This window comes from Ornithinibacillus caprae, assembly GCF_009728145.1.
Lineage (GTDB): Bacteria > Bacillota > Bacilli > Bacillales > Amphibacillaceae > Ornithinibacillus > Ornithinibacillus caprae.
Genome location: NZ_WOCA01000020.1, coordinates 1 through 57,671 on the forward strand (window position 1 = coordinate 1; position 57,671 = coordinate 57,671).

54 protein-coding genes and 1 riboswitch (1 of these 55 running past the window's edge) are annotated in these 57,671 nt (G+C 36.3%); of the genes, 10 read left to right on the forward strand and 44 right to left on the reverse strand.

Annotated elements, in window-relative coordinates:
• From GMD78_RS18275 to GMD78_RS18290, 4 genes are all read right to left on the reverse strand, one after another.
• A partial coding sequence (locus tag GMD78_RS18275; protein ID WP_196493863.1) for a transposase occupies nucleotides 1-226 on the reverse strand: 226 nt, incomplete at its 3' end.
• Nucleotides 227-474: 248 nt separating this feature from the next.
• Nucleotides 475-972 (reverse strand): DinB family protein, encoded by a 498-nt coding sequence (locus GMD78_RS18280; protein ID WP_155670974.1) that lies wholly within the window; start codon nucleotides 970-972, stop codon nucleotides 475-477.
• A gap of 49 nt (nucleotides 973-1,021) precedes the next feature.
• Complete coding sequence (locus GMD78_RS18285; protein ID WP_155670976.1) at nucleotides 1,022-1,996, reverse strand: NAD(P)-dependent alcohol dehydrogenase; 975 nt, start codon at nucleotides 1,994-1,996, stop codon at nucleotides 1,022-1,024.
• A gap of 366 nt (nucleotides 1,997-2,362) precedes the next feature.
• The gene (locus tag GMD78_RS18290; protein ID WP_155670978.1) at nucleotides 2,363-2,668 is read right to left on the reverse strand and encodes a hypothetical protein; all 306 of its coding nucleotides are present in this window, start codon (nucleotides 2,666-2,668) and stop codon (nucleotides 2,363-2,365) included.
• 103 nt (nucleotides 2,669-2,771) lie between these two features.
• On the opposite strand from GMD78_RS18290, the gene GMD78_RS18295 reads away from it, so the two are divergent.
• Entirely contained in the window at nucleotides 2,772-3,074 is a 303-nt protein-coding gene (locus tag GMD78_RS18295; protein WP_155670980.1) for a hypothetical protein, read from the forward strand.
• 146 nt (nucleotides 3,075-3,220) lie between these two features.
• Here the strand turns inward: GMD78_RS18295 and GMD78_RS18300 are convergent, their stop codons facing one another.
• Nucleotides 3,221-3,796: a DUF5673 domain-containing protein gene (locus GMD78_RS18300; protein WP_155670982.1), complete on the reverse strand. Its 576-nt coding sequence runs from the start codon at nucleotides 3,794-3,796 to the stop codon at nucleotides 3,221-3,223.
• Nucleotides 3,797-4,009: 213 nt separating this feature from the next.
• Here GMD78_RS18300 and GMD78_RS18305 point away from each other — a divergent pair, with 213 nt between their 5' ends.
• The gene (locus tag GMD78_RS18305; protein ID WP_155670984.1) at nucleotides 4,010-4,351 is read left to right on the forward strand and encodes a hypothetical protein; all 342 of its coding nucleotides are present in this window, start codon (nucleotides 4,010-4,012) and stop codon (nucleotides 4,349-4,351) included.
• Nucleotides 4,352-4,505: 154 nt separating this feature from the next.
• On the opposite strand, the gene GMD78_RS18310 is transcribed toward GMD78_RS18305, so the two are convergent.
• Together GMD78_RS18310 and GMD78_RS18315 are read right to left on the reverse strand one after the other, a co-directional pair.
• Entirely contained in the window at nucleotides 4,506-6,326 is a 1,821-nt protein-coding gene (locus tag GMD78_RS18310; RefSeq protein ID WP_155670986.1) for a YhgE/Pip domain-containing protein, read from the reverse strand.
• Between the two features lie 2 nt (nucleotides 6,327-6,328).
• Nucleotides 6,329-8,272 (reverse strand): efflux RND transporter permease subunit, encoded by a 1,944-nt coding sequence (locus GMD78_RS18315; RefSeq protein ID WP_155670988.1) that lies wholly within the window; start codon nucleotides 8,270-8,272, stop codon nucleotides 6,329-6,331.
• A 332-nt stretch (nucleotides 8,273-8,604) separates the two neighbouring features.
• On the opposite strand from GMD78_RS18315, the gene GMD78_RS18320 reads away from it, so the two are divergent.
• Complete coding sequence (locus GMD78_RS18320; protein ID WP_246187699.1) at nucleotides 8,605-9,111, forward strand: TetR/AcrR family transcriptional regulator; 507 nt, start codon at nucleotides 8,605-8,607, stop codon at nucleotides 9,109-9,111.
• A gap of 81 nt (nucleotides 9,112-9,192) precedes the next feature.
• Here the strand turns inward: GMD78_RS18320 and GMD78_RS18325 are convergent, their stop codons facing one another.
• From GMD78_RS18325 to licT, 22 genes are all read right to left on the reverse strand, one after another.
• Nucleotides 9,193-10,086: an alpha/beta hydrolase gene (locus GMD78_RS18325; RefSeq protein ID WP_196493864.1), complete on the reverse strand. Its 894-nt coding sequence runs from the start codon at nucleotides 10,084-10,086 to the stop codon at nucleotides 9,193-9,195.
• A 135-nt stretch (nucleotides 10,087-10,221) separates the two neighbouring features.
• Entirely contained in the window at nucleotides 10,222-11,286 is a 1,065-nt protein-coding gene (locus GMD78_RS18330; RefSeq protein WP_155670995.1) for a sensor histidine kinase, read from the reverse strand.
• Between the two features lie 123 nt (nucleotides 11,287-11,409).
• Complete coding sequence (locus GMD78_RS18335) at nucleotides 11,410-12,012, reverse strand: TetR/AcrR family transcriptional regulator (RefSeq protein ID WP_155670997.1); 603 nt, start codon at nucleotides 12,010-12,012, stop codon at nucleotides 11,410-11,412.
• A 15-nt stretch (nucleotides 12,013-12,027) separates the two neighbouring features.
• Nucleotides 12,028-12,816 carry a DNA alkylation repair protein gene (locus GMD78_RS18340; RefSeq protein ID WP_155670999.1) on the reverse strand — a complete coding sequence of 263 codons (789 nt, stop codon included), beginning with the start codon at nucleotides 12,814-12,816 and terminating at the stop codon, nucleotides 12,028-12,030.
• 6 nt (nucleotides 12,817-12,822) lie between these two features.
• Nucleotides 12,823-13,248: a VOC family protein gene (locus GMD78_RS18345; RefSeq protein ID WP_196493865.1), complete on the reverse strand. Its 426-nt coding sequence runs from the start codon at nucleotides 13,246-13,248 to the stop codon at nucleotides 12,823-12,825.
• Between the two features lie 151 nt (nucleotides 13,249-13,399).
• On the reverse strand, nucleotides 13,400-14,263 hold the full coding sequence (locus tag GMD78_RS18350; protein WP_155671003.1) for an ABC transporter permease subunit: 864 nt from the start codon (nucleotides 14,261-14,263) through the stop codon (nucleotides 13,400-13,402).
• Complete coding sequence (phnE, locus tag GMD78_RS18355) at nucleotides 14,263-15,048, reverse strand: phosphonate ABC transporter, permease protein PhnE (protein WP_155671005.1); 786 nt, start codon at nucleotides 15,046-15,048, stop codon at nucleotides 14,263-14,265. Before phnE ends, GMD78_RS18350 begins: the two co-directional genes overlap by 1 nt.
• Nucleotides 15,049-15,060: 12 nt before the next feature.
• Nucleotides 15,061-15,825 (reverse strand): phosphonate ABC transporter ATP-binding protein, encoded by a 765-nt coding sequence (gene phnC / locus GMD78_RS18360; RefSeq protein WP_155671007.1) that lies wholly within the window; start codon nucleotides 15,823-15,825, stop codon nucleotides 15,061-15,063.
• Nucleotides 15,826-15,907: 82 nt separating this feature from the next.
• On the reverse strand, nucleotides 15,908-16,924 hold the full coding sequence (locus GMD78_RS18365; RefSeq protein ID WP_155671009.1) for a PhnD/SsuA/transferrin family substrate-binding protein: 1,017 nt from the start codon (nucleotides 16,922-16,924) through the stop codon (nucleotides 15,908-15,910).
• Between the two features lie 143 nt (nucleotides 16,925-17,067).
• Nucleotides 17,068-17,868 carry a PHP domain-containing protein gene (locus GMD78_RS18370; protein ID WP_155671095.1) on the reverse strand — a complete coding sequence of 267 codons (801 nt, stop codon included), beginning with the start codon at nucleotides 17,866-17,868 and terminating at the stop codon, nucleotides 17,068-17,070.
• Entirely contained in the window at nucleotides 17,858-18,577 is a 720-nt protein-coding gene (locus tag GMD78_RS18375) for a phosphonate C-P lyase system protein PhnL (protein ID WP_155671011.1), read from the reverse strand. Before GMD78_RS18375 ends, GMD78_RS18370 begins: the two co-directional genes overlap by 11 nt.
• A gap of 2 nt (nucleotides 18,578-18,579) precedes the next feature.
• Nucleotides 18,580-19,773: a phosphonate metabolism protein PhnM gene (gene phnM, locus GMD78_RS18380; RefSeq protein ID WP_155671013.1), complete on the reverse strand. Its 1,194-nt coding sequence runs from the start codon at nucleotides 19,771-19,773 to the stop codon at nucleotides 18,580-18,582.
• Nucleotides 19,774-19,786: 13 nt separating this feature from the next.
• Nucleotides 19,787-20,626: an ATP-binding cassette domain-containing protein gene (locus GMD78_RS18385; protein ID WP_155671015.1), complete on the reverse strand. Its 840-nt coding sequence runs from the start codon at nucleotides 20,624-20,626 to the stop codon at nucleotides 19,787-19,789.
• On the reverse strand, nucleotides 20,619-21,485 hold the full coding sequence (locus GMD78_RS18390) for an alpha-D-ribose 1-methylphosphonate 5-phosphate C-P-lyase PhnJ (protein WP_155671017.1): 867 nt from the start codon (nucleotides 21,483-21,485) through the stop codon (nucleotides 20,619-20,621). The genes GMD78_RS18385 and GMD78_RS18390 overlap by 8 nt, the downstream gene beginning before the upstream one ends.
• Nucleotides 21,475-22,590: a carbon-phosphorus lyase complex subunit PhnI gene (locus tag GMD78_RS18395; protein WP_155671019.1), complete on the reverse strand. Its 1,116-nt coding sequence runs from the start codon at nucleotides 22,588-22,590 to the stop codon at nucleotides 21,475-21,477. The genes GMD78_RS18390 and GMD78_RS18395 overlap by 11 nt, the downstream gene beginning before the upstream one ends.
• A complete protein-coding gene (gene phnH, locus GMD78_RS18400) occupies nucleotides 22,590-23,186 on the reverse strand; it encodes a phosphonate C-P lyase system protein PhnH (RefSeq protein WP_343042429.1) in 597 nt (198 codons plus the stop codon). Before phnH ends, GMD78_RS18395 begins: the two co-directional genes overlap by 1 nt.
• A gap of 36 nt (nucleotides 23,187-23,222) precedes the next feature.
• On the reverse strand, nucleotides 23,223-23,648 hold the full coding sequence (gene phnG, locus GMD78_RS18405; RefSeq protein ID WP_343042430.1) for a phosphonate C-P lyase system protein PhnG: 426 nt from the start codon (nucleotides 23,646-23,648) through the stop codon (nucleotides 23,223-23,225).
• A gap of 230 nt (nucleotides 23,649-23,878) precedes the next feature.
• Nucleotides 23,879-24,595 carry a GntR family transcriptional regulator gene (locus GMD78_RS18410; protein WP_246187700.1) on the reverse strand — a complete coding sequence of 239 codons (717 nt, stop codon included), beginning with the start codon at nucleotides 24,593-24,595 and terminating at the stop codon, nucleotides 23,879-23,881.
• A gap of 692 nt (nucleotides 24,596-25,287) precedes the next feature.
• Entirely contained in the window at nucleotides 25,288-26,727 is a 1,440-nt protein-coding gene (locus tag GMD78_RS18415) for a 6-phospho-beta-glucosidase (protein WP_155671023.1), read from the reverse strand.
• A 63-nt stretch (nucleotides 26,728-26,790) separates the two neighbouring features.
• A complete protein-coding gene (locus GMD78_RS18420; RefSeq protein WP_281349729.1) occupies nucleotides 26,791-28,227 on the reverse strand; it encodes a glycoside hydrolase family 1 protein in 1,437 nt (478 codons plus the stop codon).
• Nucleotides 28,228-28,299: 72 nt separating this feature from the next.
• Nucleotides 28,300-30,216 carry a beta-glucoside-specific PTS transporter subunit IIABC gene (locus GMD78_RS18425; RefSeq protein ID WP_155671026.1) on the reverse strand — a complete coding sequence of 639 codons (1,917 nt, stop codon included), beginning with the start codon at nucleotides 30,214-30,216 and terminating at the stop codon, nucleotides 28,300-28,302.
• Nucleotides 30,217-30,451: 235 nt separating this feature from the next.
• Nucleotides 30,452-31,312, reverse strand: a complete 861-nt coding sequence (gene licT, locus GMD78_RS18430) for a BglG family transcription antiterminator LicT (RefSeq protein WP_155671028.1) — start codon at nucleotides 31,310-31,312, stop codon at nucleotides 30,452-30,454.
• A gap of 353 nt (nucleotides 31,313-31,665) precedes the next feature.
• Here licT and GMD78_RS18435 point away from each other — a divergent pair, with 353 nt between their 5' ends.
• On the forward strand, nucleotides 31,666-31,905 hold the full coding sequence (locus tag GMD78_RS18435; protein ID WP_155671030.1) for a Parvovirus coat protein VP1-like protein: 240 nt from the start codon (nucleotides 31,666-31,668) through the stop codon (nucleotides 31,903-31,905).
• Nucleotides 31,906-32,029: 124 nt separating this feature from the next.
• Here the strand turns inward: GMD78_RS18435 and GMD78_RS18440 are convergent, their stop codons facing one another.
• From GMD78_RS18440 to GMD78_RS18475, 8 genes are all read right to left on the reverse strand, one after another.
• Nucleotides 32,030-32,752, reverse strand: a complete 723-nt coding sequence (locus tag GMD78_RS18440; protein ID WP_343042431.1) for an ABC transporter permease — start codon at nucleotides 32,750-32,752, stop codon at nucleotides 32,030-32,032.
• A 17-nt stretch (nucleotides 32,753-32,769) separates the two neighbouring features.
• On the reverse strand, nucleotides 32,770-33,468 hold the full coding sequence (locus GMD78_RS18445) for a fluoroquinolone export ABC transporter permease subunit (protein WP_155671032.1): 699 nt from the start codon (nucleotides 33,466-33,468) through the stop codon (nucleotides 32,770-32,772).
• On the reverse strand, nucleotides 33,465-34,319 hold the full coding sequence (locus GMD78_RS18450; RefSeq protein WP_155671035.1) for an ABC transporter ATP-binding protein: 855 nt from the start codon (nucleotides 34,317-34,319) through the stop codon (nucleotides 33,465-33,467). Before GMD78_RS18450 ends, GMD78_RS18445 begins: the two co-directional genes overlap by 4 nt.
• A gap of 141 nt (nucleotides 34,320-34,460) precedes the next feature.
• Nucleotides 34,461-35,729 (reverse strand): hypothetical protein, encoded by a 1,269-nt coding sequence (locus GMD78_RS18455; RefSeq protein ID WP_155671037.1) that lies wholly within the window; start codon nucleotides 35,727-35,729, stop codon nucleotides 34,461-34,463.
• A gap of 38 nt (nucleotides 35,730-35,767) precedes the next feature.
• The gene (locus GMD78_RS18460; RefSeq protein ID WP_155671039.1) at nucleotides 35,768-36,106 is read right to left on the reverse strand and encodes a hypothetical protein; all 339 of its coding nucleotides are present in this window, start codon (nucleotides 36,104-36,106) and stop codon (nucleotides 35,768-35,770) included.
• 184 nt (nucleotides 36,107-36,290) lie between these two features.
• Complete coding sequence (locus GMD78_RS18465; RefSeq protein ID WP_155671041.1) at nucleotides 36,291-36,941, reverse strand: SDR family oxidoreductase; 651 nt, start codon at nucleotides 36,939-36,941, stop codon at nucleotides 36,291-36,293.
• Between the two features lie 179 nt (nucleotides 36,942-37,120).
• Nucleotides 37,121-37,558 carry a hypothetical protein gene (locus GMD78_RS18470; protein WP_246187702.1) on the reverse strand — a complete coding sequence of 146 codons (438 nt, stop codon included), beginning with the start codon at nucleotides 37,556-37,558 and terminating at the stop codon, nucleotides 37,121-37,123.
• 164 nt (nucleotides 37,559-37,722) lie between these two features.
• Nucleotides 37,723-38,382, reverse strand: coding sequence for a type 1 glutamine amidotransferase domain-containing protein (locus GMD78_RS18475; RefSeq protein WP_155671043.1), 660 nt, complete (start codon nucleotides 38,380-38,382; stop codon nucleotides 37,723-37,725).
• A 338-nt stretch (nucleotides 38,383-38,720) separates the two neighbouring features.
• Between GMD78_RS18475 and GMD78_RS18480 the strand changes: the two genes are divergently transcribed.
• Nucleotides 38,721-39,128: a VOC family protein gene (locus tag GMD78_RS18480; RefSeq protein WP_155671045.1), complete on the forward strand. Its 408-nt coding sequence runs from the start codon at nucleotides 38,721-38,723 to the stop codon at nucleotides 39,126-39,128.
• 87 nt (nucleotides 39,129-39,215) lie between these two features.
• On the opposite strand, the gene GMD78_RS18485 is transcribed toward GMD78_RS18480, so the two are convergent.
• Both GMD78_RS18485 and GMD78_RS18490 read right to left on the reverse strand, forming a co-directional pair.
• Nucleotides 39,216-45,065, reverse strand: a complete 5,850-nt coding sequence (locus tag GMD78_RS18485; RefSeq protein WP_246187703.1) for a lamin tail domain-containing protein — start codon at nucleotides 45,063-45,065, stop codon at nucleotides 39,216-39,218.
• Nucleotides 45,066-45,211: 146 nt separating this feature from the next.
• Nucleotides 45,212-46,546 carry a CoA-disulfide reductase gene (locus GMD78_RS18490; protein WP_155671047.1) on the reverse strand — a complete coding sequence of 445 codons (1,335 nt, stop codon included), beginning with the start codon at nucleotides 46,544-46,546 and terminating at the stop codon, nucleotides 45,212-45,214.
• 236 nt (nucleotides 46,547-46,782) lie between these two features.
• Nucleotides 46,783-46,956: riboswitch (Lysine riboswitch) on the forward strand.
• Nucleotides 46,957-47,199: 243 nt separating this feature from the next.
• Here GMD78_RS18490 and nhaC point away from each other — a divergent pair.
• Complete coding sequence (gene nhaC, locus GMD78_RS18495) at nucleotides 47,200-48,561, forward strand: Na+/H+ antiporter NhaC (RefSeq protein ID WP_155671049.1); 1,362 nt, start codon at nucleotides 47,200-47,202, stop codon at nucleotides 48,559-48,561.
• Nucleotides 48,548-49,531 carry a GerAB/ArcD/ProY family transporter gene (locus GMD78_RS18500; protein ID WP_155671051.1) on the forward strand — a complete coding sequence of 328 codons (984 nt, stop codon included), beginning with the start codon at nucleotides 48,548-48,550 and terminating at the stop codon, nucleotides 49,529-49,531. The genes nhaC and GMD78_RS18500 overlap by 14 nt, the downstream gene beginning before the upstream one ends.
• Nucleotides 49,532-49,575: 44 nt before the next feature.
• Here GMD78_RS18500 and GMD78_RS18505 read toward each other — a convergent pair whose 3' ends face one another.
• Both GMD78_RS18505 and GMD78_RS18510 read right to left on the reverse strand, forming a co-directional pair.
• Nucleotides 49,576-50,769: a DUF4317 domain-containing protein gene (locus GMD78_RS18505; protein WP_155671053.1), complete on the reverse strand. Its 1,194-nt coding sequence runs from the start codon at nucleotides 50,767-50,769 to the stop codon at nucleotides 49,576-49,578.
• 286 nt (nucleotides 50,770-51,055) lie between these two features.
• On the reverse strand, nucleotides 51,056-51,949 hold the full coding sequence (locus GMD78_RS18510; RefSeq protein ID WP_155671055.1) for an SDR family oxidoreductase: 894 nt from the start codon (nucleotides 51,947-51,949) through the stop codon (nucleotides 51,056-51,058).
• Nucleotides 51,950-52,088: 139 nt separating this feature from the next.
• On the opposite strand from GMD78_RS18510, the gene GMD78_RS18515 reads away from it, so the two are divergent.
• Entirely contained in the window at nucleotides 52,089-52,628 is a 540-nt protein-coding gene (locus GMD78_RS18515; protein ID WP_155671057.1) for a TetR family transcriptional regulator, read from the forward strand.
• Nucleotides 52,629-52,722: 94 nt separating this feature from the next.
• Here GMD78_RS18515 and GMD78_RS18520 read toward each other — a convergent pair whose 3' ends face one another.
• Both GMD78_RS18520 and GMD78_RS18525 read right to left on the reverse strand, forming a co-directional pair.
• Nucleotides 52,723-54,387 (reverse strand): ribonuclease J, encoded by a 1,665-nt coding sequence (locus GMD78_RS18520; RefSeq protein WP_246187704.1) that lies wholly within the window; start codon nucleotides 54,385-54,387, stop codon nucleotides 52,723-52,725.
• Between the two features lie 150 nt (nucleotides 54,388-54,537).
• A complete protein-coding gene (locus GMD78_RS18525) occupies nucleotides 54,538-55,524 on the reverse strand; it encodes an acrylyl-CoA reductase family protein (protein ID WP_155671061.1) in 987 nt (328 codons plus the stop codon).
• A gap of 199 nt (nucleotides 55,525-55,723) precedes the next feature.
• Between GMD78_RS18525 and GMD78_RS18530 the strand changes: the two genes are divergently transcribed.
• Together GMD78_RS18530 and GMD78_RS18535 are read left to right on the forward strand one after the other, a co-directional pair.
• Complete coding sequence (locus tag GMD78_RS18530; protein ID WP_343042432.1) at nucleotides 55,724-56,047, forward strand: antibiotic biosynthesis monooxygenase; 324 nt, start codon at nucleotides 55,724-55,726, stop codon at nucleotides 56,045-56,047.
• A gap of 59 nt (nucleotides 56,048-56,106) precedes the next feature.
• Nucleotides 56,107-56,565 carry a flavodoxin domain-containing protein gene (locus GMD78_RS18535; protein WP_155671063.1) on the forward strand — a complete coding sequence of 153 codons (459 nt, stop codon included), beginning with the start codon at nucleotides 56,107-56,109 and terminating at the stop codon, nucleotides 56,563-56,565.
• Nucleotides 56,566-56,812: 247 nt separating this feature from the next.
• Here GMD78_RS18535 and GMD78_RS18540 read toward each other — a convergent pair whose 3' ends face one another.
• Nucleotides 56,813-57,671 carry the 3' portion of a patatin-like phospholipase family protein gene (locus GMD78_RS18540; RefSeq protein ID WP_155671065.1) on the reverse strand. 2 nt of this gene lie beyond the right edge of the window, so 859 of the gene's 861 nt are visible here — the last part of the coding sequence; its start codon straddles the right edge of the window (only 1 of its three bases is visible, at nucleotide 57,671); its stop codon occupies nucleotides 56,813-56,815.

Sequence of the window (57,671 nt, forward strand, 5' to 3'; positions counted from 1 at the left end):
TCTTTTTTCCATACCCGTTCCGTCTATTGTTTGTTTCCTTTTCTCCTTTATCATTGGATTCATAGCCCAAATGATGATTCATTTCACCTTTTAACATTGATTCAAACTTCGGTCCGAATATGTCTTTTAATGCATCTTGCATATCCTCTACAGACTTTGGTTGATACTGTTCAATAATCTTGTTAGCTAATTCTACGGAGTTAGGATCTCTTTTGGGTTTGCCCATTTAAAACACTCCTTTAGCTTTATAGTTATTATTCTACCAAATAAAAAACTGTGTGAGTAAGAAACCGTACGCATTTCTTACTTACACAGTTTATATTACACTCCCTATGATTACCTTTCATCCTAATCTTGTATGATAATCTTTCAAAAATAAAAAGTGCTGACAAAGTTGTTTTTACAACATTCGTAAGCACTTTTTTCATTTATCTAGCTTCCAAAACCACAATACCATGAATTAACACTCCACAGTTATATTGATTTTCCCTCTTTTATTTGTTCAATATGCCGCTGTTCATGTAAGTATACTACCTCTACCCATTGATGTAGTGGTAGTTCCCCAAAGGAAGGATGTTTCACGGAAATCTCCATTAATATAGATTGATCTTCTATACTTGCTAATAAATCCATCAATTTTTCCCTTGAGTCATGAAACATATCTATTATTTGTTGCACTTCAAAAGGGCCTTCATCTGGTTCAACAATTTTCGGTGCTATTCTTTTGATTGTTCGATCCAACAAAAGGTGGATATTTTTACGATCTTTATTCATGCGATTATTCTCTTTTAATCCCCATTTAACCGCTATAATAGTTGCCTGTTCAACTAAAACTAAATGATGGCAAACTTGAGCAATACTCCACTTTTCTTTATTAGGCTTGTTATTAAACACATCACTTTTCAAAGAACTAATCTCTTTTAGTAGGTTATTTCTCGTTTGAACCAAATTATCATTAAAGTAATTAACCAAGAAATCTCTCCTTTCACTAATTTATCATTTATATTTATCGTATATATTTCTATGCAACTACAGTAATAACAATTTTCCCTTTCGCATGACCTTCTTGTAAGTACTTGAAAGCATCCTGGACTTCATTCAATAGGTAAGTTCGGTCAATTACAGGTTTTACTTGCCCAGCTTCAATAAGTTCTTTTATAAATTCTAGATCCTTTTTATTGTTTTTTTGTAAAAAAGTACGTATCTTCCTATTACCAGTCATTGAAATCCATGGTCCTTGGATCATAGCTTGAAACATTTGTTTTTGGGAACCTCCTACATGAACAAAGATCCCATTTGAACGTAGCGCACGCTTATAGACTGAAATTGGTTGTTGACCGTTAATACCTAAAATTAGGTCATACTGCTCTGTTCTTTTTACAAAATCCTCTTTCTTATAGTCAATTACATGATCTGCACCGATAATTCGCATATTTTCTACATTTCTCGTACTACAAACTGCCGTTACTTCTGCTCCAAAACTTTTAGCAATTTGCACAGCAAAAGTTCCAACACCACCTGAAGCACCATAAATCAAAACCTTATTCCCCGATTGAATCTTTCCTTCATCCCTTAGTGCCTGTAAAGCTGTAACTGCTGCTGTAGGAACGGCTGCTGCTTCTTCAAATGATAGACTGTTAGGTTTAGCAGACAATGCTGGTTCAGGAACCGCAACATATTCCGCAAAACCTCCCCAGCCAAAACTAGATAAATCACCATACACCTCATCACCTGGTTGAAACTGAGTTACATGTTTACCAACTTCTTCAACCGTACCAGCTATGTCACCGCCAGGTATTGAGTATTTAGGTTTAAAAAGACCATAGGCAAAACGTGCTAAAAATGGTTCACCTTTTAGCAGTACTAAATTTCCATAATTCACCGATGCAGCATGAATTTTTACTAATACTTGATTATTTTCTGGTATTGGTTTTTCGACCTTTTTTAATTCAAGCGTATCAGGTGAACCGTATTGTTTAGATACAATTGCTTTCATCAAATTCCTCCAAACATAATTTATTTGAACTCACTTTTTATACTTTGATCCTGCTTATACGAAATGGAAAATTAAATGGTCTATTACAATGAATTTAATGATAGAGGCACACGAAAGGAGTAATGATTAAGAGAGTTCATGCAAATCTAGAACAGCCACTTTTCACGTTTAAATTAGTGAATCTTATCAAAGTTAATCAACTTTAATTTGATACTATTCAAGAAAAGTAATAATGTCAATAAAATTAACAGAAAATTAACACGACAGGTGCCTGTCACTTGTCGAATTATATAGGAAAAGAAAAAAGACCTAACCTTATAAAAGGTTAGATCCTTGTCTTAAATTAAGAAAAAAGACAGGTAATATCTACTGTTGAGTAGACATCCTCCGCCAGCCGTTCTCTTCTAGCTTCTCCACGTACGTATTCATACAAATTTCTTCAAGTTCTATTACTAGTGGTTGTAGAGAAACAAAGCATTCCTTCGTTACATAATTTATGGTTACCTTTACTACTTCATAACCATTATGGTATCTAGGATCGAATCCCGGATCATCTATTATATCTCCCTTCACAGGTCGAAAATCAGATTCTATTGTTTTTATCATGCAAGCAGGTGTTGCTAATTCGGGTTCTTTTATAGATGAAATAAAAATTACTAAATTAATTTTCATGCTATCTCCTTCTATATATTAAATTATATAATTCTATATTACACATATATGGTGCATAACTGAACTCGTAACAGGCAAATTAACTTTGAAAGGAGAGTAAAAAATGACAAACGAAGCTCTAAAAGTACTTAATCAAATAAAACAAATTATCAATCAAATGGAGCAGCAAAGAGAGCAAAACCTTCAACCAAATCAAAAACAAAGCATACAGGAACAGAATCAAGAAGTTAACTTAGAACAAAGAGCCGAACAGCAGCTACAAGAAATCCAGGAATTAATTCAACAGTACCAACTACGAAATCCAACTAACCAAAGCACTCAAGCATCAGCAGGATTAGACTTAGGACAATTTAGTAGTGGTCAAACTAATTTTCAACCTGGTAGGAATGACTTTGACCGTATTTAGCCAGCCTCATTAACTACTGACCCTGATTTTCTATTGATTCAGGGTCCTATCAACGCGAGATTCCTGTTGTTCAACTAAATTGCACTATGTAACTCTTTAACACATATTTATAGAGGATTAGCAATTCTTAACTAACATATATTCATCTAATCACGCTGCTTACTAGTACCGATATACTCCTCTAATAACCTATCCAGCTTTTCTTTCATATCGTCGGAAGTCACCACACAGCTTAACCTACGAACTTTTGACCTGATTATTAACTCATAACGGTCATTTACTTCTCTAGAATGTCCATAATATCGATGATTAATATCTATTGGATAAAAATCATAAGACTTGATTTTTTTCCAAGGAATAAAGCTATTTCCACTTAGTATACCGTCCTTTGTAATCGCAAATAAGTTTAATACATCAGTTGAATAGGTTAGTGGGAGAACAACCATCGGATAAAGATACCAATTATCCATTTGGAAAAACATACCGACAATAATTATAATAGCAGGAAATAAAAGTAGGAAAGCGTATAAAATAATTCCAACCCTTTGTTTCGAATAAACTGGATAATCTACTTCTTTCTGTGGGTATTTTCTAATATCTGAAATATCCTCCTCGGTTATAGGTAAAATAATTTCATTCTTCATTTCAATAATAACTTCTATAAATTTGTAGATATAATAACCTACAATCAAGAGAAACAGTAACCCCATAATTAAACTCATTCCTTCACCACCGTTCATTAACTTTTAAGTTACTAAGTAATACGAAATAGCTCTTTGGAATGTTTCAGTTTTGCTGTTTTTCAACCCCATGCACAAGCAAACTAACTTAGGAGCGACGACTAGTAACTCTCCAAACGAGGAAAATCACTTATCTTTTTTCCTAAATAAGTTATAATAAGATCGAACTACCAATGATATACATGGAGGAAAACAATGGAAGAGACTATTTCATTAAATGCTTTGAATGCTTTAGTAGAAAAGAAGATAAAGAAAAAAATTCTCATTAAACTAATTTGGAATGAAAATGAGAAAATCACCTTGTTCATTACCCCAAATATGAAAATTAACTCCTTCATTTATGACGATAAAGAGGGTTATTTATTTTATGATATGGAGGGAAATCTAGTTAAAAATAGCATTCCGTGCATTTTGACAGAAGACAAATTAGAAGATGGTAAAATTAATATAGAAAAAATAAAAAACAATAGCTTATTAGTGAATAATCAGCCCCTATCAAACGAGGACATCGTATTTCTAAAAGAATATCATACATAGTCCTTCCTTCGCGCCTAACCTCTACATTTTCCAAGCCTTTATGGTGAATGACATAGTTGCACTTATGCGTGGGTAGGAAAGTTTAAATTCCTATAAGTAAAAAAGCATGTGAAATTCTCTACGAAATTCACATGCTTCAAAAAACTAATACCTCTTATGAAAATAGATCCTTCAAACGAGCCCAGAAGCCTTTTGCTTCTTCTACTGGTTCTTCGGTCGTTTCCGGTTCTTCGTACATAATACTTTTTGTTTTGAACACAAACTGAACCGAATTAATTTTTTCGTTTTCGGTCGAAACAAAGGATACAGCTTCAAAATCAGATTTATCATAATCTGCCATCATCTCATCTATTTCCTCTGTCATTTGATCTGGTAAATCACTAGTAGATTCATGTAACTCACTTGTACCGTCGTAAAGTTCACCTACACCAGTGTCTAATTCATTTGTTCCCACAGATAATTCTTCGATCCCACTGTGTAACTCTTGATAGGAGTTAGAAAGTTGGTTAACTCCCCCAGTATAGTCAACCAATCCAGCGTGAAATTCTTTATAATTGGAAGAAAGGGTGGCTAATCCTTCCTGTAATTGGGCGAAATCACCTGCTGCATCCATACCTTCTAAAGAAGAAGATAGCCCATTTGCCATGGAGTCTAGATTAGTAGCCATTTCGTTTAGTGCACCAATAACTTCTTCTAAAGTTACATCAACTGCATCAAAGCCTCCCTTTACTTGGGCGTACGTTCCTTTTGCAGTCTGGGCTTTAACATACGTATCCACTAATTGATCCACTACCCTCTGATCCGCTCCGCTTGAATACAACTTCTGTATTTCTTCTTCGGAAATGTTATATGCCGGAATATCCTCCATTGCACCATCTAACGCACGATAGGCGTTCGCATAATTATCTTTAAGTAATGTTAATCCTTCTGACGTTTCCTTTAAACCATTTGATAGTTGCGTAAGACCATCTGCAAGCTGACCCAACTCACTTAGATCCATTCCTTCCGAATTGCCAAGTGAATCGCTAATTGTTTCAAGAGCTTGCTCAATGTCTTTCGATCCGTTCACAAGATCAGTGGAAGCATCATCTAGATCAGATATTCCATTTTGATATTGCTTGGAACCCTCTTCTAAGTCCGCTACACCATTATTTAGTTCCGAAACTCCATCATTTAACTCAGCCACACCATTGTTTAGGTCAGAAATGGCATCAGTTAGAGATTTCATATCACCAGTCATTTCTCCTATATCCGGTGATTCAATCGACATCGATGATGGAACACCTGAGATTTCAATACCTTCTAACTCAAAACCTTCCACATCAGCTTCTACTACAAGTTCTTCTTCATTTTCGGGCATTACAGTAAATGTCACTTGCTTGTTTTTACCAGCATTAGCAACCATTCCGTCTTCTGTCTTAATATTGTTATAGATAGTCGAATCTAGCGTAAGGGCAATTTGCAATAAATAGTTTTCAAAAAATACTCGATTCACGTCTTCATTCGCCGATGTTTCAATTCGAATTTGTACGTGGCCATCTTTACCAGCTAAATCTTCAGGGGAAATCTCCTCTCCGTCTAAGAAATACGTAATCGAAATGTCCCATGGTAATGGTTCATCATTCATATTCCCTTGGTAATAAAATTTTCCCTTTGGTGCAGTGAACTGTACTTTATCTTCAACTTGTTCTATTTCGGATAAATCGGTTAAGTTCTTAAGGCTAGTATAGGACCCGTAATCAACAATCTTTCCTTCTTTTTCAACATCTAATGTGTTCACCACATAGATTTCTTGTCCCTCACCAGTTGCACTTAGTGTTGCATATACCACTTCATCCTTTGAGGAAACCTCCCCATCCTTTTTAGGGTCAACTTCCTCTGAGTTGCTGTCATTTGTTGAAGCAGTTGCAAGAAATGACGGCAATACAAGGATTACAGCTGCTAAAACAATTAGTATTTTTTTCATTCTCCTCATCATCATTTCTCCTTATAATAATTTGCTTTCCATGTAGTTTTATCTATTAACTTATCAAATACCAGTAACATGGCAGGTAGGAAAAATACTACCATAATAAAAGCAAGTAATGCCCCTCGCCCTAGTAATAATCCGATAGAGCCAACGATCGGATTGGATGAAGTAATCCATAAAATAAATCCGACACTGGATAAAATCGAAGCTGAAATAGCAATCGCAAAAAGTTTCTCATCGATTGTTTTCTTAATCGCTTTTAAGGCTGGCATTTCTTTTCTGTTCTCCTTATACGCTTCGGTAAGAAGAATTGCATAATCGACCGTCGCAGCAAGCTGTACCGTACTAATGATTAGATACCCCACATACACCAGAGAAGAATCTGTAAAGTATGGAACGGATAAGTTAATCCAAACAGCTGACTGAATCGTAAGCAGAAGAATAATTGGAAATGTGATGGATTTAAACGTGATCAACAGTACAATTGCAATCGTAATAACCGTTAGTAAATTAACGACTGTATTATCCTTTTGAACGACATTTTTCATGTCATATAATGTCACGCTCTCCCCAAGAGAATAGACGTCATCACCATAATAACTTTCGGCCGTCTGTTGAACTTCCTCAATTAACCCGAATACCACCTCTCCCTCAGTAGCAGTGCTTGTGTTAAGAATGATCCGACTGTAATTTTCTGAATAAAACTGTTCGGTTACAGACTCCTCTAAATATTCAGGTGGAATTGCTGCACTGACCGTGTTGACGTACGAAAGAATACTTGTTACATGGTCCAAATTATTTAAATCTTGCACTAATTCTTCTTCTTTAGCGATGTCCCCTTTTGGAACTAGTAAAACCATTTGTGTACTCTTTCCGAATTCCTCTTCAATTTTGATGACATCACTTCCAGCACGAGTAGAATCAGGCTGCTCCCCAATACCATATGTGAAAGTAGTTTGGCCCTGTGCCAAATATGCCGGGACGATGAGAAGCAATACGAGCAACAAACTAGGTACTTTGAGTTTCACAACCTTACTCCCAATATTTTTAAAGCTCGGAATAATTGGTTTGTGCTTTGTTTTATCAATCCATTTATAAAACATGAGTGTTAGAGCTGGTAAAAAGACCATAACACTAATAAAGCTTAATACAATTCCTTTTACTAGATTAAGTCCTAAATCCGAGCCAATTTCAAAGTTCATAAATGTTAGTGCCGTAAAACCAAAGAACGTAGTTGACGCACTAGCAATAATAGCCGGGAATGATCTCTTCATTGCAAGCTGCATGGCTTCAGTTGGATCTGCTACTTTCTTTCGATAATCTGAAAAACTATGAAGTAGGAAAATAGCATAGTCTAGCGAAACTGCTAGCTGTAATATCGGTGCAACGGATTGCGTAACGAAGGATATTTCGCCAAGGAATATGTTCGTTCCTAAGTTAATCAATACGGAAACACCGATTGCGGTTAGGAAGAATATCGGTTCTACCCAGGAATTCGTGGATAAAATTAAAATGATTACGATGATCGGTATCAATAATGCTGCCGCATACATGGTTTCAGTAAAAGCCATCTTTTGTTGCGTGGCAGTATCTAGTGCCTCACCTGACATGGCATTATCTTCACCAATTAAGTCATAGATAGCATCCGTAATCTCCACTTCATCTCCTTCACGAATACTGAAGGTAAATAATGCATTATTATTCTTATAATATGATTCAACGGTATCCTCATCAGCTATTTCTATTGGTGTTTTTATATCAATGGCATCATCTAACCAAGTAACATCAGTCACTCCATCGATAGAAGAAAGCTGATCCTTAAAAATAAGCGCTTCTTGAACCGTAACGTCGTGAATCATGATTCTCGTATTTGGAACAGATCCATCAAATTCTTGTTCCATGATATCCATTGCCTTCGTGGATTGCGCTTCTTCTGGTAAGTAATCTACCATATTGTAATTAACACCAACAAAAAACTGAGCAATGGTACTAATAACTGCAATGATAAGAAAAGAAATTACAATGGGCTTTTTTTGTTTTATGATTCGTGCTGCTATTCCTATAGCTATTCACCCTTTCTTACGTAAACAAAATTTCACTTTTTCATTATATAAACACAGTGTTGGATTTACAACAAACAGTATTGTAAAATAAGTACATTCCCCAACATATTACTTCATTGTGTTGGATAACTTAAAAATTTATAAGGAGAGGATTCCCCATTACTTCCGAAAAATTAGATCGTAGAAAAAAATACACACGGATGGTGTTAAAGGATAGTCTTATGAAGTTATTAGGAGAAAAGCCAATAACTGCAATTACGGTCAAAGAACTTTGTAAGCTGGCTGATATCAACCGTTCCACGTTCTATACCCATTATTCCGACCAGTTTGACCTTCTGGAACAAATTGAAGATGAATTAATAGAGGATATGAATACGTACCTGAGTACATATAATTTTGAGCAGACAGAAGAAGCTTTGCAAATGACTGAAAAGTTGATCGAATACTTTGCTTCCAAGCAAACCGAATGTCGAACCCTCCTCAATAAAAATGGGGATTCCTCCTTTCAAAAGAAAGTAACGGTTGTAGCTCAACGTTTTATTATGGAGAAATGGATGAAGGTTAGCAACCTTGAGAAAGAGATTTCCGAGTATTTGAGCACATTTATCGTGAACGGAAGCATTCAAGTGATGAAAATGTGGCTATACAACGGAATGGATAAATCACCAAAAGAAATGGCCGAACTAATTAACAACTTCATTAACAAAGGACTACTCGGAATGAAGTAAATTGTATTATCGGATGCTGTCGGTGCCTGTCACTCCCCGAAATTTGTCGAATCGAACCATGGGGTCGGATCCCTTGTCCCATTATTTTGATAGAAAGTCTACAATATCTCTATAAACGATTTCGTTTGTTTCTTCGTTAAGAACTTCATGCTTCAATCCAGGATAGACGATACTAGATATGTGTTGGTATCCTATTTTTCTCAATGAATCTAATGATTCTTTTAAACCTTTTTCACCTCCTGTTATGGGATCGTCAGCTCCAGTTACACTTAGAATTTGTAAGTCAGGATTCCTGCATTTGAATTTATGATAGTTATGCAAGTTGCTATCCGCACTAAACACCGTTAACATAGCACTATTTTGATAATCATATTGGCATAAAGGATCGTTTCGATATCTTTCCAAATTTGACAGACTAGCACTCAGCCAGGAATCATCTTTGTTATTCCCACTTAAATTACGAATAAATCTGCTATAACCATGTTTTCCGGAGAATAACATGACAACTCTTCCAAGGAAAATGCCAAGGTTCACACCTGGTACATAATTTGCTGTTCCGCTCATTACAAATTTTTTAATTTCAGCATCATGCTCCTGTAAATAGCATCTGGCAAATAAAGAACCTAACGAATGTCCAAATAAGTATAAATCCTTGCCTGGAAAACGATTTTTTATAAAGTTTGTTAGAAGGATTTGGTCATCAATTATTTCCCCCACACCATCCATATAGCCTAGTGGATAGTGTTCATTAATCGATGCCCCATGTCCTCTAGTATCCGAAATGATGACAGTGAAGCCATTTTCCGTTAAAAATTCAATGAATTCATAATATCTTTCTTTATGTTCCTGAGCACCATGAATCATTTGAACCAATGCTTTCGTTTCTTTTGCTTCAGAAAGTGCAACGGACAATTCTAAACCATCATTCGCTTTTAGTTTGATAGCTTCCATTTTCAATTCACCTATTCCTGCCATCTTCGGGTTGTTCTCCAACAACTTTCGTCTCTACAATTGATATCCTTCTCATATTTTACTCTGTTATGTTGTACCGATAAACAACTGAATATACGATTGCCCCCCCTTCACCAATACCAAAATCACACTTACCCACTAAAAAACAACCCAAACCCTAGTTCCAACACCTAATTTACTCTCCACTTCAATTTGTCCACCATGGGCCTTTACAATCTGTTGTGCAATAGCCAATCCTAAGCCGCTCCCCTTATGGGATTCACCTGTATTGGTTCCACGGTAGTAGCGTGTAAACAAATCCTCTAATTCCTCTCTCGGAATACCCTTACCATGATCTTCGATGACTAGATGGACATGTTCTTGTTTTTGTTGAATACTCACTTGAATCAAGGTATCGGAAGGATTATGAACAATTGCATTATAGATCAAATTTATCATAGCTCGTTGTATCAAAGTTCGATCACAATGAAATGGATATGCATCTAATTCCGTAGAAAAATCAAGATTAACATCTTCATATAAAGGGTGATTTAAAATTTGAATAATCGATTCTCTAACCACCTCAACTAAATCTTCTTTATCTTTTTTCACAGGAACGGACGTACTTCTTAATTTATACGTAAGGTTTAAATCGTCTATTAAACGCTCAATATAATCTGACTTATCAAGAATGATATCTGTATATCGTTTCTTTTCTGTATAATCAAGCTCGTAATCCTGCAGCAATTCTGAGTATCCCTTAATTGAGGCAAGTGGGGTTTTAATATCATGCGTAATATTTGTCACCCATTCTTCCCTTGTTTTTTCCAGCTTCAATTGTTCCGTCTCATTTGACTTTAAGGTAGTAGATAAATCATTTAGATTCTGAAATACTTGTTTATAAATCCCCTTCGGATGGTAGGTCTGTCGAAAATTACCTTTGGCTAAGCTTTGGATTCCCTCAATGATTTGTACCAAAGGTTTAGTTAATCGATTGCTGAAGAAATACCCAAACAACAATGCAATTAAAGTTACCACTACAATAACAATCGTACCGACAATCAAAACATCTCGAATCAGTGTCTCTGAACGATAATAAATATTCGACTTTCCAATAACCGCTTCTGGAAAGCCCATGATATAGCTTAAATCACGATTATCTATAACCAGCTTCCCCACAAAAATAGTCGAATTTTCCAGTGCGGGACGTGGGGTCAGGTTCATTGTCCCAGTGGGACAACGAACCTGACCCCACTCTAATTAAAGAAACACCCACAAACTTTATGGAACGTTTGTGAGTGCTTTAAATTTAATACGTGCTTATTCATTTGTTCTAGGGATAGATTTCTACTTATCAGTTGCTGGTTTAAAGCCAGTTAGAAAAGACTCAATGGTATACATTACCTCTCTACTTGATTGTTGATGATCTGGATTTTCTGCAATCCATAGTGCAGCCTCATTCATCGCACCGGATAGACTATGTGTTAATGCATCAATAGATGTATGATTTATGACAATAACCCCATGTTCCAGCATTAGGTGCAAATGTTCTTTTAAAGAACTCATCGAATACTTTTGATCCATCCTTCGAAACGTATCCCACCCAAGTACCGCAGGTCCATCAATTAACAAGATTCGTTGATTTTTATCCTCTGCAGCGGAATCGATAAAAGCTCGACAACCATTCAGGAGCTGTACCCACAAATCATCACTTTTCTCTGCCTCCGCTTCCACTTTGTTAGCAATTTCCATTTGAACTTCCTCAAAAACAGCCAGGAATAATCCTTTTTTATTTTTAAAATGGTGATAGATAGCACCTCTAGTTAGATTTGCCTCCTTCACAATATCCTCTAAAGTTACATGCGCATACCCTTTTTCTCTGAATTGCTGTTTTGCGATATCCATTATTCGTTTTATAGTAATGGAAGCCTCTTCTTTTGTTCTTCTCATTATGTTCCACCTTTTTTACCGATTATTGATTACATGGACCAGTTCTTCTGCTTTAGAATCTTTTTGCTTCAATAATGTCCTTAATCCATGCTTAATCACTTTAGAATTTATATTATTATTTTGATCCATATACTCACTTAACCATGATAGCACAATCATCGAGTAATCTTTGGTCAGATCATTAATATGATTCGCAACAGACTTTTGAACATAGGGAGAGGGATCATTTATTAACCCTTTTATTAGAGTTAAATTTTGCCTAGGATCATTCTTGATTGGTTCAATTTTTTTAGCCCATGGAAGTCTTGGACGAGTACCTTCACTAACGAGCCTTCTTACGTGTGAATTAGAATCGGACTTCCATTCTTGAAAATAGGCTAAGCATCTGTTAATATCGCGGGCAAGGTATGGTCTAATCGCATATTCAGAAGTATGTCGTTTCGTAATTTCATACATCGCATTCATCGATGTGTCAAAATGATCTTGACCATATTTTTCAACAAACGTAGCGACTGGCATAAGAAAGTATCCATTTGTAAACATGCCCTCTTCCGTATCATTTTCAGGTCCTAATATGTTCAATAAAATAAGTAACGCTTGTTCATAATCAAGAGGTAAGTGACTATGCAATTCATCTGCAATTACTTCCACTCGAGCTTTTAATTCCTTATTTTCTACACGCTTAGAAACATGGTGGATAAATGAATCCGATGGAAAAGTTGAATCATGAGCTTCAATTAGACTGGATAATCGTTTGGCTAATTGTGCATCAAAATAATATTTTAACGGGACATATTCACTCATCCCCCTTTATTCCTTCCATATTTCTTCATTATATTGTTCTTGGTAGGACTGTTCTGGTGGGATAATTGTAATAACATCGATTAATACTCCATTCGGGTCACTCGTAATGAAATGCCGCTGCCCAAATGCTTCATCACGTATATCTAAATGAAGAGGTAGCTTTTTTTCTCTCACTAATGTTTGGTAGAACTGGTCAACATCATCTACTTCCAAATTAAGAATTAAACCTTGCACATCTTGATTAAACGGACTTGGTACCGTCTCATGTCTTTTATCTAATATAGCTAATTCGTGTCCAGTCTCCTCCTTTTTTAAGCTAATGTACCAATCAGTTTGAAAAACCGTTGAGAAACCAAAAAAATTCCGATAGAAATTCCCAGTTTCTTCTACTTTGTCTGTCATTAAAACTGGATAAAAGCTGTTGAAGTTCATATTAATCACTCCTTTGTTTACATCTACCTTAACATACATACATTATGTATGTAAAATATTATTTTTAAATTTTTCGAAATTTTAAATGTTGAAGTAAAAAAAGCAGTCTTGTCAAGTACTTCAAACATAACTGCTTTCCCATTACCCCATACTATGCTTTTACAGAAGAAGGGAAATAACGGTTCTTCAAGCGAGTAGATATAACTTCTAAGATGATCGCGATAATTAAGATCGCATATGTAATTAAACCAACTTCCCTTAAATCAAAATAGAATCCAGATGCCATAAATAGTTCAAACCCTATTCCACCCGCTCCTGCAGCAGCCCCCATTGCAACTGCTACAGAAAAGTTAATTTCAAATCGAAGAAATGTCCAAGACAAAAAATATGTGAACGTGGATGGTAAAATACCATGTACAACAATATGCCACCAGCTAGAGCCTGTTGATCGTAGTGCTTCAATAATACCAGGGTTAACTTCCTCGATTGCTTCTGAAAAAGCTTTTACTAAGTAAGCAATCGAATGAAATAGCATACCAAGTACAGCTGCTTCACTTCCTAGACCTGCAGCTATTGCAAAGATTAGTACCCATAACACCGTGGGAACTGCTCGGATAAACGCGACAAATACTCGTATCATTTTCGAGATCCAAGGCTTTGATAGATTTTCTGCCGCCAACAGTGAAAGAAACAAGGCAATGATTGCACCAAAAATTGTGGCCAACACACCTAATCCTAATGTAATTCCAACTTGATAAAATGCCTCTCCCCAGCTAAAATGAGTTAACGCTGGCTCAAAAAACATTACTCGAAGATTATATAAGGTTTCCGATATCGCTCGTTGTATCTGTAGCCCCGTGTAGTCAAAAAAGAAAAACGCTAGTATTGTTAAAGCTGTTAATACCCAAATGGTCCATTTAACTACGGTATCCACTTTATTTCCTGATTTGATATTAATCTGGCCATTGCCCTTACGTTTAATCAAAGTCGGATTTATATCTTTGACCATTTCCATTATAAGATCACCTTCCGTATTTTATTTGATAATAATTCAATGACAATGACGGCGATAACAATGGTAAATGTAATTAGTGCAACAACATTGTAATTCATATTTTTATAATAGAGGTCAAACATGTATCCAATTCCAGTTCCTGTTAAGATTCCTACCAATGTTGCACTACGGATATTGGTCTCAATCATAAATAGAATCCAGCTAAGCATTTGTGGAAGGCTTTGCGGAATAACCGCTTTACTTACAATATGAAAATACGTTGCACCTGTAGCAGTGAGCGCTTCTACAGAGCTTTGATTCGCTTCATCCACTGATTCAATAAATGCCCTTGTCAAGAAACCTACAGTCGCAACAAATAATGCCAAAAATCCTGTCATCGAATTTTGACCAAATGAAATAAGTAGAATGAGCGACCATGCTACTACAGGAATATTTCTAGAAAAAGAAGCAATAAATCTAGCAATCACACTAAAAAATTGATTCACTTTGGTTGTCTTTGAGCCCATTAATGCTAAAAAGAGCGATACAACAGCAGCTAATGTTGTTGCTGCAATGGACATAAATATCGTCTCACCTAATTTTTCTAGAATCTGAGGCATTTTTGCTATTGAATCTTGTGTGATCAAGAGATTAGAGAACATCCAACCAATTGCAGCAGGGATGGTCAACATACCATCTATTAGGTTAAAGTTGGTAATCGAGGTAGATAAATAGGTTACGACAATAATAATGATGAGAAAAAAAGTAGTTTGCCATTTTTTTGCATGCATTCTTTTTTCGTTCATACTTCTACTCCCTTAAACTGTTATTAATTCTCTCGATTCGATTCCATATATATGCTCAATCTGATCTCTGTAAAGAACTTTACTTGGTCCATCAAAAACAATCTCTCCTTCTTTTAATCCAATGATCCGATCGGCATACTCCTTAGCCACTTCTACTTGGTGAAGATTGACAATACAAGTAATTCCTAATTCCGTACTTATAGTTTTTAAATAGTCCATGATTACTTTTGATGAATTCGGATCAAGCGATGCTATTGGTTCATCGCAAAGAATAAGCTTCGGCTCTTGTATAAGGGCACGACATATACCAACTCGTTGCTGCTGTCCACCACTTAACTGATCACATCGTTTATACGCGTGTTCGGAAATGCCCAATTTTTGTAGCAAGAAAAAGGCTCGCTCCTTCTCCTCCTCCGTAAACCTTCCTAGGACACCTTGAAGAGTTGATTTATATCCAAAACGACCATGTAATACATTCTCGATAACGGTTAACCGTGGTACGAGATTATAGTGTTGAAATATCATCCCAATATTTGTACGAAGTTTTCGTAATTCTTTTTTCTTCATCGCCCCAACATCTATACCATCAAATTTAACTTTTCCACCACTAATTTCTACCATTCGATTGATACATCGAAGTAGCGTCGATTTTCCAGCACCAGATGGCCCTATAACAGATAGAAATTCTCCAGCATTTGCTTCAAAAGATACATTCTTTAATACTCTAGTTTCCCCATCATACAATTTACTTAGTTCTTCAACTTTTAGTAATGACATGGAACAAACTCCTTTTTGTATTATTGGAAATATGGAGTATGCATTCACCAATACATACTCCATATAATAGCCCTTCTATTACTTAGTTCTGTGATAACTCACGAATTGGATTGAACCACTCATCTTCAACGGACATAAAGCGTTCCTGATCAGATTTAGAGAATAATCCTCCTACCTCTGAATCTTTTGGTACAAAAATCTCCTCATTATTTGCAATTTCATCAGAGGTAAATACTTCTTGGATATTGTCATAATCCTCTTGTTCCAATACTTCCATATTTGCAACAAATGGTGCGTTCAATACAGGTGTTACACTCATTAACATAAATTCACTTCCAGTTACTGTATTAAATGGCTCTGCAGCATCTTCCTTCACTCGATAAATCGTACCCACTTTATTCTCTTCACCATTAGCAACTTCAACATAATTATTTACACAAGAGTCACAGAATGCTGCAACATCAGCATTACCATTTAACAAATTAACTGCTGACCCTTGGTGAGAGCCACCAAACAATACTTGAGAGAAAAGTGGTCCACCTTCCATTAAATCTTCTTCCGTTAAATCCATTTCAGAGAAATGTCCTAAAATAGTAGAAGATGGTACAACGAATCCTGATGTTGAACTGTTAGATACAAATGAAAATCTTTTTCCTTCAATTGTATCTAATGAAAAATCCCCATCTACTTTAAAGTCATCTTGATCATCCACATTAACAGCCAACCAACTATGATACATCGCGTCGTCTAATGTACCAGATGGACCAGTCGCAACAACAATAGGCTCAATCTTGTCATTTTGCTCTTTCGCTTCGATATAACCTTGAGCACCCATAAAAGCAAGATCCGCATTATTATTGACAATCGTTTCAATTGCAATCGCATAATCCGTTGTTAAATGATGTTCTACTTCTTTCCCTGTTGCATCTGCAATTGCATCTCCAATTGCATCTCGGGCTGATTTTAAATCATTTCCAGATTCATTTGGGTACCAAACAATATCAATTACATCGTCTGATCCAGCACTTCCTACCGAACAAGCGGCTAACATTACAGTTGCTACAAGGAACACAACACCTAATACCCATCTCTTTTGCATAATAATTCCCCTCCATGATCATTAAAGTTGCAATTTTTTCTACGATGAAGGATCTCCCTTCAAAGCTAGTCTTATTAAATCACAAAAATTGATTAAATTGGTTGAATTTACTATTTCTTCACACATATTTAAGGAATTTAACATTAGGTAAACAAAGCATTTACTGGGCTTGTTATGTCGCCTATTTTAATGGGTTTTCCAAATAATCCATGATAATCCGTTCCACCGGTCATTACTAGATCATAAGATTCTGCTAAGGCTTCTATTTTTTGATGATCCTGTTGGGTATGATCCATATGATTTCGTTCAATACCACCTAAACCAGCTTCTACTAATTCTGGAATTAGCTCATAGGAATCAAGCTGACCCGGATGGGCTACAACTGCTAATCCTCCATCAGCAACAATAGCTTCTACTGCTGTAAATACATCTGCATACTCGATATCACCTACAGTGCTGTTTTTAAACAGCTTGATATACAGATCCCTGTAGATTGAACTGGAATAGCTGGCATTCGTTAAATGGTTCATAATATGTTGCTTGTAAATGGTCTGACTTGGTAATGCACTTTCTCGTATTACCTTTTCGTCAATGGTATAACCACCATCTTTTATTTGTTGCATTAACCACAAGGAATGTTCTTGTCTTCTTTGCAAAATCGGTTGACAAACTTTTTGGATATGAAAAGCATTTGGCTGGTAATCATAACCAAGGACATGCACCTTTCTCTTTCTTTTAAAATCATAGGCAGATATTTCTATTCCCGGAATAGTGGTAATGTTATATTCCATACCGAGTTCACTAATCATTTTTTGTCCATCAACGGTATCATGATCGACGATACTTATATGCGTTACACCATTTTTTTGAGCCTCTTTCAATATATCTCGAACAGAATCTGAACCATCAGAATAATGACTATGTACATGGAGATCAGCCTTCATTTCTATCACTTGCCACCTCCATAATTTGTTTGGAATTCATATCGAAAATTTGATCACAAAGATTTTCCATAAATTCTATATCATGAAATATACCAACCAATGTCGTTCCACTTGCCTTTAGCTTTTCAATGACATCACGAACCCTTTGTTTGGATTTTTCATCTAAGCTTGCTGTTGGCTCATCTAACAATAATAATCTTGGTTTTTTTACTGTAGCTATAGCGATATTCAGTCGTAATTTCTCTCCACCAGAAAACGTATTCGGAAATGTATCCCATATAGTTGGATCAAGTTCGAAATGCATTAATGCTATTTCCGCATCCCGCTTAGCAACTGCTTTTGTTTCTCCCATTTCTAGTACTGCTTGTTCTACTAGTTCTCTGCAGGTTCTTCTTGGCATTACATTTAAGAACTGCGATACATAACCAATCTCATGTTTACGTAAATAAATAATTTGTCTTTCCGTAGCTTCTGTTAAGTCCAGCTTCCCAAAATATTCAGAATCAAAGTAAATGCTTCCCTCATCAGGAAGATATGTGCGATAAATACTTTTTAAAATGGTGGATTTACCACTACCGCTTTTTCCTACGATGCCAATAAACTGCCCCTTTTCCAATTGAAACGTAACATGGTGGACTGCTTGTCTAGTCGTACCAAAGTGATGATTGGTAAATTTCTTCCCCATATCATTTACTTCCAATATGGCCATCGTTATTTCTCCCTTCTGTTCCTTCTATAACTAGTTGTAGTCATCACCTGACCATTCACGATTGTCGTCGTTAGCATCGGATACCCATCATCCAAGCGTTCAATAATTAAAATATCTGCCTTTTTGCCAGGCTTGATCGATCCTAGTTCATGTTCCAGATGGACAGCCTTTGCCGGATTTAACGTCACCATTTGAAACATTTCATGTAGATCATTCCCATACGTCTCACTTAATTCGAAGACCGCATGCAGTAATGAAGCAGGATAATAATCACTGCAAAGAATATCCGCACATTGACTACCAATGGCTTTAGCGGCAGATAAGTTTCCAGAATGAGAGCCACCGAGAAGGACATTTGGGGCACCAACCATTGTTTGGAGTCCTAATTCCTTCGCTCTTTTTGCAACTTCCATAGTAATTGGGAATTCACTAATACTTGTTCCAAAAGACTGAACTAATTCTAACTTATCGAGATGGTCATCATCATGAGAGGCTACTGCAATTCCGTTATCAATTGCTAGATTTGCTACTTCAGAGATTTTTTCCAATGTTAAGGACTCCCTACTTCTTCGTTCAGCAATGATTACATCCACTTCCTCATCTGTTACATTGCGATAACCTTTTAATGTATCGCGGAACACTTCCAAGTCTCGATATTGACCTTGACCAGGAGTATGGTCCATAAACGATAAAAGATGTACTTTACCTTGCTTGATATTTTCGATTAAACGATCCACGCCATCCATGTTGTCTAATTCAAATCTGGCATGCATGCGGTGACGAATTAAATGAGCTTGATGATGTGTTCGATCAATTGCATCTACTAATCTCTGAACATTCTTCGGATAACGCATCGGTTTATGGGTAAAAACATCCTCCCGGTAAAATGATAGCGAATGGAAAATTGTCGTGATTCCATGACCGATTAAGATTTTTTCCGCTTCTCTTAGACTAATATCAACATCCATCAAACTTGTTGGTCTAGGGGAAACAATTGATTCAATATAATCGGAATGTATATCAATAAATCCAGGTGAAATATAACCTCCTCTTGCATCAATAAAACGGGCATCCCATCTACTATCTAATTCCTTTTCTGGGATTATCTCTTTAATTGATTCTCCTTCAACAACCACTGCGAAGCCATCGATTATCGCTGCTTCCGTCACAACTTTTCCATTATGAATAATGATCAATCCACTAAACCTCCTATAACAATGAATAGACTAATTGTTGCGTATACTTATGAGATGGATCCTCTAAAATTTGGTCAGTTAACCCTTGCTCAACAATCTCTCCATTTAGCATAACGATGGTCCGATCTGCGAGCATTCGAATGACCGCCAAATCATGGGATACAACTACCATGCTAATGCCGAATTCTCGTTGAATGGTTTTTATTAAATCCAATACATCAGCCTGTACAGACAGGTCCAGTCCTGTAGTTACTTCATCTAGAAATAAAACGGGCGGATTATTGGATAGTGCTTTTGCAATTTGAACCCGCTGCTGCATTCCCCCTGAAAAGTGACGAGGTTCTTCCTTCATACGAAAAATAGGGATATGAACAGTTTCTAGCAATCTCTTCCCGATTTTCTCCATTTCACCAACATTTCTATTTCCGGCAGCAATCAATTTTTCTGCAATATTCCCAATGGAGGAAAAGTTCATTTTTAGTCCGTGTACTGGATTCTGATAAACCATTCCATATTTATAATTGCGAATATAGCGCTTTTTTTGAGACGATACTTCGAACAAATTTTGCCCCCTTAGTTCCTCATCATCGAGAAGCACTTCACCAGAAGTTACTTCGGAGTCAAAATACAGACATTTCATCAGGCTGGATTTTCCACTACCACTTTCACCAACAACACCTAGAATTTCACCAGCAAACAAGTCTAACGAGATATTTTGACAAGCATACACCGTTCCACAAGACTCACAGTAATTTTTAGTTAAGGACCGATCTTCTGCGTTTATACAATGTCTGCAGCCAGCTCCAAATTGCCGATTTAAATTCCGAACCTTAAGGATTGGTTGATCATGCATCAATGCTCCCCACCTCTTCCTTCTGTGTTGAATTTAATCTTTCCATACAAAAGCTTGTATCATTACATTGGAATAACTTCTGCTGCGTATGATCATCGATTAACTCATCAAGAAATACCCCGGTTGCTCCACATAGATGACAAGACTTATCGGTAAAATCTTCCGTTCTGAATAGATAATCATCAAATGCAAGAGAGGCTACATCCGTATAGGGAGGAATCGCATATATTTTCTTTTCACGACCAGCACCTAGTAATATCAATGCCTCCGATTGATTCATCTTTGGATTATCAAAACGTGGGATAGGACTTGGAGCCATAACATAACGATCATTCACATAGACAGGATGATCCGCTCCAGTCGAGATTGTTCCATACTTCATAATCTGTTCAAATAACATCAACCAAGCTCCGCTATACTCTTGCTCAGAATGAAGCAGTTTCGTTACAGACTTTTTTGCTTCATACGCCCGCAGAGGTTCTGGTTCTGGAACTTGGAGAATCAGGATCTGATCGTCTGTTAACGGAACCTCAGGAATGCGATGTCGAGATTGGATTAATGTAGCAGTTTTCGTCTGTTCCGTTAATTCTACCCCTGTCGTTAATTGGACTAGCTTCTTAATATTTACAGCATTCACCGACTCATCTGCTCCCTGATCAATTACCTTTAATACATCCTTTTTCCCAATGAGTGATAACGTTATTTGCAGTCCCCCTGTTCCCCAGCCACGAGCGATAGGCATTTCTCTTGATGCAAATGGAACTTGATAACCTGGGATAGCTACTGCCTTGAGGATGGTACGGCGAATTTCTTTTTTAGAACCTTCGTCTAAAAAGGCAAAATGTGACTTATTTAGCATTTTTTCTGACCTCCTGTTTCACACCTCTTACACTATCGAGTTTCGATTGAAAAGTTACATAATGAGGAAGCTTCAAATGTGATATAAAACCCGTTGATTCAACCGAATCAATATGCAATAACACAAATTCCTCATCATGGGTTGGAAAGGAAGCTTCCGGGTGTTCTAGGCATTGATCGAGAATACTCATCGCAATGGCCTTTGTTTCGTTCTGTCCAAAACAAATTCCATATCCAATCTCAAATTCTAAATCGTTTTCCTGCTGATTATAATTTTTTGTAACTGGTACAAATGACTCGACTTCCGTTATCTTTACTTCACCAATATAGTAGTCATTTTCTTGATCCTCAGTAGTTTCATTTGGTGGGGCAACATAGATCGGTACCATTCCTACCCGAACTTCACCCACTGTTGGATGTACCTGTCCATATCCTCGTAGAGATGCATAGCCTAAAGAAGTAACAGCACCAGTTTGACCACGAGTAAGAGTTTGCAATCTCTCACTACGAGAAGCTGGAAACTCCAGACTTTTTTTCGTAATATCATCTGGAGGGGTATTATCCACTTCGTGTTCAGTAAATAACCCTTCCTCCCGCAGATAATCTACTACCTTCGAAAAATAGATCAAATTCTTGCTCGGTAGTTTAGGCGATCGTTCCTGTTCGTAATCTGTTAGCCATTGCTCGATCGCTTCTTTAGTTTCATGTATTAATTGAAAATCCAAAAGACGGTGGGTGTAATCACTAGTTGCTCCAAGTAATTGACCTCCTGGGATATCTTTAAAGCTTGCAGAAATACGGCGCTCTACAAACATACGATCTGTTTCCACTGTTTGACTGTAGTAGAGCCTTGGTAAAGTGGAACGATGAGCCCGAAGTAAGAAAACCGCTTCTTCCATACTACCTTCTGCTTGTTTAATTGCTAAGGCAGCAAGATTAGGCTCATACAGGCTTGCCTCTGACATCACTTGATCAATTAAACCACGCATCGTAGATTGAATGGTTTTAATTTCAATCACTTCCCGCCCTCTTAACCGTTCATAGGTTAATCGTTTAAGAGATGCTTCAATTGCTTCTGTTCCACCCTTCACAGCAACATACCCCATTATTGTGTTCCTCCTTTCAGTACGATTGTAGTTGTTCGAGGGATACAAAGTACTTGAGATTTAGCATCTGTCAGAATCATATCAATACCTAACGGAAATTCTTTGATTCTCTCATTCCTTGCTTGGATAATTGAATCTGAAATATCTAGTTGAATGGTTGTTTGCTGCTGAATTCCTGGACCACTTAAAATAAGATTACCTTCCTGTACAATCCGCTCATTTTCCACAATCCATGTAGCAGCATGTTGTGGATCTAATAGATTTCCTATTTTACATGTTCCCATTGCCTCTAAGATTGTTTGCTCTTTTGTCCCTTGTAATACGATCACAAAGTCTGCCTCATCAATAGGCGCATTTCTAGCCAAGGTATATTCAGCAATCTGTTTTTCTAAGTTCTTCTTCTGTTTGTTAGATACAATATGAAAACTAACCTCCGCATCAAACAATGTTAGGATAGTAAGATACGTTGCTTCGTGACAAGACCAACGATCAGTATGTGCAATAGTAGATTTAAGTGTGGAAACCTCTCCTGGTCTAGACATGCTATGTAGCAATTTACGAAATACAGCTTGCATATCATGTACAACATCTATCACTATTAAAATCCTCCTTTTTCTCTTTACTGAGTTGGACTACATGTCCATCGTTTCAAATTGGACTCTTGTCTCTAATAATTCCGTCTGCTTTTTTATTTTTTCTGTTAATATGGATTCTTCTTCTTCCAGCAATCGCTCTTCCCATTCTTTTGTTTCTTTTAAATTGGCTTTAAATGCACTATCAATAATTGCTAAATGTTTTGCGAGTTCTTCTTTCATTCCTATCACAATACCGATTCCAATTTGTTGTTTAATTTCTACTTTTGCCTCGGTTACTAGTACCTCACCAAGATGGAAAAGAGAGTTTTTCGCGGTTTCCCGCATTTTTATCATCGTTAATCCATATCTAGGGGACATGACTTCGCGATATGGATAGTGCTCCATAATATGTTCAGCAAATTCTCTTGCTAAGTCTGAATTCCCTTGAATTAGAATTTCTGTTCTTCTACGTCGATTCATCATTCCTCGACCTCCTTCCAAGTTCATAGTAACTTGTCGCCAAGTTACCATGTGTTAAGAAATCCTTAATTATTTGTAAATGGAATTAACAATTTTTTTGTGGATGAGAGTTGCTAGATGGGGATGCACGGATTAGTCGGTGGCGATGGGGATGAATTGTTGGTTGTAAACAAATCACAAATTGATGTATTTTTGCTAAGCAAAAAAGCACACACTCGAAGTGTTGTGCTTTTTCACAGGTCGTCAATCGTAATGTCATATTTAAATTTATCGCTTCGATATAATATTTTCGTATGTTCTAAGACTGACTGAGAATCAGCATCAATACAATCACTTTCAACTACAATGAGCGGTACCATACTTTTACAAGCAAGTAGCTGTTGTTCCTTTGATGTTGGAAACGTAACACTTAAGAAGGTTTTTCTGCTAGAGAATTGCTGGATTCCCTGTTCCCGATAATACGCAAACATAGATAAAATAGATGATCCATCATCTCCAATTTTGGGGAAGTTTGCTTCACTTACATACGAGTAATGTATAGCGATTGGTTCATCATTAATTAACCGCAACCGTCCTACTTGATAAACAGTATCCATTTCACTAGCTTTCAAGACCTCATAGATTTTGGGATCAAAGTTTATTTTTTCACATGATATATTGATGGTGTTTAAATCGTAGCCCAACTTTTCCATTTTCTCTGTAAAACTTGTTTTCCCTGTAAGTGGAAGCTGAATAGGAATTGACTTCTCCTTTAAATAGCGCCCTTTCCCTTGGACCGAGTAAATATAGGATCGCTCCTCTAGTTTTGTTAATGCATTTCTTACCGTTATCCTTGGAACATCGTAAATATCTGCCAATTCGTTCTCAGAAGGAAGCTTTGCTCCAGGGAGTAGTTTCTTTTCGATAATCTGTTTAATTAAATCATCGATAATGACTGACTCTTTATGCATGACGATCAACATCCCCCTACTTCTACATAATCCCTTTGCTAATAAGGCTATTTATAATTTTGCCGGCTTTTAAAAATGGAATATATCTCTATTTATCCTAAATGGAAAAAGGGACGATGTCTAGAAAGGATGTGTATTCTCTTGTTAATATAAAGACCATCTGTCCAAACATTCAGATGGTCTTTTTGGGCTAAAAGCATAAGTTAACTAAAGATAACCGAATGAAATATTCTAATTAAAAAAATCTACCTCTTTCACTGCTTTTATCTCTTCATGATTACAATTCGCACAATAAAAATAATGTAAGCAATGATGTCCTTCTAGTGACTTACGATCACCGTCAAAAAACTTCATCATCTCGATATCCATATATGCGCTATAATCGTCAAAGTAGTCAGTGACTTTCCCTTGATCATCTATATTATAATTACAGTTTGGGCATTCTATAGTAACCGATTCTAAACCATTGCATAAAGGACAAAAATACATCATTCCATCTCCTTTATTACCTACATATATCTAAATTCCCTCAAGTAAGATTGATTTATGTAAAAAAAGAAAATAGAACTTAAAATGAATTAAAAAAAGCACCTCCGCTTTAACAGAGATGCTCCAAAACTAGGACCTGGGGTCGGGTTCCACTGGGACAATGAACCTGACCCTATGTCCCAATTGCCCTATAGCTCGCTTTATTATAGGTTTTCTCCATTGGATTCTATTACTTTTTTGTACCAATGGAAGCTTTTCTTTTTACTTCTGTTTAATGTTCCATTTCCTGCGTTATCTCGATCTACATAAATGTAACCATAACGTTTTTTCATTTCACCTGTAGAGGCACTTACAATATCGATTGGCCCCCAGCTTGTATAGCCAATCAAATCAACACCGTCATTAATTACTTCTCGCATTTCATTTATATGTTCTCGTAAGTACTCAATTCGATACTCATCTATAACTTCACCATCAGCATTCGGTTCATCAACCGCACCCAATCCATTTTCAACAATAAATAATGGTTTTTGATAGCGATCATACAACTGGTTTGCAGTAATGCGTAAGCCTTTTGGATCAATTGTCCAACCCCACTCGGATTTTTCTAGATATGGGTTCGTAATGGATCCAAACACATTTCCACTCGTTGTATTTTCTTGAACTTTAGGGTCTGTACTTGTTACTCGACTAGAGTAATAACTGAATCCAATATAATCTACCGTATGATTCTTAAGAACTTCTTCATCACCTTTTTCCATTTCAAGCTCGATATTATTTTCCTCGAAGAATCGTTTTGCATAGCCAGGATATTCTCCGCGGGACTGTACATCAATAAAGAAAAATGATTCACGGTCCTTACTCATTGCATCATATACATCATCTGGATTGCTGGTATATGGATAAGTCATTCCTGCAGCTAGCATACAACCAATTTGTACATCTGGAATAATTTCATGACCTGCTTTTACAGCTAGAGCACTTGCAACTAGCTGATGATGTGCTGCTTGATATTTCACCAACTGTTCATTTTCGCCTTCCTCAAATACGAGTCCAGCCCCAACATAAGGTAAATGTAGTAGCATATTGATTTCGTTAAAGGTTAACCAATATTTCACTTTATCTTTAAAACGAGTAAATACCGTTCTTGAATACTTTTCAAATAAGCTTACTAATTTACGATTCCTCCAACTACCATACGCTTCCACTAAATGAACTGGAACATCAAAGTGGGCTAACGTAACAAGAGGTTCAATATCATATTTACGCAACTCATCAAACAAATCATCATAAAATTTTAATCCAGCTTCATTTGGTTCTTCGTCATCGCCATTTGGGAAAATACGAGCCCACGAAATCGAAAGACGCAATGTTTTAAAGCCCATTTCCGCAAAAAGAGCAATATCTTCTTTGTAACGATGATAGAAATCAATTGCTTCATGGGACGGATAAAATTCTCCTTCTAAGGGAGAGAAAGAAGGCAATTTACCTAACATAATCGGAAATCTCTTTTCTCCTATTGGTAGTAGATCAACTGTTGTTAATCCTTTTCCGTCCTCTAAATACGCACCTTCTGTTTGGTTCGCTGCAATTGCTCCTCCCCATAAAAAATCATTTGGGAAGCCATTCATTTTATTTGCCATATCCAATCACCTCTTCTATTAAAATAAATCAGTGAGGACAAAGCCCCACTGATAATTAATACTTTATAAGTTTTCTCCATTAGATGAAATAACATCTTTATACCAGTAGAATGACTTTTTACGTTTACGTTCTAACGTACCGGTACCGTCGTCATGCTTGTCAACGTAAATATAGCCGTAACGTTTAGAGTATTGACCAGATGATGCACTTACTAAATCAATACATCCCCAGCTTGTGTAACCAATTAAATCAACGCCATCTTCAATTGCTTCGCCCATTTGTTCTATATGCTCACGAAGGTAATCAATACGATAGTCATCGATAATCGATCCATCTTCTTCTACTTTGTCATATGCACCTAAACCATTTTCAACGATCATAAGAGGTTTTTGATAACGACCATACAGTTCATTTAAAGAAACTCTTAAACCTATAGGGTCTATTTCCCATCCCCAATCACTTGCTTTCAAGAATGGATTTTTAACTCCCCCGACTAAATTCCCTTGCCCCATCTCTTCAGGTGTTTTTATTTTTTTATCCGTTCGTGACATATAGTAACTGAATGAGATAAAGTCTACTGTTCCTTCTCTAATTGTTTCAAGATCTCCATCTTGGATATCAAGTTCAATATTATTCTCTTTAAAATATCTCTTAGCAAAGTAAGGGTATTCGCCTCGTACTTGTACATCCCCTGAAAGGAAATTAAAGATATCTGCTTCCTGTTTCGCATGCATTACGTTCTCTGGATTTGAATCATACGCGTAAACTGGTGCGTAAATCAACATGCAACCAATTTGTGATTCAGGAATGATCTCATGTCCTAACTTAACCGCTTGAGCACTAGCAACGAATTGGTGATGTAAACCTTGAAAACTATCCTGCAGACGAGTTTCTTCACTTTCCGGTGAAAAGCCAAGTCCAAATAGTGGCATATGAGTTGCACCATTTATCTCATTAAAAGTGAGCCAGTATTTAACTTTATCTTTGTAGCGAGTAAAAATCGTTCTTACATAACGTTCAAAGAAGCTAACCAATTTACGATTTCTCCAACCACCATATTCTTTTATAAGGTGTAATGGTGTTTCATAATGTGCTATCGTTACCAATGGTTCAATTCCATGCTTGTGAAGTTCATCAAACACACGGTCATAGAAAGCTAAGCCTTCTTCATTCGGCTCTAGTTCATCACCATTTGGGAAAATACGACTCCATGCAATACTCAAACGGAACACTTTAAAGCCCATTTCTGCAAATAGAGCAATATCTTCTTTGTAACGATGGTAGAAGTCAATCGCTTCATGATTCGGGTAGGTGTATTTTGATTTATCAATTTCAAAATCAAAACCAGTTTGTGATAATAATTCAAGTCTTGCTTTACCACCAGGCAAAACATCTGCAAGATTAAGACCCTTTCCACCTTCTTGATAAGCACCTTCTAATTGATTGGCAGCTGTAGCACCACCCCATAAAAATCCTTCTGGAAATCTAGTAGCCATCATATATTCCTCCTATTTGGGACATGGGGTCGGTTCTTCTGTCTCAGGGACAAGGGACCTGACCCCACTTCCCCATTATTTTGCTTTTAATTCGATTAATGAATCTTGGTTTTTTATTTCTTGTTCGTTTGTTGCTGTTATTTCAAATTGATCATGGTTTGTCACAACTACTGGTGTAGACAATTCATATCCTGCTTCTTTAATTGCTTTGACATCAAATTCAATTAATAATTGACCTTTTTCTACACGACTTCCTTGTGTAGTGTGAGCTGTAAAATGTTTACCTTCTAGTTGTACAGTGTCCAAACCAACGTGAATGAGTATTTCAGCACCTTCATCAGAAGTGATTCCGATAGCATGATGCGTCGGGAATAACGCTGAAACCGAACCAGATACCGGTGCATGTAGCTTACCTTCAGAAGGTTCCACTGCAACACCTTTACCTAATGCACCTGATGCAAAAGCTGTATCTCCAATATCAGCTAAGCTTTTAACTCGTCCATTAAATGGACTAACAATTACGTGATTGTTTACTTCTTTAGCACCTGCTAATGGTTGCATAGGTTCTGCAGCTACAGAATTGCTAGCTTCGTTTTTGTTAATGCCGCCGAAAAAGTAAGTTAATGCAAATGCTAACACCATTCCAAATGCAGCAGCGATAATAGCACCAATAACTGACATATCTATACCTTCTTGAGGGATAAAACTAGGAATTTGGAATATTCCAAGACCACCCATTACATATCCTTTTGTACCAAAGAACCCTAACATTGCACCACCAATTGCTGATGAAACAAGAGTGAAGATAAATGGTTTTTTAAGTGGCAACGCAATACCATACATACCAGGCTCAGTAACACCAAATATGGAAGAAATAAATGCTGGTGCACTAAGCGTTTTTGTTTTTTGATTTCTTGATTTAATCCAAACTGCTAGGATCGCACCTGCTAAAGCAAATGAATGAACAAATACTAACGCTAAGATTGGGTCTACACCGCCAACTGTAAAGTTATTTATTGCGATTGGTACAAGTCCCCAATGTAATCCAAACATAACAAACACTAACCAAAATCCACCGAGAAACGCTCCAGCAATAATAGGACTTAAATCATATACCCATACAGTTGCTGTTCCTAGTAATTGACTTGCCCAAGTCGCTATTGGACCAATTACGATAAATGTTAATGGAATAATAATTAACAATGTAAACATTGGTACTAAAAACATTCTTACAACGGATGGGATAACTCTTGCAAAGAATTTTTCTAGTTTTGCTGCAAAGAATGCTGATACAATAATCGGAATAACGGACATCGAATATGTCATCAAAATAACTGGAATACCAAAGAACTCAATATATACAGGTGATTCAAACATGGTTCCTGCAAATAATGTATACAAAGGATCTCCAGCTGCTGGTATTCCTTCAAGTGCCGGATAAACCAAGGCCATTGCAATAACCATACCTAAGAACGGTGTTCCACCAAACTTTTTCATTGCTGTATATCCTAGTAGGACCGGTAGGAAATAAAACAGTGCATCCCCTACTGCATTTAAAATTTGGTATGTTCCACCGGTATCATCAAGCCATCCTAGTGCAACAAACAGTGCGTTGAAACCTTTAATCATACCGGAAGCTGCTAATACTCCTAGGATTGGAGTAAAAATACCTGAAATCATATCGATAAAACGATTAAACAGACTACCTTTTTCCCCACCATCTGCATTATCTGGTTGTGCAGATTCAAAGCCACCTTCTGCAACCACCGCTTTATATACTTCTGGTACGTGATTTCCAATAACTACTTGGTATTGGCCACCACTTTTCCTAACAGTAACAACACCATCCATATTTTCTAACACTTCTGTATTCGCTTTACTTTCATCCTTTAGTTTAAAGCGAAGACGAGTAATACAGTGAACAACACTGTTAACGTTTTCTTTCCCGCCAACATTTTTAATAATGTCTTTTGCTAATTGACCGTATTTCATCATTAGCCACCTTCTCTCCCTGTTTTTTGATTTTGGCAAATAAAAAACCTGAACCGATCAGGAACAGACAAATACACAGAACTAGCGTATTGTCGATTCTAATCGATTCAGGTTATGCCCAAAATAGGTAACATTCCTAAATTTAAATATATAATTTTGTCGTTAATTAATTAACAATTACAATTTACCACGACTTTTATCCTAAGTCAACAGGAAAATGAAACGTTTTCATATTTTAGTCACTTTTAGTCGAATTTTGCTGACGATACGTTACTCGATGAATATGAACAGTTAAATATACTTTTTCATCCTGTGCCAAAGACCAATTAAAATTCTTTTCTAAATATATATTTATTTTTTCTGTACAAGCATATGCTTTTTCATATTTCCTTTGTATTTGCTCATAAAGGAAATCATCAACGGTATCTTCCATTTTCTCTTTTCTAACGAAGCGAACGGAAAAATAACGAAGGTGGGTTATAAATCGTTCATAGTTAATCGAGTCTTCATCCAATTCCATTTGGTAATGGTATTTTACTATATTTAAGATGTTATTTACCATATCGGTTACTTGAACCGCTATTTCCATGTTTTCTCCAGAAATTTGACTGTTTACTAAATGTAACGCAATAGACCCTGCATCATCTTCATCTAAGCGAATTCCTGTATGGTTTTCGATAATATCTAAAGATTTTATCGCAATTTCATACTCTCTTTTATAGTACTTCCTAATTTCATACAACAGACTATTTTTTAATTGAATACCTTGTTCATGTCTTGCAATGGCGAAACTAATGTGATCCGTCAATGCAACATACAAATATTCATCTAATTTGTACGGTAGATTTGCTTGGGCATATTCTAAAATTTCAGAGGAAATGTCTAAATATTTTTCAGAGGTGTATTTTAATAATTGATCTAGCTTTTCTGAAATTCCTGTATTTTGTAGTACAAAGGTTTTCTCAACTTTTGACTCATCAATCGATTGCCCAACCTTTTTTTGAAAGGCAAGTCCTCTCCCCATTACTACTAATTCCTGGTTATTTTCGTTTTCCGTTATGACTACGTTATTGTTTAAAACTTTCTTTATCTCCATTTAAACACTACCTCAAACATCATATTTTTAACACTAACCGTAATTGTTTTTTAACACACTTTATATCATCTAGTCAAAGTAAATGAAGAATTACTAATACTTTAAAATTTTTCATATCTCAAAAATGAACCCCATTAAATTCCACTCATACCTTCATATGTATGCCCATTACTCTGAACTCTTCTCAACATAAACTGGTATATATTAACTAAAGATCATTATTAGAAATCTTAGCTTTTGTTAAAGGGATTCTTAAAAAGAGCTCTTTGCTTTTTTAGCAGATAGGAAAGTTTATACGTTCCTATTTGCTAAAAAACAGTTGGTCGATATAAACGAATAAAGGAGGGGTAATTATGCCATGTTTACCAGGCTACCGTTATTGCGGTCCAGGCTGTCGTGGCCCCGGTGCACCAGTAAACCAATTAGACTACTTTTGTATGCAACACGATGCCTGCTACCGTCAAAGCAGTTCTAGACGAGCTTGTGACGAAATATTTCTAAGAAGGCTACAGCCATATATTCATAGAAGAGATAAAATAGGTAGAGATGCAGCGTTAATGTATCGGGCTATTTCATTAAAACAGAGTTTTTAAATCACGAAAAATAATCTACAGTAAAAAACTAAAACACTCATAAACTCGAAAATTTGATGGTTGTGAGTGTTTATTATTTGCTGTTGATTCTTCACCTTCCAAACGCACGGTTTCTTCATCTAGACTATTCAATTTTCTTTTGAAATTTATTTTTTAATAAGATAAACCATAAAAATGTTACCATTACACCGATCAAGAATTGATACCAATAGTAACTAGAATTCATATTTATAAGCATAGAAACTGGCCAATAGACAGGAAATAGCATTACTAGTTTTACCATTGGATTAGTGAAAACGTAATCGATAAGCGGAACTAAGATGCATAAATTAATAACCTTTGTTAAAGCTAGTCCTTCCACTTTGTTTGATGCTAATGTAGACATGATCATCGTGATAATAGGAGTCTGTAAAGCTAATAATATAGCAACTGGAACAAATGAAAACACATCTATTTGAACAACTCCTTGTATGAGTACAATCATAAATGACAATATAAATGTTAAACCCATCGGAACAAGTAGGCGGCCATATAAATATCCCACTTTTGTTAATGGCGTAATCGAATAGTATAGTAAAATTCCTTCATCTCTTTCATCTAGTATGATAAACCCAAAAAGCATACCTATCATTAATGGTGTCATTAACAAAACTAAACTTATAATAATCAGAAAATGCGCTTGAAAATTAAACGACATATATTGATTTAGCAAACGATCAAGCTCAGGTAGTCCGATTCGTGCAAGAACAGCTAATAATAATGGTCCTAACATCGAAAATATTAATAGTGGATCCCTTTTTATATTTTTCCAATCAGTTAAGGCCAATAAGAAAACACGATTTAACACTATTTTCACCTCTTCTTCTAATGAAAATATTTGTATTTTATAAACCGATTCATTGAATAATAAGCCCATCCATATGCGAGTGCTATCCAAATACAAGAAGTGATAATAGCGTAAATATACATGCCAAGGGATAATTCAGTCAATGAGCCTTCTAAAAGAACTAGGACGGCTTGGGTTGGTAATAAATAGAAAAGGATCGAATCATATACATTAAAAAAGGAAACCAAAGGCAAATAAAATAAAACGACAAAGATTGGAGACATATACAAAAAAGCATTGATCGATTCCACGCGAACTGACAGAACAATACCAATCAATGTAAAGAAAACAGAGCAAAACACTACAGCTAGTATGAATGGGAAAAAATCGAATGAATTTAGATGTATGACTGAAAATATGACTAAGCTTGAAATAATAGCTAAACAGGTTAAAGATAACACTTTACTCCATACATATTCATGAATAGAAATCGAAGAAATAAACAAGGATGGAAAAATGGATTGACTTCTTTCTAGTAGGATTAGACCACCAACAAAGAAAAACCCTAAAACAGATGGATCGGTAAAAATGATAAAAATAGAAGTATCGTGAATAATAGATTTTGGTACATACATTAATATTCCAATATAAAATAAGCTAACAAGTGCATACGCATAGTAGAATCCATGACGAATTTGAAACGTGACATCCATTTTAATTAAAGAAAATAGTCTCATAGAAGTTCCCTACCTGTCGTTTTAATAAATACATCTTCTAATGTTGCTTCTTGTGTGTGCATCGTTATGATTTCATCTTTTTTTAAAATCGTCTGAAATTCCATGTTTTCACTTAAGCCTTTTAGTGAAAAACGAGCTATTTTTACTCCTGAATTGTCTCTATATTTAACTTCCACTTCTTTTTTACCATCATTAATCTTTAACTTTTGTGGAGAATCAATTAAGGAAATGGCGCCATCAACGATGAAGGCTACGCGATCGCATAGTTCTTCCGCTGTATTCATATTATGGGTTGTGATAAGAATGGTTTTTCCCTTATCCTTTTCCGTCTTGATGAGTTCACGCAAATTTTTATCGTTAACTGGATCTAAACCGGATGTAGGTTCATCTAGAAAAATAATATCCGGATCATTTAACAATACCCTACAAAAGTTCAAACGCATTTTCATACCTTTTGAGTAATTACTAAACTTAACATTAGCAGCATCTTCTAAACGAACCTGTTCTAATAATTCCATAGGATTCCTAGTTGTTGACTTATACAACCTGCTAAAAAAAGTCAGATTTTCAAGTCCAGTAAACTTATGATAAAAGTTAGGAAACTCAAAGCCAACTCCAATACGTTCTAGATACGTAGAATCCAGTAGCTTTAATTCTTGATCATCTATTTTGACACTACCTTTATATCCCTTTAAAATACCTATTAATATTTTTTGAATCGTACTTTTTCCAGCACCTGATGGACCTAAAAACCCAAAGATTTCACCCTTATTTACCTGGAAGGTAACGCCCTTTATTGTATCCTCTATCTTTGCTGGATATCTATACATTAAATTACTCACATGAATCATGATACCTTCCCCCTTAAGGTCCTACAGTCAAATGATAATCAGTTGGTTTTCATTCAAATTATTAGTACCATTTCTTGGTAATATTATTAACTTGTATTCATCCAGAAAATGGCTATTAATACTAATCTATTCCAATATAAGCTACAAATCATTTAATTCAATTACCTCACCATTTAGTGCGTTCACTCCATATTGGCAATCTAATCTTCCACATAATACATATTGACTTAGTTTAAAATCATATACATAATAAGGTTTTAATTCAAAAAAACCCTTGAGTTTTTCATATGCTTGCTCTTTTGTGACTGTTAATTTTTCATATCCTAAAAAGTTCTCAAACATCTCTAGCATCGGTTTATTATCCATATAATTTACAGCTTGAAAATTATTAGGATCTATCATAACTACTAATTTTCTCCTAAATACTCGTTGTTTCTCTTTAGTAGTCCGTAATATAGCATGAATATACCCATGTTCGCGATGGATCGTTTCCAACTTCCAGTTTCCAGAATCGCTTGGATACTCCTGCTGTAGCATTTTCTTAACTGCTTGAACAACTTGTTGTTGAATAGCTTTCGTAATTGGCATAGAATCAGGAGATGGCTCTCTTGAAAATACTTGATCTACGGATACTTCCTCAAACCAATTTATCTCTTTTCTATCAAAATATGTATCTATTGATCTTTCCCAGAGCAATACTTGGTCCAATTGCTGATACTCCCGAACATCAGATAAAATTTCAACCGGAATGGTAAACATTTGGTCGTTAGTAATAAATATCTCCTCCAGTACATAAACTGGTACTAATTTCTGTTGTTCAAAAGAAGGAATTTCGATCAGTTTCAATTGCTGCCGACTTAACGATTCTATTATATCAAGGGAAAGTGTATATTCTGCTTTTTTGACCATATCTTTCGAAGGAAAATGTCCGTGAACAGAGAACAACGTCAATTTTCCTTCTTCGTTAATCTTAAATTCTATAAATCCAGATGGAGAAACATCCACACCTTCGATACATTCTCGAAATTGTAGCTCCCCTTCTTCAGCTTTATGTAATTGGAATTGATTTCTATAGGTTAGTCCGGTTTCTCTTTCAATCCAATTTATAATATCGTTTCTATTATAGTTTACAAATGAATTCCCAATGGCAAACGTTTGACCACCAACAAAAATGATACTTATAATTTGTTGATTTTCAACTCCTATTTCAATAACTGCTGTACCTTCCGGATTCGTACCATCTTCCTCTTGTTCAGTAACATGATTCGGAAACCATTCCATGGACATTGTGTAAACTGTCTTACTATGTATTGTTACTTCCCTATGAAGACTGTAATTTCTCAGGTAATAATTATCTAATCCAAATCTATTTTTAGTAGTATCTATTATTTCCTTTATTCTTATATCCATTACGTCAACCCCCATTTCGATTTGGAATAAAATGCGTTTTACTTATTCAAATATAATCTAGCACTTGTAGATGGGAAGTACTGTATAAGATAACGAGTCCCTATTTCTTGTTTCACTTTTTCCGTTAACATAGCTCCTAATCTATTAAAATCATCTTCTAGCTGTATAGCATTAGCAACCAATCTGTCGTATTCCCAATCTATCCATTCCCCGTATTTGATGGACCATGCTAACAATTCCTCTGATAGTTTTTGGGAAATAGGGAAGTCATCTATGTTGAAATTGCAGCTACATTTGTTGCACCAAAACGGATCCGCCCCCACATCACCTTCAATTTTTATATCGTATGTTTCTCCACAATCACATAAACATTTCAACCATCATCACCACTATCCCATAAATATTATTTTAACTTCCTACGTTTGTATGAAGTGGAAGGATTCAAAAATTGAACCTTCAATCAGTAGGGATTGTTATATACATGATAAACCAAAAGACAATTCACCACATGGGCAAATTGTCTTTTCTATCATTCAAGCTACAACAAACTGTCGGTTCAATTTAAATAGAACCTATCGCTTCCTCAACCGGTGTATTCCCATTCAACACCTGAAATTCTTTTCCAATTGTTGAGTCATTTTCTAAACTAGCAACGATAGCTCGCGCTACATCTTCTCGAGGAATTTCAGCTATATCTAAATCAAAGCCTGTTTTTACTTTCCCAGTTCCTTGATCATTCGTTAACCCACCTGGATGGATAATCGTATAATCCAAATTAGTGGACCTCAACCATTCATCCGCATAATATTTTGCTGCAACATATGGTGCAAATGAAGGAGGGGCATCTAGAATGGCTTGACGTCTCGTGTCAAACGAACTAATCATGACAAAACGCTTCACACCAGCAGCTTTAGCCGATTCAATAGTTTTTATTGCTCCATCCAAATCAACCATGATGGTTTTATCTTTTCCTGTATGTGGTCCTGAACCTGCTGTAAATACGATCGCATCGACTCCTTCAGCAGCTTTTGCAATACTTTCAATATCTCCCTCAAGATCTACTACTGCCGATTCCGCACCTAAATGTTCAAAGAAGGGGGCTTGTTCTTGATTACGAATCATTGCCTTTGCTTCCATGTTACCTTTATCCTGAATAATTGAAACAAGATGTTTTCCAATTTGCCCATTGGCTCCAACAACTAAAACTTTCATTTTATACACCCTTTCTAAAATAAGGTAAAAATAACGCTATCCTATTTTTTCCAATATTGCTTACTCCTATCGTAAATTGAAAAAGAGGATTATGTCTAGAAAACAGCTTATGAATACATGGTAGCAATAATATAGAATAAGCCCCAGTCTCTGGGGCTTATTCACTCTAAACTAAACATTTAGTGGTACCTAAACCAAACGAACCAACCATCTGTTTCATCACTTTTGGCTAAAAAGATCTGACCTTCCAATGCACTAGCACTTTTTCCTTCCCATCTAGGAAAGTACAATCTAACCAACCAAGATTGATCTGCTACCGCTTCTCCACAGAAGTTTTTAGCCATTTCATAATAAACCTCTTCCTTCTCTTGACCAACCGTTTCCAGAAAAGGTTGAGCAGTAATTACTTCCCACTCGGAATAAAAATTACCATAGTCACCGGCTCCGTATGTATCAGGTACAATCTCCTCCAATGCATCTACAAGTTCATCCTTATCTTTCAAAGAAGTTTTTTCCAATTGTTTTACATTTGGACATTCTACGTTTGGTTGAGCACTTATTGGATATGGCAACACAAATAACATAAGCAAAAACATTACTATACTTATTTTTTTCATCTGCTTCACCTCTTTAGTAATGTCCCAATAATTTACAGTAGTTATTCATCTAATATGATTGTATGTAAAAGAACAAGGCAAGACCAATACTTCATTCTATCTAAAACAAAAACTCACAAATATCATAATTACAATATCTGTGAGTACTAATGAATTATTTAATTTTACTGTTCTTTTAACGCTTCTACTACTTTTTCTGAAGTACTTTTACTTGACTGCGGATTTTGACCAGTAACTAAAATTCCATCTCTAACCGAATGATCTGTCCATTTTTCTCCTGCTGTAAATTCAGCACCTTTCTTTCGTAACTCTGTTTCTAATAGGAAAGGCATATGCTGATCAAGTTGCATCTCTCTTTCTTCAGTATCGGTAAATGCTGAAACTTTCTTCCCCTTTACTAATGGTGTACCATCTTTGTAGGTGACATTCACTAAGCCAGCTGGACCGTGACAAACAGATCCAATGATTTTGTTCTCTTCTGCAAATTGTTGTAAAACATAAAGAAGTGTTTCGTTCTCCGGAAAATCAAACATTGTCCCATGACCACCTGGTAAAAATATAGCATCAAAACCATGTGCATCCTCTTTTGATAGCCTTTCTGTATGTTTTAACTCATCCTCCGCTTTCTTCCACTCCGATTTTTCTTCTATACTATTTGGGTCCAATGGTACTTCACCACCGTTAATACTAGTTACTTTCACGTCATATCCATTTTCTTTAAACGTTAAATAAGGTACTGCAAATTCCTCCAACCATAGCCCTGTTTTATGATCATCCGTAATCGTAGTGTGATTCGTTACAACCATTAGTACTTTTTTATTCATTATTCTTCCTCCTATTTTCCTTTTTAAGTTATTTTCTTAAAGCAATCCAACTATATCGAATATATTGTTTTCTTTTCTAAAATTAACAATTGTAGTTTACACATGAATTCCCTTTCTTACCTGGTTTAACGAATTAAATAAAAAAACATAAGTAGAATCTTCATTTGACTCCCCTTTTTTAAAGTTAATTATTAATTGTACTTAAAATTATCATAGAAGATAAGAAAGTTAATTAATAGTGATCCAAAGCTCCGTAAAGTAGCAATTGATAAGAAATTTAAATGTAGTTAAAGTGTTACCATTGCATTATAGTGACAAAATTCAAGGAGGAAGCGACAATGACAGTAAACATCACACCCTATTTAATGATGGGAGGAAACGCCCGAGAAGCTATTCAATATTATCAGAAATCTTTAGGAGCAGAAGTAATGATGCTGATCAATTACGATGATATGCCTGACCCTTCTACAGAACATTTACATGGCCTTGTAGCTCATGCAAAATTGCAGATTGAAGAATCGACTATAATGATTTCTGATAGTCCTAGTACCACACCTATTCAACAGGGGAATCAAGTGACAATCTCCATTACAACCAATGACGTGGAAAAATCAAAACGTTTTTTTGAGGCTTTAAAGGATGAGGGCAAGGTAAAAATGCCATTTCAACAACAATCATTTAGTCCTGGATATGGCAGCTTAACAGACAAATTTGGAGTAACCTTTCTTTTCGATACAGAGATTTAGTTCTGTTTTTGTAACATGTTGGAAGTGAATAGATTTAATACTTATCAAAGAAAGAAGGAAGCCACTTCTGTGACTTCCTTCTTCAAATCAATAACTTCTTTTTCGTTGCCAAATATATAAGGGTAGCCCTAATAAGATAAAAAACAAACTCCATGCCAAGTAATTGAAAATCGAAGTTGTCGTATTAGGAAGACCTTTCCCAATAGTTACATCCATATTACTATTACTTCCATCGTTCTCATCTCTTACAGTTGATTCATCCGTTTTATCTTTTTGTTTTTCTGAACCGTTATCTCTATCTCGATTGGATTCTTGGTCATCATCTCCATTAGAACCTTGACCACCAGAACCACCATTTTCCGTGTTACCTTGATCGTCATTTTTATCAGGGTCTTCTATGTCACCACCGGATTCGTCATCTTCTCCTTTTACGAAAGACCAGATTGGTGAACGGGCATAACCAGAATAGTCGTCCGTAATGGTCGCGTACCAGAAGTATCTTTCTCCTTCCGTTAAACCGGGCCATGTTACTTCTGCGGTTTCACCACTCTTTACATGTTCAACAGATCCAATTTCGTTGTTCGTGTAGACATTGACCGCAAAGGAATCCGTTGCAACACGTTTTTCTTGTGCTGATAAATCTAGATTAATGATAAACTCATCTTTCTCAGGATATTCCTCTGGATCATAATAATTATAGTCATCTAAATAGGGTGAATACGTATTGACATAAATTTGATTGTTCTCTGTATCAAAATGTAATAAACGCATATAACCTTGTCCACCTTCTGGACCTGCTTGATAGTCGGCTAACATCTGATAAACCGTACGATCAGGTTCACCGTCACCATCATCATCAATCTCATCGATCAATGTCTGTGCTTCATGATAGTGACCAGATAATACTGCAACAACATTCTCATTTGGAATGACAACCTCCTGGTAAAGCTTTTCACCTAAAGGATGTCTTGTACCTGTTGCTTGTAAGTATTCATGAAATGTTAAAATTGCTGTTCGATCAGGGTGCTCACTTAATACTCTATTCATCCAAGCAATCCCCTCATCATCAATTCCCCAGCCTAAATACACCATTATATAGTCATTACCTTCTACTGAAATTAAATCATAGTGACCTCGGTTATTTAAGTAGGAGCCACCATAGTAATCCTTATCTCGGAAACGATCTTCCCCAAAGTATTTATAATACTCGGTATAATCGTTATCCTTTTGGTACACGTCATGATTACCTGCTAAAACACCATATGGAACATCCGCATCATCTAATGTTTTCATATATTCATCCGCATATAACCATTGATACTCTTGATCCGTATCATCCACTAGATCTCCACTATGGAATACATATTCAATGTTCATCTCTTCTTGCATTTCCACGATCCATTCTGTCTGACGCTCATAAATATAAGGATAGCTCTCTGAGTAATACTGTGTATCGGACATCCAAACAAAGGTGTAATCATAGTCGTCAGAACTAGCAGGAATTTCATCTTGAATTAATACATGAATTTCCTGGTATTGACTATAAGCACTAACCTCGACATTCCCTTTTAAAGTAAAGTCATCTGTACCAGCAATTTGATAATCGACAATTTCCCATGTGGATGACTCAAAATTCCAAGCATACATAGTTACCTTTCTACCTTCTAGCGAATTTCCTTCCCAAACTAATTCTACGATATCATCTTCTGTTACAGAATCATCTAATGTCACGTCAAATCGATGATATGGAAATGCTTTCGTCGCATCGGTAACCAAGTATTCGCCATCCTTTTCATCGACTAGTGCGATTTCTTGCTCTTCCAATAGGCTCTCGTCTTCCAACTCTTTTGTGTTAGGCGGTTCAACAGGTGAAGTTCCTTGATAAGCAGTAACTGACTCTGTATCACTCGGTTTATATTGAAAACCTTGATAAAAACCAACATGCACATTATCTCCCATTGGATCACTAACACGAACCTTTAACGTTGGGTCGCCGGTTTCTACCATAGAATCATTTTCTAGTACTTGTGGGTGTTCTTCAACTGTCTCGAAAATTATTTCTTTAACTGCTTCATTACCTACTTGATCCACAGCTGTTAAAACTAAATTGTGTTCTCCTGCATCTAAAGCACCTGAAGATGTTTCGTAAGGAAGCTCAATTTTTTCGCCATCCAGTTCAGCCAAATAGCTGTCTATCCCAGCAATATCATCTGTAATTTTTGCATCGATCGTAAAAGATCCTTTATACACGTTTCCATCTATGATTGAGGCATCGATGGTCGGAGCAGTATTATCTACGAGTACATTAGTTTGAATCGTCTCCTCCCCACCTGAAAGTTCGATTTCGTGTGTACCATCACTTACTTCAGTCGTATCCCACGAATAAGCTAAGGAATTGGCGTGCTCCTCCGTAATTGTAAACGTAAAGTCTTCATATACACGATAGGTCCCATCATCACCCATATCTAAAACATTATTAGGATCTGGATGATTCGGATCAGTTAAAATAGTTCCATCCGCTAACACCAAACGAACATTTCTTAAATTATAATCATCACGATTTTCTCCTGGGTCTCCTTCCCATGGTGTTGCTTTATTGCCAGCACGAATCGTAATTGTATTTTCACCCATTGTTAAGTAGTTTGGATCAATTGGCACGGTAATGGTTTCCCATTGTGCCATCCAGTCATCGAAAATGTGCACAATTTCATCGCCAATGGTGACACCATTTTGGAAATAGGTATTGATCCCACTAACCTCAAAAGCAAAGTATGCTGTATGCTCAAGGGCACGATAGTTATTTTCTACAACATTCCCATCGATTTTCATGTCTAGTTCAGAAGGGTCGTTCATATCAGAGGTTCCTTTTACAACATAAGTACCATGTAAAATCTGATTCTCTTCTACATTTAAACGTATAGGATAGTCATCTAGGTCACTTTCAATGCTAACGGTTTTGACACTTGTTTCGGTCGTATTTACTCCATCTGATGCTGAAAAATAATACTCTACCTCTTCCTTACCGATCATTTCAGGAGCATAAATACGGTAAGTAAATACACCGATTTCTTCTCCTTGTTCAATTAATGCTTTTTGAAAATCCGTATCCTCATCCATACGATAGTGAACAGCCACAGTTTTTAATTCCTCTTGATCACTCGCGGTGACAGCTACATCTAAATTTTCTGTTTGCTTTATGGATGTAATATCCGAAGCATGCTCCACTACTGGAGGTGTAGTATCCTCTAAAACATTTACAGGCTCTGATGGTACTTGATAACCTTCTACCATACCTGGTGTTGCATCTAATTCCCCTGCACTAACCTTTTCCATCACATTAGAGCCATCGGTTAGATATTTATAAAAGATTCCTTTATCTGGCTGTGTATCATCTACGGTATCTAGATCATTATAATAAGCAATCGAATATTCATGACCAATGTTAGATGCAACAATTAGACCTCTCATACTGCCATTTGCCATACCTGCTGATTCGATACGAACGAGATTTTCTCCTTCTATTAAATTAGATCCGTAATTCGCATTGAAATCTGCTACTGTTTTATGATTGTTTTGACCATTAATAATCCAAAAAACCAATGTTTCCTGGGGTTCGATTACAACATCATCTGGAATAGAAGGCCAAATAACATCGCTCGCCGGATCATTTCCATAACGGTATTGCATTTTATAATGTTCAAATGGAATTGGTTGATTGGTATTGTTGTAAACCTCGATAAATTCATAACCGTCCGCCGATCCAACATTAGTGGAATCAGGAACAACCTCTGTTACCAATAATGGTGGCAAACTTTGTGTATCGACATCAATAGTTACAACCTCAATCACATATTCTTCTGTTCTTTCTACATTTACACCGTCTGTTGCTTCAATATAGTAGGTAAGATCCTCTGCCACATACATCCCCGGAATCTCTACTTGGTAACGAGTAGGATCTGAGCTGCTAGCTGACATAGCTAGACTACGATATTCTGCCCCTTCCCCTTTCACATATACCGTAGCGGAAGGAATTGCTATCTCATCTGTAATTTCTGCCTCTATAGTAATGCTTGAAAATGCATCTGCTTGTACGACTGGCTCATGCTCGATTACTGGTGGAGTCATGTCCTCTTCTTTTTCATCAATCATAACGGGGTCTTTTGGAACTTGCTCCTCCTTAATCGTTCCAGGAGTTGGTGCAGCAAGTGTTTCCAGTTTATTCATTTTGGTTCCTTCATATGGATATTTATATTGAATTACAGCACCTGTATTGTCATTATCTGCTCCATCGTAATCGGCATATATAACCTCTTCTTGGTGTGCATCACGAATTATAAGCGCTCGATTACCGCCATTTGCAAATCCAGGAAATGCAGAATCTGTCACTTCTACTACTTGATCACTTGATAGATTCGTAGAAAAATGAGCATTAAAATCCTCTAACGTGTTATTCCCATTGTTATACCAAAATACTAATGTTTCTTGTGATTCGATTTCTACCCCTGGCACCTGGAAACTAAGCTCTCGGCCAGAATCAGTATAATAATAGATTGTAGCATATTGCTGAAACGATAACGTTTGATTTGTATTATTATAGACCTCAAAATACTCAAAATAATCCGTTCCTCCCCCTTCTGCGTTCGGGGAAATCTCAGTAATTAACAGCTGCGGATAAGACTGAAAATCTTCATCTCCCTCATCGAGAGCATGAATTTCAACTGAGATGATTTCCTCATCCGCTTCTGGAAAACGAACTCGATGGTTAGGATCTGTTGCTGTTATAAAATATTCCAGTGTCCCTGCATTTACCTGTTCCGCTCCTATGTTAGCTTCAAATATATTTTCTCCTACTTCTTTCATTGCAATCGTTTGAAAATCTACATCATCTTGAAAACGATAATGAAGCATACCACTTACTTTTTGTTGGTCGTCTTCTAATTGTGCTTGGATCGCTATAGAACTACCTTCCTGTGCTTCTGTTATAGGTTGATGCTCGATTGTTGGAGCAGTATGATCACTCGTAACCACCAGTTCTTCGGGAATTTGTGCCTGCTCTATACTACCAGGAGTTGGATCTACTAATGTTTCATAGATATTCATTTCGGTACCGTCTTCAGGGAACTGATAGGTTGCAACTTTTCCAGAGGCAATATCTTCAGCTAGATAACTCATTGAAACAACTTCTCCTGCCCCATCTTTAATGACAACCCCACGTTGACCACTGTTATAAAAGCCTGTGCCTTGGTAAGACACAACTTGATCACTCGTTAATTCTGTTTGATAATGAGCATTAAAATCTTCCACTGTTACGTTTTTCGAATTGTTCCAAAATACAAGTGTCTCACCAGGATCAATAGTTGTCTCTGGGAAACTAAACGCTTTATCAGCTGTCCCGCTCCCATCGGTATAACGAAGAGCAATGGTATAGTAATCTAGTGAAATAGCACGATCACTATTATTATATACTTCGAAGTATTCATAATCATCTGCGCCATCATTATCCGGCATAATCTCCGTGATTAAGAGCAAAGGTACTGTTTGATAGTCGATTTCTTTGGTTTCAACTGTTTCTTCTGTGGTTTGGGCCGTATCACTATTTGTTGTATTCACTTGGGTTTCTTCTTTTTCTAGCTTTTCCTCTACTTCTTCATTATGTATCATTTCTTCTTGTTGTTCTGTTGTTTCCTCTTTAATAGTACTCTCGGTATTCTCTTCTTCCTTATACTCTACTTGCTCTTCATTAGAATCTTCTACTTCTTCTTTAGAGTCTGTATCTTCTGTATCAAGCTCTTCCGATTCTAATTCAAATGTCTCGTCGTTCTCTCCTTCTACACTTGCATGAACAATAGTTGCATAATCTAGCATATGAGTAAATAGTAAGAAAAAAATAAGTAAGATAGATACCCTTTTCATAACCTTGTTCGACACCTTCATCATAAGTTCCCTCCTTAATTGTATTCGCATTCACTATACAAAACGATTGTTAATCAGGAGGTAGATATGTGTTAATTTTTGATGAAGTTTTTTGCGTTTAAAGTCCTAGGACAAAGGGACATAGGGGTCAGACCCTATGTCCCATAAAATTACCTTTTCACCTTTCTTGCCATCTGTTGGATTGGATCCCAAACTCCATTGTATGGTGGGGCATAAGCAAGATCTAAATCCAGTAATTCATAAATGGACATTTGATTGTATAATGCAATAGCTAATACATCTACTCGTTTGTCAACGCCTTTTTTACCGATTACTTGACCACCTAGTAATTGGTTTGTCTCTTTATGATACAGTAATTTTATATGTAGTATTTCACCACCAGGATAGTAACCAGCATGAGAATTTGCTTTGATTGTTTGCATCTTATAAGATAGATTTAAGTGTTTCGCTTCTTTTTCGGTTATTCCTGTCCGTCCCAAGGTTAAATCAAAGAATTTCACAATCGATGTTCCGACAATCCCTTTGAAGGTTAAGGCATTTCCAGCCATATTGGCTCCTGCTATTCTCCCCTGTTTGTTTGATGTTGTACCTAGTGGTATATGATCATCTAGTTGTTTAATGATATGGTAGTGTGTCGCACAATCACCAGCTGCATAGATATTCTCAATAGATGTCTGCATATAAGCATTCACATGAATTGCACCTTGTTTGTTCATATGAATACCAGTATCATTTAAAAATCTAGTATTTGGACGGACACCAATTGCCACTAGTACTAAATCTGTCTGGTAAGTTTGCTTATCGGTCACGACAGATTCCACTCGGGTTTCACCTGTAAAGCCCTCTACAGACTCTCCTAATATAAGTTCAATTCCGTTTTTCTTTGCTTCTTCATGGATCAATTCTGCCATGTCTAAATCAAATATGTTAGCAAGCTGTTTCCCCCGTTGAATGAGTGTTACTTCTTTGCCTAGTGTTTTAAAGCTTTCGGCCATTTCTAACCCAATATAGCCTCCACCAACAATGGTTACATGCTTTATATCATCAGAAACATCTTTCATAATACCTTTTGTATCAACCAATGTTTTTAATGTATGAATACCTTCTAGATTAATTCCCTCCCAATCTGGGAAAATGGGGTCTGACCCCGACGCTATGAGTAAACGATCATACGATGCGGTAAATCTCTCTTTCGTTTCGGTATGGATTCCACTTACAATTTGTTCTTCCGCATCGATGTTGGTTACTTTGGTATTGGTTTTTGCGTTAATAGCATATTTATCTCTAAACGTCTCTACATTTCGAGCAATAACGTCTTCTACGCTAGGAATCACTCCATTAATCACATAAGGCAAACCACATTGTCCATATGAATAGTCTTTACCACGTTCAAGAACCGTAACGTCAGCTGATTGGTCGGTACGAATAATTTCCATTGCAGCACTCATTCCAGCAGCCACACCACCTATAATTACATAACGCAAAATAGATTCCTCCTTTATCATTAATTTACCCTTTGAGTGAGATACTTAATCAAGAAGGTAAATATGTATACCATGTTCTACAAGAAGCCTATCACTCATTACTTTTTTGAATAGAGTAAGCATCCTGACTATATTGTAAATTAGTAATATAATATAAAAGAAAAATTATACTTGCAAAGATATTAGCCAACTAGTATAGTAATATTGTTAAAAATTTAATAATTACCTTACCAACTCGGTGAGGTAGAGGCGCGAACATTATCAGTAATCAATTGGAGTATGACATCAATGATGATTGATGAAAGGAATGCTCGCCGAAGCGTAATAAGAGTCAAGCTTATTATTTGCTGGGATGTCTTTGAAAAAGAGGCATACTGTCATGCAAGTCTGCATGGAGGACTACTGATCGAAATGGAAGATACCATATTGTCAACAATGATAGGTTATTTTCTGTCATTGTTTTTTTGTGTTTTTTTTTCTATCTCCTTTTAATCGACAGACTAATATTATAGGCATCGGAGGTAATTTAAATGAATACTATGTTAACAGAATCATAATAAGTAGACGGACTTAAACACTAGATCTAGTTACATACTTTCTGATAGTAATGGAATACCTATGTATCGGAAAATTTTTAAAAAGGAGAAATACAAATGAAACTATCAACTTGGAAAGCTATATTACTACTAGTTTTATCATTCACAGTAGTATTAGGTGGAATTTTATATCTTGGAGCTCCGACGACAATCGTACTAATATCAGCTGGGGTACTAGTCATGATACTATCTCTTATCTGGGGGATAAAATGGAAAACTATTGAAGAAGACTTAGTGGAAACAATAAAATCAATGCTTCCAGCAATATTGATTTTATTATCGGTTGGGATGCTTATTGGAGCTTGGATGATGTCTGGAACTATTCCATTAATAGTTTATTATGGACTAATAAGTATTGATCCATCCATGTTTTTAATCATTACAGCTATCGTTTGTTCTGTTATGTCCATTATGGCAGGAACATCATGGGGAACCATTGGTACAGTGGGTGTTGCACTTATGGGGGTTTCCATTGGTTTAGGTATTCCCGTACATTACACGGCTGGAGCCGTTGTTGTTGGGGCATTCTTTGGAGACAAGCTATCTCCACTATCTGATACAACCATTATGGCACCTGCCATGGCCGGTGTTAAACTAGTAGACCATATTAAACATATGTTATGGACCACGATACCAGGTTACATCATCTCTTTAATTCTTTACTTAATTTTAGGGTTTCAATTTGGTGGTCAAATGGATAACAGCGAGAACGTTGATCTTATTTTATCAACCATGAGCAATAACTTTAATTTAAATCCCATATTAATTATTCCACCACTACTTGTATTAGTGTTAATTTACTTCAAAAAACCAACACTTCCTGTATTCGGTGTAGGGATTATTGTAGGTTGTCTATTGGCCGTTATCTTTCAAGGAAGAGATCTTTTGGAGGTATTTGCCGCATTAGATACAGGATACTCCGATGCTACGAACGTACCAATTGTTGATGAAATTTTACAAAGAGGTGGTATGTCGAGCATGCTAGGTACGGTCGCTATATTAATTAGTGCCGCCATTTTCGGATCACCATTAAAATCAGCAGGAGTTATTCAAATTTTACTAGATAAAATCGTCGAGTTTGCTAAAAGTGGAAAAGCAATGATGACCTCTAGTTTAACACTGCACAGCATTCTATTTACTATTACAGGTAGTTACTATGTAACCTATGCCGTAATTGGTCCAATCATAAGTCCACTATACGATAAATTTGGTTTACAGCGTAAAAACTGGTCTAGAACGATGGAGGATACCGGAACTGCCCTATCCCCTATCATTCCATGGGGAGTAACAGGAGCATTCGTTGCGGAAACGTTACAAGTCTCAACCGGAGAATTTTTCCTATATGCTCCAATGACTTATCTTGGAATTATCTTTGCACTAGTCTATATCTTTAGTGGTATTGGTATTGCAAAAAAATAGGCGATTTGGGGTCAGGTCCCTTGTCCCAAATGGGACAAGGGACCTGACCCCAGTTATTTTACGACGTTATCCAACCGGTGATGTTATGGATCAAAGTAACATACTATTAGGTGCATGGTTCAGTAAATTCATTAGCCTATTGGTGTTACTCTTTTTCCTTGGTGCTTATAGTGCCATAATGATAACCTACGTGTATCATCTAATGGATTACTTTTTACCAGAGGCTCCCATTACTCTATTTATTGTCATAGCATTTATTGTGGGTTGCTACGGAGCTTTCTTTGGGATTGAGGTAATTGGTAGAATGGCCTTAATTGGGGTGTTTTCGGTCTTAGCCTTGAACATCCTTCTTATGCTAGGATCCTTTTCCCATTTTGATATTCGAGAATTACTTCCTACCTTCGAATCTGGTGTAACAAATACCATTTGGGCAAGCAGACATCATGTCTCAGACTGGGCAATGGTTACTATGACTGTGGCGATCATTTTGCCTTATGTTAAAAGTCGTAAAGAGTGGGGAAAATCTAATGCAGCTGGTATCCTGTTTGGAGGAGCTTTCGTTGTTATGTGGCCAATTCTTGAAGTCGGTGTATTAAGTGCGGAAGTTACCGCACAATATATTGTATCCTGTATGCAAATGGCTAGAAGTGCTCAAATCAGACAATTTATACATCGTTATGAAATGATTATGATTGCCTTTTTTGCAATATCTATTCTCACACAAATTATGTTATGTTTCCTCTGTGCATCTACCGCTGCATCAAAGTTATTTGGACTAAAAGATTACCGCCCATTGGTTATACCGGTTGGCCTTCTTTTAAGTGGATTTGGATTTTGGGTGGTCTTTGATCACCACAGAGCAATGAAACTATTAGAAACAACATGGGTTGATGTAACTTTACCAATTGCCCTTGGAATCCCTATATTACTATTAATTTTAGGCAGTTTTATGAAACAGAAATTAAAGTAGGGGTCAGGTCCCTTGTCCCAACTTTGGGACAAGGGACCTGACCCTCATTCTTCCTCAGCTTTTTGAAATAAGGCTTCGGGAATCATTTCAAATCCTTCTATCATTGTGTTTTCTTCTAATTCAATCATAAGACTTAATTTTCCATCGAAATGGATTTGACGTACATATCGTAAGTCTTGTGGACTAACTTTAATATCCGCTACTTTTGTCTTTATTTTAATTGATTTTGAATTATATTTTGGTATGACACTACTCGCTTTGAACTCATATTTTTCATCATCGATCACGGTCTTAAAAGCATCTTCTACCTTTTCCGTATCGACATCTGCTACACCACTGCTTTTTAAAACTTTTTCTACATCTTTGTAGTCTAATTTCGGTATTTCCTCCTCTTCATTCTCTTCACTTTCTTCAATAACACGATGAATTTCATCGTATACATTGGAAAGTGTCGATGTATTGATTTGGTCACCAGTAACCTTCTTCACAATTTCCTCGAAAACAACTTTATCATCTGCAGCAGTCATCGTTTCTTCTGCATTTAATACTTCCTCGATGAAGTGATAATCTAGTTCATATGCTTTTCCTGCAGAATAGAGAACATGATTGACATCCGCAGCATTATCCGTGAAACATGGGAATAAAAATCCTGATGTTGGTGCTTTCAGGTTAATAACGGGATCTACGACAAAATTATATTTAAACTCTTTTTCCACATAGTCAAACAATAATTCTTTTTTCGGATCCTGCGTTTTATTCATGCTACATAGAATAAAGGGGTTGGAATAAACTGCATCACGTCCGCTTTCTTCCGCTTCTTCATTACCGCGTTTCATCGGTTTCATATATTCCCCGCGAATAAAGGTAACGACAATATCCATTTCATATTGCTTGTCTTTCAGCATCTTTTCTACGAGACGAAGCATATGGCCATTCCATTCTTCGGTATCGTTACTAAGCAGACCTTGGTGTAGAATGAGTTGACTACTATCTTCTACATCGCGTTGGAATTTTAACTCGAATAATTTTTCATCCATCTGTCCAGACAGTACTTTTTTAAAATTTGCCATAAATAAATCTTTCTGTTCATCCTCTAGTAATTCAAATGGTACATTTTGATGATGATAAATCTCACTCGATTCTTTCATAATGTATACATTGAAGATATCATGAATTTTTAATAAATCATTATTCACTTTGAACTGTTTACGTATATTGGCTATGTCTTTTTTGTTCAATCTTTGTCCACTCCTAGTTGGTTATTACGTGCATTTATCGAATGTGCATTCTATCATTCTAACACAGATTCCATTTGTTTTTCCTACATCTTTTAATAATTCAAATACTACTTTTCTATCCTCTTCCTACACCAAAAAACTCACCATGTTAATAGGTGAGTCTTTCTAATTTAAAACAACTATATTAATCTTTAAGGTACAAATACTGGAGATAGACTGAATTCTAGTTTTATGAATAAATTTCTTAAGGAAAGGATCTGTTTGATGAAAATACCCTTTTCCTTTTTTATTTACTTTGAGTAGCTCGAAGCTTAGTCATATTTGCTGTAGTTCCACCATCAACAAGAATATCTGTGCCCGTAATATACGATGCAGCATCACTAACTAGGAAGTCTACTACGGTTGCAATTTCACTTGGTTCACCTTCACGTTGTAGTGGCGTGTTATCTAATAGGACCTTCATTTCTTTTTGCTGTGAAGCTTCTTGACGACCCATTGGAGTATTTATCGTACCTGGAGATAAGGAAACAATACGAGCACCTTTCTGTCCCCAATCCCATGCTTGGTCTTCAGCAATTAAAATTACCCCTAATTTTGATAAACTATATGCAGAACCTGGATTACCTTGTGAGAACTTTTCCATCATCTCCACTACATTTTCATCTAATGGATTTTTAAGTACTTCCGTATATGGCCCCTCTTTTGGTGCCATATGACCACTCATAGAAGAAATACATACTGCAACAGTTCCTGGTTCTGCTAATTTAATAAATTCATTTAACACGATTCCTGTACCAACTAAATTAACTTCTGTAATACGCTTAGAGTCACTCATTGTAGGGGATAACCCTGCTGTATGAACAATAGCTTTTAATGTTCCTAAAGAGGCTGCTTTATTTGCTAAATCTTTCACATTTTCTTTGTCTGTTACATCTACAGTTTGATAGTGTACGTCATGAATTCCTTTAGCCACTAGCTCTTCTTTTGTTTGCGCTAGACGATCTTCATTCACATCTGCTAAAAGAACTGTACCTTTTTTACCTACTAGCTCTGCAACCGCTTTCCCCATACCACCTGAACCACCTGTAATAACATAAACGTCTGACATCCTTCTACCTCCTATATTGAATGTGTTTACTTCTTTATGGTATGGTATGATAAGTTTAAATACAAACGACATTTTGCTTAAAAATGTCCATTCCCTCCCATATAAACAAGCACTAAGAACTCTACCTCTTCGTTTAAGGGACTTGTAGTGCTAGGTGTGGAATGAAGATCGACCATACTGATTGAAGTTTCACTTTATAAGGAGGTCCTACATGAATATATTAGATCAAAATAATATTTCAGCTAGGGAATATATAATTTGTGCATTCATGGATCTACTTGAGATTAAAAGATTTGAACAAATTTCAGTAAAAGAGATTGTAAAAAAGGCAGGTATTAGTCGTTCTACATTCTATTTACACTTTCACGATAAATATGAGCTCATGGAAAAAGTGCGTGAATCTATTACCTCTACCTTTTTATCTTTTTATGATACAGATCGAATAGTAAAAGCGACACTTCCTTCAATTAATAATACTACATACAAACTCTGTGAGCATGTCTACCAATATCGTAGTTTTTATAAGTATGAATTTGAAAAAGCGGAATATATTCAAAATCTTTCCGATGCGCTAGCATTAAAATTAATGAAGGTTTACCCAGAGAAAAGTTATGCTATTTTCGCAAGTTTTGGTACGATAGGTTATTTGAAATTTTGGGTAGAGGATAAATTTTCAATAAGTACAGAAGATGCCGCTAAACAGCTAATGAACATTGGAAAAACAAATTGGTCGAAATATAATCTCATTTAGATCCTTCTTATTTAAAAAACTAAACTGGTAAGCAAAAGCCGTACGCTCTCACTTACACAGTTTAGTTTAAACTTGCTAGACTAACTCTTCTAAATCAAATATCCATCAAAATAGGAACAATCATTGGCTCCTTCCTCGTACGTTCTTTTACATATTTTGCGATGGATCTTTTTACTTGTTTTTTCATGACATTCCGTGAATTTCTATTCGCTTCCTGAAGTTCGTTGATCGTTTCTATCGTAATTCGGTGCATTCCTTTTCGGAGTTCAGAGAAATTCTGATCGACGAATCCTCGTGAAATAAATTCTGGTTCAGATAGGAGTTTTTCTTCCTGTTTATTCATCGGGATGATAATCACAAGCATTCCATCCTCTGAAATTTTTCTTCGGTCTCGCAATACAAATTCCATATCGCCTATATCGACTCCGTCAACATACGTGTCACCACTTGGTATCATTCTCGTATGACGTGCAATAGAATTTTCAATATCCACTACATCACCATTCTTCATAATAAATGTATTGCCTTCCTCGATACCAACAGTTTCTGCGAGCATTCTGTGGTGATGTAGCATTCGGTATTCACCATGGATAGGAATGAGGTATTTCGGCTTCATTAAGGTAAGCATAAGCCTTAAATCCTCCTGATATCCATGTCCAGAAACATGCATTCCTGAACTACTTCCTGATCCATAAATAACATGTGCTCCAAGTTTATATAAGTTGTCGACAATACTAGTTATACTCTTTTCGTTACCAGGGATTGGACCTGCCGCGAGAATAATCGTATCTTCAGGTAATATCTCGACATCGCGAAAGTTACCTGTGGACAATCGATTAAGGGCTGCCATGGTTTCTCCCTGACTCCCTGTACATAAGATTGACACCATTTCAGGAGGTAATTCATTAATATCACGGGCATCAATTAACATACTTTTGGGAATGTCTAAATACCCACGTTCCTCTGCAACTTTTACTACATTCACCATCGAACGCCCGAGTAAGGCTAGCTTCCGGTTGGTTGCTTTTGCTGCATGGACAACCTGTTGGATCCGGCTAACATTGGAAGCAAATGTGGATACAATTACTTTTCGTTTTGCCTTTATAAATATCTGCTCCAAATTTTTACCTACCATTTGTTCGGAGGGAGTATAACCAGGTCTCTCTGCATTGGTGCTTTCTGATAACAGAAGGAGAACTCCCTTGTTACCGATCTCAGCCATTTTGTGAATATCGGCTCGTTCATCATTAGCAGGGGTCAAATCAAACTTGAAGTCCCCCGTATGTACGATTGTTCCTTCTGGAGTGTCGAATACAATCCCTAAACAATCTGGAATACTATGGTTCACTTTGAAAAAACTTATATTCATTTCACCAATTGGGACTAGCGAGTTTGAGTTAACCTCAATGAGCTCACTTTCTCTTAGTATTCGATGTTCTTTTAATTTGATTTCAATTAACCCCAGTGTGAACCTTGTTGCATACACTGGCACATTAAGCTTTTTCAAAAAGAACGGGATACCCCCAATATGATCCTCATGTCCATGTGTAACAATTAAAGCACGCACACGGGTCTGATTTTCGATTAGGTAAGAAATATCAGGGATTATTAAATCGATTCCTAATAAACTCTCATCAGGAAACTTATTTCCGCAATCAATAATTACAATATCGTTTCCATATTCAATAGCGTACATATTTTTCCCGATTTCATTTAAACCGCCAAGGGCAAAAACAGATAATACAGTATCTTTTCCCATATTCATCCCTCCTGATAAGAAATATGGTTTAGTATGCCCGGATTTGTGTTTTTTAATGTTGATGGATATTTTGGAGTCAAAAAACACTCATAAACGTTACCTATGTAACATTTATGAGTGTTTTACGATTAGAATTGAAGGCAAACCGGTTTATAGCTTAACTATCGTTCTTCCACGAACTTTTCCTTCTAAAATATTTGCAAGAACTTTTGGAAGCTCTGTTAATGAGATTTCATTTACGATATCCTTTTCTAGCGCTGTAGGTTTTAAATCATCACCTAGACGATTCCACGCTTTAAGTCGCTGATCCATGGGACATTCAACCGAGTCAATACCAAGCCAATTGATACTTCTTGAAATGAAAGGAACAACAGTTGTTGAAACCTCTACTCCCCCTGTTAAACCACAGGTTGCAACAGATCCTCCATATTGTAACGTACTAAGAATATATTGAAGTGTTTTTCCCCCAACAGGATCAATCGCTGCAGCCCATTTTTCTTCACGAATTGGTCTCTGATCGTTATCTATTATTTCGTCACGATGAATAACCGTTCTAGCTCCTAATCCTTTTAAGTAATCAGCTTCATTCGATTTCCCTGTACTAGCTACAACGTCATATCCTTTATTCGCTAATATATTGACTGAAATACTACCTACTCCACCCGTGGCACCTGCGACCAAAACGGGACCATTGTTTGGTTCCAATCCATTCATTTCAAGCTTTTCAACCGATAATGCTGCCGTTAATCCAGCCGTTCCAAGAATCATTGCTTCTTTTAACGATAAACCTTTTGGTAAGGGAACCACCCATTCAGAAGGTACACGTGCAACTTCACTGAATCCTCCAAAATGTTGTGTACCTAATTGATAGCTTGTCACAATTACTTCATCGCCAGTTTTGTATCTTTCATCTGTTGAGTCAATGACTGTTCCAGATAAATCTATTCCCGGTACTAAAGGAAAAGAGTTTACAAACGAACCATTGATCGCTACGATCCCATCTTTATAATTTACACTGGAATAAGCAACACGTATGGTTACTTCTCCTTTAGGCAAATCATCCATGGTTAATGACTTAATCTCTACATTCATTCGATCATTCACTTTATCTAAAACCAATGCTTGAAATGTGTTCATACGTATAACATCTCCTTTATATGTGATTAAGTATTTTGTTTATAATTTCTACCTACATCTTACCTCTTTCTAACTTTCATCAAAAATATAAAACCTTATAAAAATACAATTGTGTGAAATTTACCTTTATCACGACATAATTGACAATGATATTCATTATCAATTATACTAATGTCATATCAAAAAAGGAGTTGTTCATGTGTTTGTTTCATTAAGAAAAATAGTTGTTACAGTAGGTAATGCAGATAAAGTCGTCCAACAATTTAGTAAAAAGGGCATTATTGAAGAGCAAGAAGGGTTTGTTGATTTAACGATCATGCAGCAAAAGGCACGAAATGGCGAAGAAGAAGTCGTTTTAATGATTCGCTGGGAATCAGAGGATTATTGGAAACAGTGGGAAAGAAGTGATGCTCATTTAGCAGGTCATAAAGCAAGACGCGGCCAACCAAAGCCTGAATACATACTTCGCCAAGAAGGCGGAAGATACCATGTTAAAGCAGTAAAAAGAGGTCAAAACTCCTAATCATAATTTTTTATATTCGTAACTGGAAATACACTCTAGTTAGAATGGAGGACAATATAATGAGGAAGGTACTCCTTGCATATTCGAGCATGACAGGTAATACAGAACTGATGGCACAAACGATCGGAGACTATCTAATCGAGAAAAAGCATGATGTAATTACAAAGTCATTTGATTTTGATACCGTAGAGGTTAAAGAACTTTTAGATTATGATGCTGTTTTAATTGGTACACTTACATGGGTTGGAGGTGGCCTCCCGTTTGATGTTGAGGATTTTTATGATGAATTAGACAACATAGATCTATCAGGAAAAATTGTTGGCGTATTTGGGTCTGCTGATTCTCTATATGAAGTATTTGGTGGAGCTGTTGATATTATTGCAGATCGCGCTGAAAGTTTAGGGGCAAATGTCATGCCTAAAAGACTGACAATTGATCTTGAGCCAGATGAGAATGATCTAGAGCAGTGTCAGGAGTTAGCAGAGATGGTGAATCAAGCGTTGGAAAAAAATAGTTAAATAAATATGTCCATTTTACTAGACCGTTATTTTAAGTCTAGTTTTTTTATTCTACGAAGTTAATTTTCTACTTTTCGAAAAATGACGAGGCTTGCTTAAATTCAACTTAATTAAGAGTTTTTTTAGCTCTTTGATTTAATCTAGAAGTCTCAGACCCAATTACTCTAAAACAGCCGAAACCCTTATCATATAATAGGATCTCGGCTGTTCACTTCATCCATCAATGCTTTTTTTATCCATTTAGAATTCATTGGTTATTTATAGATAAAAATTCCCTTAACGGCTCTACAACTTTTTTTACATCTTCCATACCCTGTTGATATAACGCAGTTAGTTTTTCTTTATCTCTTTCTATACGCCCTACTTCTACTTTTTCTGAAGGACGAATGACAAATACATTCCCCTTCTTCTCTTCCTCATAAATGTATTTCAGAGTTTCATTGTAAACAGTATGACGTTTTTCTAATGCTTTTACCAAACCTGGATATTTTTTATACTTTTTTCGGAAGTACCAACCGAATGATTGAGGTTCTTTAACATAACCCTTGTCTCTTGTTAAAATTACCACGTTCTTCCGATTACCATCTTTTTCTGATTGTTTAATTGGAATCGGGTCAGATATTCCTCCGTCCAACAAGATCCGGTTATCAAAATGTACAACAGGGGCAATTAATGGTAATGAACTCGATGCTCGAACGATCGTGAGTACGTCTTTTGCATAATCTTTTCTTTTGTAAAATATAGGCTCTCCAGATATGCAATCTGTGACTCCAACCACAAACTCTTCTTTGGCATTATAAAAAGCATCGAAATCAAATGGTTCTAATTCATTCGGCAATCTATCGAACAAAAAATCCATGCCAAAAAGCTGCCTTTTCTTAATAAAATTCCGAAATGATAAATATTCGGGATGATCAATGTAATCAATATTAACCGCTCGATTTCTATCCATTTGACGAGAAACATAGGAAGAACCATTACAGGCACCGGCAGATACACCTATGATATAAGGTAAGTAAATCCCCTGCTCCATTAAATATCGTAGAGCTCCTGCTGTATAGACTCCTCTACTTCCTCCACCTTCTAGTACTAGTCCTGTATTTTTC

What these genes read in the sequence shown, in the direction of transcription:
- GMD78_RS18320 (WP_246187699.1), top strand. Translation starts at nt 8,605, where the DNA reads ATGAAGTTATTAGGAGAAAAGCCAATAACTGCAATTACGGTCAAAGAA.
- GMD78_RS18350 (WP_155671003.1), bottom strand. Translation starts at nt 14,263, where the DNA reads ATGGAAATGGTCAAAGATATAAATCCGACTTTGATTAAACGTAAGGGC.
- GMD78_RS18425 (WP_155671026.1), bottom strand. Translation starts at nt 30,216, where the DNA reads ATGAAATACGGTCAATTAGCAAAAGACATTATTAAAAATGTTGGCGGG.
- GMD78_RS18300 (WP_155670982.1), bottom strand. Translation starts at nt 3,796, where the DNA reads ATGAGTTTAATTATGGGGTTACTGTTTCTCTTGATTGTAGGTTATTAT.
- phnG (WP_343042430.1), bottom strand. Translation starts at nt 23,648, where the DNA reads ATGATGAATCGACGTAGAAGAACAGAAATTCTAATTCAAGGGAATTCA.
- GMD78_RS18535 (WP_155671063.1), top strand. Translation starts at nt 56,107, where the DNA reads ATGAGGAAGGTACTCCTTGCATATTCGAGCATGACAGGTAATACAGAA.
- GMD78_RS18325 (WP_196493864.1), bottom strand. Translation starts at nt 10,086, where the DNA reads ATGGCAGGAATAGGTGAATTGAAAATGGAAGCTATCAAACTAAAAGCG.
- GMD78_RS18420 (WP_281349729.1), bottom strand. Translation starts at nt 28,227, where the DNA reads ATGATGGCTACTAGATTTCCAGAAGGATTTTTATGGGGTGGTGCTACA.
- GMD78_RS18315 (WP_155670988.1), bottom strand. Translation starts at nt 8,272, where the DNA reads ATGGTAGATTACTTACCAGAAGAAGCGCAATCCACGAAGGCAATGGAT.
- GMD78_RS18455 (WP_155671037.1), bottom strand. Translation starts at nt 35,729, where the DNA reads ATGGATATAAGAATAAAGGAAATAATAGATACTACTAAAAATAGATTT.
- GMD78_RS18450 (WP_155671035.1), bottom strand. Translation starts at nt 34,319, where the DNA reads ATGATTCATGTGAGTAATTTAATGTATAGATATCCAGCAAAGATAGAG.
- GMD78_RS18385 (WP_155671015.1), bottom strand. Translation starts at nt 20,626, where the DNA reads ATGCATGATCAACCAATCCTTAAGGTTCGGAATTTAAATCGGCAATTT.
- GMD78_RS18410 (WP_246187700.1), bottom strand. Translation starts at nt 24,595, where the DNA reads ATGCATAAAGAGTCAGTCATTATCGATGATTTAATTAAACAGATTATC.
- GMD78_RS18480 (WP_155671045.1), top strand. Translation starts at nt 38,721, where the DNA reads ATGACAGTAAACATCACACCCTATTTAATGATGGGAGGAAACGCCCGA.
- phnE (WP_155671005.1), bottom strand. Translation starts at nt 15,048, where the DNA reads ATGAACGAAAAAAGAATGCATGCAAAAAAATGGCAAACTACTTTTTTT.
- GMD78_RS18290 (WP_155670978.1), bottom strand. Translation starts at nt 2,668, where the DNA reads ATGAAAATTAATTTAGTAATTTTTATTTCATCTATAAAAGAACCCGAA.
- GMD78_RS18295 (WP_155670980.1), top strand. Translation starts at nt 2,772, where the DNA reads ATGACAAACGAAGCTCTAAAAGTACTTAATCAAATAAAACAAATTATC.
- GMD78_RS18345 (WP_196493865.1), bottom strand. Translation starts at nt 13,248, where the DNA reads ATGAACTTCAACAGCTTTTATCCAGTTTTAATGACAGACAAAGTAGAA.
- GMD78_RS18305 (WP_155670984.1), top strand. Translation starts at nt 4,010, where the DNA reads ATGGAAGAGACTATTTCATTAAATGCTTTGAATGCTTTAGTAGAAAAG.
- GMD78_RS18415 (WP_155671023.1), bottom strand. Translation starts at nt 26,727, where the DNA reads ATGGCAAATAAAATGAATGGCTTCCCAAATGATTTTTTATGGGGAGGA.
- GMD78_RS18395 (WP_155671019.1), bottom strand. Translation starts at nt 22,590, where the DNA reads ATGGGGTATGTTGCTGTGAAGGGTGGAACAGAAGCAATTGAAGCATCT.
- GMD78_RS18390 (WP_155671017.1), bottom strand. Translation starts at nt 21,485, where the DNA reads ATGCTAAATAAGTCACATTTTGCCTTTTTAGACGAAGGTTCTAAAAAA.
- GMD78_RS18285 (WP_155670976.1), bottom strand. Translation starts at nt 1,996, where the DNA reads ATGAAAGCAATTGTATCTAAACAATACGGTTCACCTGATACGCTTGAA.
- licT (WP_155671028.1), bottom strand. Translation starts at nt 31,312, where the DNA reads ATGGAGATAAAGAAAGTTTTAAACAATAACGTAGTCATAACGGAAAAC.
- GMD78_RS18520 (WP_246187704.1), bottom strand. Translation starts at nt 54,387, where the DNA reads ATGGGAAAAGATACTGTATTATCTGTTTTTGCCCTTGGCGGTTTAAAT.
- GMD78_RS18525 (WP_155671061.1), bottom strand. Translation starts at nt 55,524, where the DNA reads ATGAACACATTTCAAGCATTGGTTTTAGATAAAGTGAATGATCGAATG.
- GMD78_RS18335 (WP_155670997.1), bottom strand. Translation starts at nt 12,012, where the DNA reads ATGAGAAGAACAAAAGAAGAGGCTTCCATTACTATAAAACGAATAATG.
- GMD78_RS18340 (WP_155670999.1), bottom strand. Translation starts at nt 12,816, where the DNA reads ATGAGTGAATATGTCCCGTTAAAATATTATTTTGATGCACAATTAGCC.
- GMD78_RS18330 (WP_155670995.1), bottom strand. Translation starts at nt 11,286, where the DNA reads ATGAACCTGACCCCACGTCCCGCACTGGAAAATTCGACTATTTTTGTG.
- GMD78_RS18445 (WP_155671032.1), bottom strand. Translation starts at nt 33,468, where the DNA reads ATGAGACTATTTTCTTTAATTAAAATGGATGTCACGTTTCAAATTCGT.
- GMD78_RS18510 (WP_155671055.1), bottom strand. Translation starts at nt 51,949, where the DNA reads ATGTCGTTTGTATTTAAACTTATCATACCATACCATAAAGAAGTAAAC.
- GMD78_RS18370 (WP_155671095.1), bottom strand. Translation starts at nt 17,868, where the DNA reads ATGAAGGCTGATCTCCATGTACATAGTCATTATTCTGATGGTTCAGAT.
- GMD78_RS18515 (WP_155671057.1), top strand. Translation starts at nt 52,089, where the DNA reads ATGAATATATTAGATCAAAATAATATTTCAGCTAGGGAATATATAATT.
- GMD78_RS18475 (WP_155671043.1), bottom strand. Translation starts at nt 38,382, where the DNA reads ATGAATAAAAAAGTACTAATGGTTGTAACGAATCACACTACGATTACG.
- GMD78_RS18470 (WP_246187702.1), bottom strand. Translation starts at nt 37,558, where the DNA reads ATGAAAAAAATAAGTATAGTAATGTTTTTGCTTATGTTATTTGTGTTG.
- nhaC (WP_155671049.1), top strand. Translation starts at nt 47,200, where the DNA reads ATGAAACTATCAACTTGGAAAGCTATATTACTACTAGTTTTATCATTC.
- GMD78_RS18310 (WP_155670986.1), bottom strand. Translation starts at nt 6,326, where the DNA reads ATGAGGAGAATGAAAAAAATACTAATTGTTTTAGCAGCTGTAATCCTT.
- GMD78_RS18435 (WP_155671030.1), top strand. Translation starts at nt 31,666, where the DNA reads ATGCCATGTTTACCAGGCTACCGTTATTGCGGTCCAGGCTGTCGTGGC.
- GMD78_RS18365 (WP_155671009.1), bottom strand. Translation starts at nt 16,924, where the DNA reads ATGCAAAAGAGATGGGTATTAGGTGTTGTGTTCCTTGTAGCAACTGTA.
- GMD78_RS18485 (WP_246187703.1), bottom strand. Translation starts at nt 45,065, where the DNA reads ATGATGAAGGTGTCGAACAAGGTTATGAAAAGGGTATCTATCTTACTT.
- phnC (WP_155671007.1), bottom strand. Translation starts at nt 15,825, where the DNA reads ATGTCATTACTAAAAGTTGAAGAACTAAGTAAATTGTATGATGGGGAA.
- GMD78_RS18465 (WP_155671041.1), bottom strand. Translation starts at nt 36,941, where the DNA reads ATGAAAGTTTTAGTTGTTGGAGCCAATGGGCAAATTGGAAAACATCTT.
- GMD78_RS18375 (WP_155671011.1), bottom strand. Translation starts at nt 18,577, where the DNA reads ATGGCCATATTGGAAGTAAATGATATGGGGAAGAAATTTACCAATCAT.